Raw genomic sequence first — 56889 nt, 5'->3', positions numbered from 1 at the left:
CCGCCGGACTCCAGGCCCCTGAACTACGGGCCCGCCGAACCACGGGGCCCGCCGCACTACAGGCCCGCCGAACCAGGAGCCCGCCGACCCACAGGCCTCGACGGACTCCGGACCCGCCGCGGCCCGGAAACCCGCTCCCCGCCCCGGGGACCTCGGGCATCCCGGGATACGACCCCGTCGCCGAGAGCCGGGCTCCCGAGACGCCACGGTGATTTCCGTCACGGCACCCGAGAGCGTCCCGGACGACCTTGAGGGACGACCGTCACATCCGCCCGCCCCGAACGGGCCCGGGATGGGCTCTCACGGCCCTCACAGCCGGAAGCCCGTCGCGGTGCGGACGGGTGAGCCGCCCCGGGGCTCCACGCCCCACAGGCTCCCTGTGGGCCTCCTGGGGCCCGGGTGCGTTCAGATGCGGGTGCGGTGGAAGTTCAGGTAGGAACGGCTCGGCGTCGGTCCGCGCTGTCCCTGGTATCGCGAGCCGTACTTCTGCGAGCCGTAGGGATGCTCGGCCGGCGAGCTGAGCCGGAACATGCACAACTGCCCGATCTTCATACCGGGCCAGAGCTTGATCGGCAGCGTCGCGACATTGGAGAGCTCAAGCGTCACATGCCCGCTGAACCCCGGGTCGATGAACCCCGCGGTGGAATGGGTGAGCAGGCCGAGCCGCCCCAGCGAGCTCTTCCCCTCCAGCCGGGAGGCGATGTCGTCCGGAAGGCTGATGACCTCATAGGTGCTGGCCAGAACGAATTCCCCGGGATGCAGGATGAACGGGTCGTCGCCCTCGGGCTCGACCATCCGCGTGAGATCGGGCTGCTCGACCGCCGGGTCGATGTGCGGGTACCGATGGTTCTCAAAAACCCTGAAATAACGGTCCAGACGCACGTCGACGCTGGAGGGTTGGATCATCTCCGGATGGAAGGGGTCAAGGCTGACCCTGCCGGACGCGATCTCGGCGGCGATGTCACGATCGGAAAGCAGCACGTGAGGCAACCTACCAACGCCGCGCCCCCCGGCAGACCGAGAAACTCTGCTCCGCGGACTGCGAGAGTGGTGCGAGTTTCCGCTACAGTGGTGGACGCGGCAGACCGCTGCGGGTGTAGTTCAATGGCAGAACATCAGCTTCCCAAGCTGACAGCGCGGGTTCGATTCCCGTCACCCGCTCCACGCTCGAAGGCCCAGGCTGCGGATGGTCTCCGAACCCGGACCTTGATCTTTCCCGGAACCTCAACGACCGCCTATGCCCCCTGCGTGCCCGATGGCTTCGGCGCCTCTTCAACAGATCAGCTCGCCTCACGCAACGGCTGGAACTGGACACTGAGCCGCATCTCCAACGCCTCCGCAAGCCTCTCCAGCATCGGAATCGTCGGCATCGTCCCGCCTGCCTCAAACCGCGCCACCGCAGGCTGCTTCAACCCCGTGCGCTCGGCCAGCTCACTCTGGGTCAGACCGAGCTGCTCACGGCGCAGCCGTACCGCCTCCCCTAGCTCAAACCGGATCCTGGCGGCCTCATACGCCGCTCCGGCCCCCGGACGGCTCACGATCTCAGCCCGCTTGGCACCCCAGCTCTTGCGCTCACCCATACCGCTCACTCCTCGTCTGCCGTGTGAGCCTCGGCGATACACCGCTGCATGGCCCGCCACGCCCGCTCGATCTCAGCGGACTCGCGCATCCGCTGCTTGCGGAACACCGTCAGCATGATGATCCGCCGACCCGGTGCGATCCAGTAGGTGATCCGTACCGCCTCTCGGTCGAGGTGGAAACGCAGCTCACGTAACTTGCCGCGGAGCTGACGAGTGTAGGGCTCATCCAGCAGGACACCACGCTCGGCCAGCAGGTCGACATAGAACGCCGCCGTCTCCTGCCCCTCCTGATCAAGCGTGTCGAACCACTCATCGACCTCTGGCTCCAGTTCCGCCTCTCCCCAGTTCATAACACGGACGTTATAGCGATGGCAAGTATCACGTCCTGGAAACGCTCCTGCTCTTCCTGTCGAGAAAGATCCGCGGCGGGAGGCCCACGAGCGCGCTCCGCCCCGAGGGTAGTCGTCCGGCTTCCCACGCAACGTTGATCACGTGCCGGATCCGTGCCAGAACAGGCGGGGAACCACGGTCACTCAGGGGGACTCACGGGGACTCGACCCACTCTGACCTGCATCCCCGTTTTTCCAGCTCAGAGCACCAAAGTCAGTAGATGCTTCCCAAGCTGACAGCGCGGGTTCGATTCCCGTCACCCGCTCCACTCTCACTCCGAGCTCTCCCGAGGCGTTGATCGCTCTCCGTCATCAAGAGGGTCGAGCAGACCGCAGGCTCCTTCGATGCCTCCTGAGGAGATCAGGTCACGGATCGCAGCCACCATACCTTCGAACCCGACATCCCTGATGACGATCAAATCTGAGCACCAGAAGTACCAGCCGCCGAGGCACTCACCGGTGCGCGCGTTCTTGTCCATGATCTGCTGGACCACATCCAGGGTCATGAAGGTCGCATACCGGCGGGAGCCATCGCGGAAGGTGATCGTCGCATCTGCCTGGTCGGCGGTGTCCGGCTCGTATCCTTCCCAGGCTGGAATGGTCATCTCGAACTCGGGATCCGTGATGCGGTAGAAGGTCTCGTCGAAAGTGATCATCCTGTTGCCCCTCCCGTAGCCGGCCGCGCTGTCTCGACGACGACCGCGGCCGTGACGTAGAAGTCGTCCGGAGCAATCTGCGTCACCACATCAAGTCGCACGCCCCGCTCGCCCGAAGTGATCATGTGGGCCTCGAAGTACTGGTATCTGAGATCCTGCAACCAGATCCGTTCGAGTTCGGCCGCGATCTCTACGGTTGAACACCCGGGCGCAATCCAGCACGTGGCCATGATCAGATTGTCCGTGTCACCGGTCAGACGAACCGCCACCTCTGTGATCAGGCGCGAATGCCAGAGGTAGCCATCGAAGTCCATTGACATGCCGTCGAGGTCATGCCCATCGCTGGGGGACGACTCGCCCATCACCCGCTGTTTCACGGCGGCAAACTCGGGAGGTTCCACCAGGACAGTGTCCCGTCTCCACATCGCGACATGATCACCGTGCAATTAGCGTGCAATTAGACAGGGTGACAAGGGGGCAGCCACGGTCACTCACGACCGACCTAACACCCAGTTCGGCCGCTCCACCTGCCGTACTCGCTGCACTTCCCAAGCTGACAGCGCGGGTTCGATTCCCGTCACCCGCTCCAAGACTGAAGGCCCAGGTCATGGATTGATTCCCGACCCGGGCCTTGATTGTTTTCTGGGATGGTTGATCTTCGCGTGCCATTAGCTCTCGATCAGCTCACCGGGGGCCGGCATTCCGGCCGGATCTTCGTCCTCTTCGTCACGTCCGATGATCTGCCTGTCGATCGCGTCCGTGATCGTCCTGTCGGCACCTCGTACGGCGTGCTGGTAGATCATCGCGGCGCGCGTTGTCACGTCCCATCCGGGCCATCAGGTCCTTGAGCCCAGCGCCGGACTCGGCGGCGAACATGTTGTCCGCGTGACACAGATCATGGAGGTGAAGGCCGGGGAGACCCATCTCCTTGACCACGTCGACCCAGCGCATACAAGTGTTGAAGTCACTGCGCCGGAGCGGGCCGCCCTCCGCGCCGGGGAACATCAATTGTGCCCGGCTCGTCCTGGACGTAGGTGGCGACATGCTCACGGAGCACCTGAACGACGGCCTGCGGGATGCCGACAGTGCGCCGGCCAGCCTTGGACTTGGGCGGGCCGAGGACCAGTCCCCGGTCGAGCGCTCCACGAAGGTCACCCGGATGCGCACCGTTTCCGCGTCGAGGTCGACATCCGTACGGCGGAGCGCGCTGACCTCACCCCATCGCAGGCTCACGAAGGTGGTCAGGAGCACCAGAGCGCGGAAGCGACGGTCATGAGTGCAGTCGGCTCGGCCGTCCATCCCTTAAGATGAGCGCCCGTTCGGTGTCGCCCTTGCGCTTATGGGTTATCAAGGCGGCGGCTCCGCCGCCGCAGCGTGCGGCCCTCCCGCGCGAGCATGCGGCCTGGGGGTCGGTCTCGCGCGGGAGCCACGCGGCTAACCGATTGCCCCCTACCGTGAATGTTCCTTCGACCACGCGCGGTGCCGGGCTCTACCGATGCCAACGACCATGAGCGCGACGAATGCGAGCACGAAGAACGACAGAAGATGCCACATCGGCCACGCCATTCTGGGCGTAGCGAACACGAAGCCTATTCCGGCTCCGAGCCACCCGATCTGGAAGCACCAGATCGCTGCCGCCACGCGGAACCAGATCGAGCGCTTGAACTCGTCCACGTGGCGCAATCTTCCATGGAACTCCCACACCGGGCAAGAGCATGCCTCCGGCGGGGACTCAGCTCCGGGATGATCGACGTTCAAACACTAGGTCCGTGATGGCTGAGGTGGAAGCCTGATCTTCCCGTCTGTCACGTCCCAGGCAAGCCCAACATCTCGACTCCTCCGGTTCAAGGCCGTCTGTGACCGTTGGCGTCCGATGATCGAGGAACGTCTACCGGCTGACGTACACGCGAAGACGGCCTTGACCCTCCGTCCCCGGGCTGTTGCCCCTCCGGGGTGGGACGAGGCAGACGGGAAGATCAGGCGGGGAGGGGGCGTGCGTCCGCACGGGGTTCTCAGGCCGTGCCCGTCAGGAGGGTCGCCAAGGGGGAATCACGGGGACTCACGGGCAAGGAGAAACTGCCCCTGACCTGGAACGTAGTAGCTCAGAGGGTCGCGCGCCGCAATCTTCCAAACTGGTTACGACGATGGCGGGTCGGCCAGAGGCCCCTAACGGGAGTAGGGTCCGTTATTGCGAGGAAGTCGCAATAAGGTGTCCGGTAGACCTGTGATGTTCACGAAGGGACTGACGGTGCTTGGTACCCCGGCCAACGCCTCTGAAGACGTCGGAGCCCTCCCTGAAGTGGCCGCGGCCTGGGTACAGGGATGGACACTCTCCCGCGCGACCGAATCACCAGTGGCGGTGCCGGGCGGCTACAGAATCGATGTGGGACTGTCAGGCCACCTCATCCGTTACGTGCTGCCCCGATTTGATCCGGCAGCCCTCCGCCGTCTGACACGGGAACCGCTCGCGCCGGGAACCTGGCTCAAGGTTTGTGCGAAAGTGGAGACCGTCGCCGCCGTACTGCCGACCGAGTGGCTCGTAAAGGACCCCGAGTACATGATGACGGTTCCCCTGCGTTCCGCCGAGTTCTCCATGCCGACCGGTTACGCACTGCGGGTCACGACACAGGGTGCCGTCACCGATGCAGAAGTCCTTGGCGCCGATGAGCAGATAGCCGCCAGGGGGCGGATCGCACGGACCGGGTCGTTCGCGATCGTCGACCAGGTGGAGACTCACCCATCGCATCGCCGTCGGGGGTTAGGCAGCCGCGTCATGAGTGCCCTTGGCCACTACGCCGCGATCCAAGGAGCCCGAACCGGCGTCCTCGTCGCGACCCGGGACGGACTCGGGCTCTACCACTCCCTGGGCTGGACGCTGCATGCGCCCGTCACAGCAGCCGTCTTCCGCCCCGAAGAGGCCGCCTACTCAGCGGGCTGTTCCGGTCCGGTCTAGGCAAGTGATCGCAGGCGGGGCGGAAAAGTCCCGTTGCACTTCCAGTTGCAGTTCGAAGTCGTCCCAGACCGTTCAGGATGGACCACGTATGCCTGCCGGCCTGCGTTGAACCATCCGGAACAAGCCTCAGCCGATCTTTTAATCCGCAGATTTTGAGTTCGAGCCGTGCTGCAGCGTGGGCAGATTCCGGGCAGCGGAATATGGTGCCAGCCTTCAGGCTGGCCGTCGGACGCGGCATCGTGGACGGATCAGCCAACGACGCCACTCATGAGCAGCCCTTTGACGATCTCCGGGGTCAGCACCACGCCGGTCAACCGGGCTGCGAGGAGAAGTGCTCCGGACGCGGACGACGGTGCCTCAGCACCGGCTCCGGGTACGTCGTCGGGATCAAGGCCCGCCTGCCTCATCAGATCGTTGAGCCGATCGGGATCACTCCCGTGCCGCCATTGGGGAATCTTGGGATTGAAGTGCGTGACCAACTCCCCGTCCACCGCGTAGACGAAGTCGTCGGATGCGTAGTCGTGCCGCAGCACCGCCACGGCCACGGTCCCGGCCGAGAGGGCCTGTGCCTTGTCGGCTTCCGTGCACGTCCACCCGCTTTCCTCGATGAGCACCGTCCAGTCGCCCACTCTCCCCGCAAGCACCGTCTCAGGAAAGAGGCCATCGTCTATCAACTCGTCATAGGTGAGTGGCCGGATGCTCTCCTGGTCGGCACCCAGTCGGCGAAGCGCCTGCACCTCGCTGACTCCACGCACGAAGGTCAGACACCACAGATCGCCCAGCTCGTCATCTTCGGCCAGCCAGGCAACATCGGCGTAGGTAAACGCCATCCGCAGCACCTCATCTGTTGATCATCGTGCCATTAGCGTGCCATTAAGGGGGGGTAACGAGGGGTCGACCGCGGTCACTCGCGACCGGCCCAAAGCCCAGGCCAGCAGCCCTACCAGCCATACTCGATGCACTTCCCAAGCTGACAGCGCGGGTTCGATTCCCGTCACCCGCTCCACGCTTCAAGGCCCAGGTCAGGATGTAAATCCGGACCGGGGCCTTAGTTGTTTCCGGAGCGCTTTCGATCTTCCGTGCCCGTTACGTGTCCGATGCCGATGGATCTTCTTTCTTGAGAGCGGCTTCGGCGAGCTTTCCCATGCCGTCGGCGATCATCTGATCCCGCCCGTTCTCGGTGTGCAGATAGATCAGCGCGGCCCGCCTGGTCAAGGGCGGCGCTCCGCGCCGCCACGCGGCCCGCGCCCGCCCGCACGCTGCGCGTGCGGCCTGGGGGCCGTTCTCGCGCGCGACGCGCAGCTAAGAGCGTGACTCATTTGGCGAGTCTGCGGTAGCAGATGAGAGCCACTGCGAGAGCGACGAAGGAAGCGAAGTGATCGGCCCGGCGTTCGTAGCGGCGGTGTAATCGGCGAGTGTCGGCGCGTTCGCTCGACCACCCAGCGGTGCCGGCCGAGTCGCTGGCTGGACTCGATGCCGCGCCGGGCGATGCGTGGGACGATTCCACGTCCGCGCAGGAACACGCGCAGGTGCGGGTAGTCATACCCCTTGTCGCCGTGCAGCTTGGCCGGACGGCGACGACGTGGCCCGCGCCGGGAACGGATCGGCGGGGTGCCACGCACGAGCGGTTCCAACGCCTTGCTGTCGTGGGTGTTGACGGCGCTGATCACGACCGAGATGGGGAGGCCGGTCCGGTCGGTGATGATATGGATCTTCGACCCCTTCTTGCCTCGATCTACAGGATTCGGACCTGTCAGATCTGCCCTTTCATGGCGCGCACGCTGACCGAGTCGATCGCACACCGCGCCCAGTCCAACTCCCCGCGCGAGCCGAGTTCGTCCAGCAAGATCCGGTGCAGCTTGGCCCACACCCGCGCGCCGCTCCACTCAGTGAAGCGGCGGTGCACGGTCTGCCAGGAGGCCCCGAAGACCGGCGGGAGCTGCCGCCAGGTGCAGCCGGTGGTGCCACGAACACGATCGCCGCCAGAATCAGGCAGCCATCCGCTCGCCGCCGGCCGCCTCCCTGGGGCCGTGTCGCGACGGGGGGACCACCCGCTGGAACAACTCCCACAGTTCATCAGGAACCAGCCGGTCCAAGAACGTCGTCACAACCGGTCTAACGACTGATCACCAAACGAGACACGGTCTGAACCAGTGGACCGTCACCGCCATACCGACCCTTGTTCTTCGACCTTTCCGATCTCGGTGTTCGGTCATGGTGAGAGACACCGGCCGGACCCTCGCTGATGCCGGGGCCGGCACGGCCCGCCGCTTCGTGCGGGTCGGTCGGCACTCGGCGTAGGCTCACGGGCGCACCGTCGAGCGATGGCGAACCCGAGAGGAAGACACCGTCCGTGCATGACTACGACGACCCGACCTGGGGGCCGCTTCCCGTCCGCCCGGCGGCACTGCGCTGGCTGCTGCTTCTCCCCCTGACCCTGGTGTTCCTGCCGCTGTGGTGGGTGGTGTGGGTCGTCCTCGCGATCTGCTTCCACTGCGTAGCGCCGGTGGCCCAGCTGATCGTCGACATGGTGCCGCGTGCCGAGAACGGCGCGATACGAATGCTGGACGCCACATTGGGCCAGATACCGTTCGTCCCGCTCTGGTGCGTGACCCCGGTGGCGCTGGTGCGGGAGGGCGACACGGCGTACTACCAAGCGCGCGTGGACCGGCGCATCGAGAAGCAGAACCGACGCGTGGAGACCTCCCAGTACCGTCGCGAGTACTACCGCGACCTGGAACTCGGCGCACACTACTTCCGGGGCGTCGGCGCCGGTTACGCCCTGCGCGTCTCCTCGGAGCAGGGCTGGAACCTCCACCCGGTGCTGCGCTCGCACCCCCGGCGTCGGCTCCGGCTGCGTCACAACGGCCGGCCACGGCCGGACCTCAGGGCAGGATGACCTGCCCGCCTTCACCGATCGGCTCTTCGAGCTGGTGAAGTATCGGTTCAGTATTTCCGCCGAGACGGTGACCGTCGACCGCCGGCGTGGCCACGACATCGTCCAGGCGACCGGCCTGGAGCATGTCGAGGCGGGCCGCGTCCCGCCGCGACCTCAGCTGCGCGCGCGGATCAGCATGACCAGCCCGGCAATGAACGACCCGAGCAGGACCGGCGACAGGACCGCGAGGCCGCCCCACACGACGATGCCGAGATAGCCTAGCCCGGACGAACTGTGCGTCGGGTCGGCATCAGCGGCCGCGAACAGCCCCAGGCCGATGATGACACCGACCACCGTGATCGCGATCGGCGTCCACAGGAGCACGTGGGCCCACACACGGTACCTCCGACTGTAGACCCGCCGGGCCGGCCGCACGTTCGGCTGTGGGGGATAGCCGACGAGTTCGCTCATGCCGTATTTGTACCAGCCCGCGTGGACCTCGTACCGCAGGGTCGGCCGTGGCGTGTAGAGGTTCGGCGTGTAGAGGTTCGGCGTGTGGCGATCCGGGCAGCAAGGGGGAGAAGGTGTTCACGCGGGAGGACATCCGCGACCTTCTCGACAGCCGCCACCCCGGCGAGGAGATCGCCGACATCCTGACGAAACACATGCACACGGGGGGCGGCGAGCACCCCGTGGTGCAGGATACCCTCCGCCGGCGCACGATTCCCGGGCCAGCCCTTCGCCGAGATCCTGCTCACGCGGCCTCCGCGCCTCCCGCCGCCGCATCACGGGCGCGCCGCCTGCCCGTCAGTCCTTCCTGCTGTCCCAGGGGTCGCCGATCCAGCTGTCGAAGGAGGGGATCAGGGCCACGAGGGCGGCTCCGAGCCGCCAGTCCAGCTCCGGTGCGTACAGACGTACCGTGTCCCCGGACGACTTGAACTCAAGCGGGACCTGTCCGCCGGAGCGCCACTTGATGCGGCGTGGGCCGCGCGGGAAGTCGCCGCCGCCGCCGAACAGGGCGGCCACGAGGATGAGCGGCAGCAGGGGCGAGCAGAGCCACCACACGCACCACCAGAACAGCCGGCCCTTGTATCCCACCGCGTCGGGGCTGCCTGCGCGGCTCACCGTCCAGCGTGTGCGCAGTCCCTGGCTGAACGCCTTGTCGCGCGTGAACATACCGAGCGGTTCGCCGTGCGGGCCGAGCACCTTGAACTGTGCCCGCCCGCTGCCCGTGGAGACGGTGACCAGGGTGGCGACCCGCGCCTGGCGATGCTCGTCCGCCCACAGGACGAAGGAGCGGGCTCCGCTCTTCCGGGCCGCGAGGTAGGCGGATATGCCGTCGGGCAGCACCTCGCGTTCCACATAAGCGACCGGCCGCGAAGTTCCCGGTCCGTCGGAGAAGCTGATCCGGCAGTCGAGCTGCCCGCCAGGGGTGGTCCTCAGTCGCCGCAGTGCTTGCAAGGTCAGCGTGCTGGTCACCTGACGGGCTCCTTCGCGCGTGTTTATGTCGAACGGTCAGCACGAAGGTACGCGTGCGCGGCCCCCATTGTTCCCTTGATGAGGGTTTGATCCCCCGTTTGCTGTCGTTCGAGTTTCAGGTATATCGCCAGGTTGGGGTGCTTCTCCGGCGAGGCGGGCTCATGCCCAGATCTCCTGCTCGCAGTTGCGCGGGACCGCAACCATGATCGAGGAATGTCTACGGGCTGACGTACACGCGAAGACGGCCTTGATCCTCTGTCCCCGGGCTGTTGCCCCTCCGGGGTGGAACGAGGCAGACGGGAAGGTCCAGCGGGAGAAGTACGCGCGTTCGCACATCATCCGAAGCTTGATCGCGTGCCAGATGCGTGCCAGAACAGGCGGGGAACCACGGTCACTCACGGGGAATCACGGGGACTCGACCCGCTCTGACCTGCACCCCTGTTTTCCCAGCTCAGAGCAGCAAGGTCAGTAGATGATTCCCGAGCTGACAGCGCGGGTTCGATTCCCGTCACCCGCTCTAACAACAAAGCCCAGCTCAAGAACGTGATCTGGAGCTGGGCCTTTCCTCTTTCCCCTGGCGCCGACAACCCTCGAGCAAGGCTGCCGCGGCTGAAGACCGCTACTGCGGAAGGAGCAGCGAAAGCTTACAGACCGAGCCTCGAAGTGGCCGCCTGCGGCTTATGCGTTCGTGAGCTGTCGGTGATGCACCGTTAGAGGCTCGATTTCAGTGGTGTCGTCATCGACGACGAGCTCGACGCGGAACCGAACCCCCATTGCCGCACCGAGGCGCAGCAGTGTCGCTATATCCGGAATGCCACCACCGCCCTCGATGCGAGACAGAGCGGGCTGGGACATCCCGGAGCGCTCCGCTACGACCTTCTGAGACAAGCCTCGGCGCTTACGGATCTCACGCAACTGGTCTCCAAGCTCCAGGTCACGGCCCGCCTGCTCGTATTCGGAGTGGGGCTGCGCATCCGCTTCCATCTCGCGCAGACGCTTCGCCTTGTAGGTTTCCCAACGACTGTGACCCATCATGCGCTCCTCTCGAACACGTGCGTAGTGGTTAGGTCGTGCTCTGCCTCACACCGCTTCTTGACAGCGATCGCTCGGTCGATGTCGGCGGGCTGCGTCCCATCCTGTGTCTTGCGGAAGACCGTCAGGATCACGATCACCCTGTTGGATGGCTTCCAGAAGGTCAATCGCCAGGTCGTGCGGTCGAGAGCAACACGCAACTCGTGCACACCTTCGGCATCCTTCAGCTTCTTCACGTGATCCCCATCAGGGATGCCACCAGTGACGAGGTAGTCGTCTACGTTCCGCATGACCCGCTGATAGAGCGGAAAGGAAAGTCCGTCCAGCCAAGACTCCACCTCCGGCTCCAGGTCGATCTCCCACCGAGACATACCATCAATAGTATATGCACTCGATGGTAACCCGCGGCAGAGATGAGCACCAGGCCTGACCTCGCGTCCACTCCTCGATCCTGGTTGCCGTCCCAGATCAGCCGCTACGCCCTCAGCTGAGCCATTGGCCCAGCTGAGGCGATAGTTGGCCCCGCCGCCGTCTGCTAGGCCTGTACGGAGTTGAGGTCAGGGGGATTCGCCTGCGTGGCGGTTTGCCGTCCTGGTAGGCCATCGTCATAGCACGTGGAGACTTCACCGATCACGCTGGCGCATGACCCCGTGCCCGTTGCGTGCCCGCCAGGAGGGGGATCAGGGGGAGTCACGGTCACTCAACCCGCCCCCCCCGCAGGTCAGCATCTTCCCAGCTCAGCAACCATGTGCGCTAGAGACTTCCCAAGCTGACAGCGCGGGTTCGATTCCCGTCACCCGCTCCAAGCTGGAAAAGCCAGGTCAGGGATGATTCCTCGACCTGGCTTCCGTTCTTTCCAGGGCTCGTTTCGATCTTCCGTGCCCGGTCTCTCCTGATCTTCGTTCTTCCGTGGAGCCTCCTCGGCGAGCCTGCCCATGCTGTCGGCGATCATCTTGTCCCGCTCTTCCTCGGTGTGCAGGTGAATCAGCGCCGGGACTGCGCATGGCTCGAAGTGACCGCCAACCCGGGATCACTATTCTCATGGCATGGCGCGAAGAGGAGGCCAGACATCCCCATACGGGATCTACGCGGCCGGAGAACAGGTATTTCGGTTCTATCCCGACGGCGTCGTGCTTGACGTGCTGGTGAAACCCGCTCCGGGGCCGGCCGAAGGTCAGGCCATCGCGACATGGCTCCACCCTGAAGCACCGGCACCGCTCAATGGCATCCACCTTGCGCGCTACGACTTCTCCGAAGGCTGCATCTCCTTCACCACACGAAGTCACTTCCGAGACGAGGCTGTCGTCGTTCGCGGACGCTGGAGCCCGGACCGCCTCATACTTGACCGGCGTGACGGCGGGCGATTGCGCACCGGTCTGCGCTTCCTCCGCATCTGGCCCACCTGAGCAACGGCTCAGGGCCCGAACGGCGAGTTTCGCCCTCTCGGAAACACATCACATTCATCACGAGGCAGGCGCGCTCGACTCACTCGCCCGCCCAGACCATCCTTACGGAGAGGATCACCAACGACGCGTGCGGCGTCCGTGCTGCCGCTGGGCGCCCGGGTGGAGATCGAGATGATCGCCCGACGTTGGCCACCGCTCTCGACCGCCGCTCAGGGGCGGGGGATGGCGACGGCGGTGTACGTGATGGTGAGGGTCGGGCTGGTGGTGAAGCGGGCGTTGGGGAGGTACAACCGGGGCCCGAAGGCGGCCACGGTCGCCGGTACGTCGAACCGGGCATCACGCACCCGCCGCACGACGCGGCCGTCGGTCCCCGCCGCGTTCAGCCGCAGGACGGCCAGGGCGCTGCGCTTGTTCTGGACCCCGTTCTCCACCGCGAACAGCGTCCGGCCGTGCAGCAGCTGTCCGTCGCGCAGCGGCAGCTTGTAGAGCACCGGGTTGGTGGAGTCGGTGAACCACGCGGCGCCCTGGGTGAGGATGACGTCGTTGACGAACGCCGGGCCGGTGGCCAGCCGGTAGTAGGCCAGCACCCGGCCGGTGCGGGTGTCGACGACGCACGCGTCACCGCCCGTGCCGCCCGCCACGAACAGCCGTCCGTGCGGGTCGGTCCTCATTCCGAGAGACGGTGTGCCGGGTCCGCGGATGATGATCGCGCCGCGTCCGGTGCGCAGGTCGGCGCGGTAGATGGAGCCGTCGGCAATGGAGCCAGAGCGGCGGCGAGGTCCGTGACGGGGTGGCGGACCGGCGTGCGCGGTGCCGGTCAGTTCGACGGGGTCCCGGCCGAGCCGCTCTGTCTCGAACAGTACTGCCCCCAGATTCGGTCCGAAAGGGCACCGGACCCGGGGGAGCGTGACGTAGTCGTCGGTCAGCCGACGGCGTAGGCGCGAGTGATCGTCTGGGTCAGGCCGGTGCCCGCCGTGTCGGTCACCACCGCGCGGAGGGAGACGAATCCGGGCGTGCGCGGGTTCGGCAGCGCGGCGGTCCAGCCCGAGCCGGTGCGGACGATCGGGATACGACGCCACTTCGCCCCGTCGTCGATGGACATCTCCACCTGGACCGACTCGATCGCCGCCCCGGTGGAGCCGGGGTTGCGCTCGATCCACAGGGGAAGACGGGTCACGCTGCCCGGCTTGGCGCGATTGGACTCATCCAGGCCGGCGGGGCTGTAACGGACCGCCGTCAGCGGCAGTGGCAGCCCCTTCGCCGTGGTCGCGGACCGGAACCTCCATACGGACTCCACGCCGGTGGAGAGTGTCGAGTGCGGAACCTGCCTGCGCATCGACGCGGTCAGCGTGTAGGCGCCGGACCCGGCGGGAAGGTCGGCGTGGAGCTCGCACCCTTCCCTCCGGTAGACCTCGCAGTCGGCGATGTCGGCCTTGGCCAGCACCTTCCCGTCTCTGGCGAGGGTGGCGGTGCCGGTGGCGGCGGTGTCCGAGCCCGTTCTTCCCGGGCCCCCGTCGGTGAACAGCCCCACCGCGGAGAAGGTCAGCTTGTCGCCGGTACGGCTGCCGCCGGGCAGCAGGAACGACGGACCGGTGACCGCGGTGTTCCAGACTTCACTGGTCTGCCCGCGCTTCATGAGCTTGCCGCCGTCGAAGGTCAGGGAGGTGCCGACCTGAAGTCCGCTTTCGTAGGTCAGCCCGGGGGTCCGGTAGTGGATGAGCGTGCCGGGCAGGGGGATGTCACCGACCAGTGGTGCCAGGAACGAGCCCAGGAAGCCCCCGACCTGTAGTCCGGCCATCGGCGTCCCCAAGGCCGCCACTCCCGAGGCCCGGTAGGTCGCGGAGACCTTCGCCAGATCCTTCTGCCTGGCGTCGTAGACGGGATTCTCGGGAACGCCGTCGGTGCGACGGTCGACGAGGTCGTAGACGTAGGGACTGGGAGACACGTCCTTGCTCAGCCACGTGGTTCTCAACGTGTAGGTCAGGCCTGGCCGGTGAACCGGCACGACGAAGAGCTCGGTGTTGGCGTCCATGTTCGTCGACGACCACGAATTCCATGCGCCGTGGGCCATCCCGAGATCGAAACCACGCCGAGGCGTGGCGGTCGGATCGTCGAGTGTGACCTTGGTCGCCTTGCCCTGGCGTGCGTCCACCGTCAGCCGGCGGCTGCCTCCATCGACCTTCAGCGGGGAGTTGGCGGCGGTGACGTTCAGCTTCCCGTCGATCCTCTCTGCGATCCAGGTGTAGAGGTCCCAGTCGCCCTTGGGGAGCCGTACCGTGGCCATGCCGTTCCGGAAGAACGGCTCGGTGACGGCCCCCGTCTTCGCGTCATAGATCTCAGCCGACCAGGGGTCGACCGGTTGGCCCTGCTTGCCGATGGCGGCGATGGTGACGTCGTAGGACTCGGGCTCGACGTACGCACCCGCCAGGGTGCGGATCACGCTGTCGCCCGAGGTGGCGGTGATCGTCCCGGCGTAGTCGCCGGGGGCCTTGCCGCTCGCGTCGATGCTGAGCGTGACCGATGCCTGTCCTCCGGCGGGCACGTCGAGCCGCCGGGTGCCGAGTTCGAGCACTTCTCCCTCGACGGTCAGGTCGAGGCTGACCGGGGCGTCGCCGGAGTTGGTGTAGGTGACGGTCCCGGTCTTCTTGCGTCCGTCCGGACCGTCCCAGGGGAAGACGGCCCAGGTGCCCGCCGTCTGGGCCACGACCTGCTGCTTCAGGGCGCGGACCACGTCCACCCGTCCGGTGCCCTGCTGGAACGGCGTGGCGCCGGACGAGGGAGCGGCGCTGCCGACCAGAGCGGCCTTGAGCTGCTGCCCGGTCCAGCCGGGGTGCCGCTGGGCGAGGATGGCCGCAGCCCCGGCCACGTGCGGTGCGGCCATGGAGGTGCCGCTCATCTCGACGTGAGCGCCGTCGGCGGTGCCCTCGGCCGCCGCCGCGACGATGGCGACCCCCGGTGCGGTGAGGTCCGGTTTGACGGCGTGGTCGCCTACGCGGGGGCCGGTGCTGGAGAACCCGGCCACCCGATCCTGCCTGTCGACGGCGCCGACCGCGAGGGCGGCGTCGGCGCTGGCGGGGCTGCTCACCGGCCGCCTCCCGCCGTCGTTCCCCGCGGCGACGACGAACAGCGTGCCCGTCTCCGCCGACAGCGTGTTCACCGCCTGCTCCACGGGGTCGATCTCGGGCTGGTCGGGGGCACCCATGCTGAAGTTGACGACCTTGGCCTTGACCTCAAGGGAGGCCCACTCCATGCCCGCCAGGATGGCGGACTCGGAGGCGCCGAACCTGTCGCCCACCTTTCCGATGGCCAGCCGTGCGCCGGGAGCCACTCCCCGGTACTTCTCGCCGTTACCCGCGACGGTCGAGGCGACATGGGTGCCGTGACCGTGGTTGTCGCGGATGTCGGGCTCCTCGCTGAAGTTGCGTTCCTGCGCCACCACGCCCTTCAGGTCCGGATGGCCGGGGTCGTAGCCGGAGTCGAGGACGGCGACCGTGACGCCCTCGCCGGTCATCCCCTGCTTCCACGCCTCGGTGGCGCCGATCTGTTCGGTGCTCCGGTCGAGGCTGAAGGACCGGCGGCCGTCCAGCCAGATCTTCGTCGTGCCCGCGGCCGGCGTACGGCCGCCGCCCGTCATCTCCTTCCACGCCCGAGCCGCGTCGCTCTTGGGCAGGCGGAGCGTGGTCATGCCAAGGCCGGCGAGCCGCCGGGTACCCTGCGCGCCCCTGAGCGCAGGGGCCGGGCCCGCGTCCGACCGCGTGATCAGCGGGATGTCGCGGATCTCGGCGTCCCCGTACCGCCACTGCAGCAGTTGGGTGACGTCGAACAGCCGCCGGTCGAGCACCCCCTGAGCGACCAGGGGCTGAGCGTCGGACGGAATCACGTACAGGTGCTTCTCACGTACCTGGCTCGTGAAGCCGACCTCCTGCCGGCCGGGTCCGGGCTCCACCCGGTGCCCGTGCCCGGTGACCACGACACGGTCACCGGTGATCAGGGTCACCCCGTCCGCCGGCGGGGAGGGAGGCTGCGGTGTCTGCGCCGGCGCTGGTGCCGGTGTGATGCCCACGATCGTTCCTGCCATGGCGGCGGCGAGGAACGACTTACCTAAACTCATGATCTGCCTTTGCGTGAGGGGAAATGATCTCTTCCTGCGTTCGGCCATGGGCACGCGCCCGCCAGACCGTTCGGCCATGGGCACGCGCCCGCGAGACGTGAAACCTCCCAGGCCGCCCCGGTTGAACTCCACTCATGGACGTGGGGGCGGCCCTCAGGACACGGCCGGGTCGCCCCGCCGTCTCCGTGCGGGTGGTGGGAGCCTCAGCCGTCGTCATCCAGCCCCCTACCGGGGAGGCTGGTCCGTCCAGTCGGTGGTCACCGAGATGAATTCATCAGTCGACGCCGTGCTTCCGTCGCCGGCGAGGAGGACGTTGGTGCGGGTCACCCGAGCGGTCTCGGGATCGACGACCAGTTTGATCTCCCGCCCGCCGTCGGGGTCGGGGATCAGCAGTTCCTGCCCGCCTTCGACCGCGCCTCCGCTCTCGACTCCCGGCGTCGTGGCCAGCGCCCGGAACGCCGCGGAACGGACCTCCGACGGCGTCGGCAGCTCCGAGATCAGCGAGAGCAGGGGAAAGAGCGGATCGCCTCGCTGCTCGGACCGGCTCATGTCGTTGGCACGCCCCTTCCGCTCGGTGATCCATGCTTTCAACGCCTCTGGATCCGTCGGCAGCCCTTCGAGGTCCTCGAAGCTCACCTCGGCCCCCTTGAGGTTGAGCGAGAGCGAGGCCGGTACGGCGACGCCGGGAGGGTCGCCCGGCTCGCCCTTGGTCCAGCGCCGGCCGTCACGCATAGTCCAGCTCTCCATCGCCGGGATTTCCGGGTCCGACCACTCAGATCTGACGTACCAGTAGGTCCCGGAACCTTGCGGCGTACGTTCCGCACCGGCGGCCGCCATGAGCAGGACCTCCCTGCCCGAGACCGGTGCGACGGCGGGCGTGGTCACACCCGTGGCGATCACGGCGACGACCGCCGCGGCGGCGGTGGCCAGGCCGACTCCCGGCATGAGCCACCCGATCCGCCGCCGCGCGCGGCCTCGTATCCTGTCCTGGAGCCGACTCCTGCTGCGGGTGATCGCCTCGGTGGACGGCTCGGACTTGGTCAGCAAGGTGGCGAGCGTGTCGAGGTCATCCATGGACTGTCTCCTTGTCGATGAGGGCGAGGATCTTCGCGCGCGCTCGGCTGAGCCTGGAGCCCACCGTGCCGATGGCGATGCCGAGCGCCTGGGCCACCTCGTCGTAGCCGAGCTGGCCCAGGGCCACGAGAAGCAGGACGTCGCGCTCGCCACCGGACAGGGCGGCAAGCGCCTTGGCCAGGTGCGGCTGCATGCGCTCAGCGGCGACGGAGGCGACGACCCGGCTCTCGTGGCCTTCCACGACGGGTTCCGGCCCCAGCCGGGCCAGCGCCCTGTAGTGGCGTGCCTCCTTGCGCCGGTGCCTGGCGATCAGGTTGGTGGCGATGCCGAACAGCCAGGGCAGCAGGCTCCCGCGTTCCGGGTCGAACCGGTCGCGCCGGTCGAAGGCCAGCAGGAACGTCTCGGCGGTGATGTCCTCGGCGATCTGCGTGCCCAGGCGACCGGCCACGTACAGGTAAACGTCGCGGTAGTAGCGGTCGTGCACGATGACGAACAGGTCAGGGTCCCGCCGGCACTGGGCGGCGAGTTCGGCATCGGTCACCTGTTCGCCCACTTCGGCGATCAAGTTCTTGTCTCCGACATAAGCCCGCCTTACGGGTGATGGTTACGATCACTGGTTCTTCGCCGCAAGGCAGGATCGTCTTCCCTCAAGTGCGTTACGCCCGAGACGAGGCCGTGAAAGTACGCGCCGCATGGGACCGGGCAAGGCGATTGCACCGCCTGCCCCGGCTGCGCGGCTGGGCGGCGTTTGAAGGCCGGCTTGTCGAGCGAGACGCGACCCTGCCGGAAAGGAACGGCTCCGGTTCCGCCGTCGAGTCGGGCAGGATCCCGCCCGGGGAAGCTCCAGTAGCGGTCCGCCTGACGTGACAGCTCCAAGCCGTCACCGCGCAGTTCTCCCGTGTCGGAGGCTGGACCGTCCGCCGTCACGGTCAACGGACCGCCCCGCACGCGCGAGGCCCACGGCTTGGCGGGAAGGTCGGCGTGGAGCTCGCACGATGGAACTCTCGTCGCCGTGCGAGAGCGTGAATGAGCCTCCCCGAGGGACCCGCTCACGGCAGAGCCGGCTGCGCGTTGATGTTGATCGCGTACCAGGTCCCCAGTGGGATCCGATCAAGATTTCCCGGTATGACTGGATGGAAACCGCACAAGCTACCGATCAAAAGGGAGCTGGTTGGCGATCAGTTCCAGCAGGGCAGCGTGCGTCTCCCCGTCGGCGGCCACGACAAGCCCGCCCGCACCGGTGTGCAGCGGTTGACCCTGTAAGCCGGTCACCACGCACCCGGCGGCCTGGCACAACGCGATCCCGCTGGCGAAGTGCACGTTGTCCCGCAGATGGCCGTCAGTGACGTACGCGGCTCGCCGACCGGAGGCGACCCAGGCCACTGCCAGGGTGGTGGAGACGACACGGGGGCGAAACCGCTCGACGAACCCTGTGTCGGCGAGCAGGCGCACAGCCCGGAAGCTCGGACCGTTCGGGAACGGTGGATCGAGGTTGACATCCACCAGCCGCGAATCGGGCGAGGGTGTGAGTCGCTCGTCCGCGCCGTCGTGGCGGAGGTACGCGTGATCGCCGTCCGTCCAGAAAACCTCCTCGGAGAACGGATCTGCTGAGGCCGCCACCATGATGTCCGAGCCCATGCGCAGGGCGACATTCACCGCTACCAGCATGTTCCGCGCGGCGTAGTTCAGCGTGCCGCACAGGGGGTCGACCAGCCACATGCGCTCCGCGCCTTCCGAACCCGTGCGTCCGCTCTCCTCGCCTGTCACGGCATCATCTGGTCGGGCGGTGCGAATAACGTCAAGAATGGCGTTCTCCGCTTCGATGTCAGCAGCGGTAGCGAAGTCGCCCGCAGATTTCGGGAAGCGTGTCAGCGATGCGCCGTACATGGCTGCCACGACAGCGGCTCCGGCTTGCGCTGCCTTGAGGGCCACTTCCTCGTCTCTGATCAGCATGTGCGAAGGATAGACGGGACACGTCCGTTGAGCTCGCACTTGATCGCGTGCCAGATGCGTGCCAGAACCGACGGGGATCAGCGGGGTCTCATGGTCACTCGACCCGCCCTGACCTGCATCCCGTTTCCCCAGCTCAGGGCAGCAAGGTCAGTAGGTGATTCCCAAGCTGACAGCGCGGGTTCGATTCCCGTCACCCGCTCCACTTCAAGCGTATGCACGCTCAAACCGGTGCGTTCGGCGACCTGTCCGATGCTCAGATCCTGTTCGACTTCAGGCATGCCCTCCAGACTATTCAGGCATGCCCTCCAGACTAGGAGGTTGCCTTAGAGCCGACTCTAGAACCTAGAGTGCGTCGCATGATCTCCCCTGTCCACGACCACTAAGGGAGCACGACCATGCACTACCGCATCCTCGGCGGTACCGGAATCGAAGTAAGTGCCCACTGCCTCGGAACCATGATGTTCGGCGCTGCAGGCAACTCCGACCATGACGAGTGTGTCCGCATCATCCACGCTGCCTTCGATCAGGGGATCAACTTCGTCGACACCGCGGACATGTATTCAGCGGGTGAGTCGGAGGAGATCGTGGGAAAGGCGCTGCGCGGCCGCCGTGACGACATCGTGCTCGCCACCAAGGTGCACTTCCGGATGGGCGAGGGCCCGAACCGCAGCGGCAACTCCCGACGCTGGATCATCAAGGAGGTCGAGGAGAGCCTCAAGCGCCTGCAGACCGACTGGATCGACCTCTATCAGATTCATCGCCCCGACCACACAACCGATATCGAGGAGACGCTCTCCACACTGACCGACCTCGTGCACCAGGGTAAGATCCGCGCCTTCGGCTGCTCCACATTCCCGGCCGAGGAGATCGTCGAGGCATATCACGTCGCCGAGCGCCGCGGACTGATGCGCTTCAGGACCGAGCAGCCGCCGTATTCGCTGCTGGCCCGGGGCATCGAGACCTCCGTGCTGCCGGTCTGCCAGCGGTTGGGAATGGGTGTGCTGACCTGGAGCCCGCTGGCCTCGGGCTTTCTGACCGGCAGGTACCGCAAAGGGCAGCCCGTCGATCTCACGACCGGTCGTGCGGCGCTGACGCCGGCACGCTTCGACCCCTCGCTTCCCGTGAACGTCACCAAGCTGAACATCGTTGAACAACTCATGGAGGTCGCGGACGGCATCGGCTGCTCGCTGCCCGATCTGGCCGTGGCCTTCACTGCGGCGCATCCTGGCGTCACCTCGGTGATCATAGGGCCGCGGACGATGAACCAGTTGGAAGCGCTGCTGAAGGGCGCCTCGCTCACCCTCGATGACGCGATCCTTGACCGGATCGACGAAATCGTGCCACCCGGGACCAACACCTACCACCCGGATGGCGCCTGGCGCCCGCCGGTGCTGGCCGACACCGCCCGACGCCGCCGCCCGCTCGCGGACCGTTCTGCGGCCTAGGACGAGGAGTTCCGAAGCAGCGGTGCCGTTGCTAGGTAAGCTGCGCCGGGTTGGCCGCCTCCAGCCCGCCCGTGGAGCGAGGCCTTCGGTGATGCGCTTGGCGCCCGCAGCGGCCCGGTTGCAACAAGCGGCTGCGCGCAGCGCTTCCGCCGGTCGAACGGGTGATCCGGATGCCGGCCACCGACGCCGACCTCATCGCCGCACGCCAGGTGACCGAGGTGGCGGGCGTGCCGACGGTTTTGGGGCCGCGTCTGTGCGGTGTCAGCGGTTCGGCGTCTCGTGCCGGTCGATGTGATCGCGGAACCAGTCGAGCATGAAGCGGAGTGAGGCGATGCCGTAGTCGAGCGTCGCGCGCTGATGGGTGGCGAGGTCGCGCTGCTCCTCGGGAATGTCCAGGGTGTCGAGGTGCTCGTCGAGGGCCGAGAACGCGGCGAGGTCGGTCTCGACGCGCGCCGTGATGCGGCGGAGCACCGGCACGCGTTCGGCCGGCTCCAGCAGACCGAGGAAGTAGAGCCTGGACAGCGCCGCGGTCTCCAGATCGGCCCCGGCCAAGTCCCCTGTCATCCACGCACGGAACTCCTGACGGCCGGCGTCGGTCAGGCGGTACACCTTCCGCCCCCGACCTCCGGCTTCCACGCTGGCGACCTCGATGAACCCCCTCGCGAGCAGGGTGTCCAGCGCGCGTTTGATGCTGCCGGAGCTGGCGCTGTAGAAGAGCGCGACGCCGGCCTCGAATCTTTTGATGAGGTCGTAGAAGCTCTGCGGGGCGATCAGGAGCAGACCGAGGATCACATGAGCCATTGGTCGAGACTAGCGCATTGACTCTCATAGACATGTCTAGTAGACATATCGATGGGATCCCTGGATTGATGCCTATGGTCACGACGGCCGTCACAAATGCCGGTTGACCGCCTCGGCCGGTGGAAGGCATGGCGCCGAGGGGTCACGTTGAGGGAACGGGGACAAGGAACATTCACGTGACATCGCCGCTCGCCACGACCCCTGCTCATGACAATCACGTTCCCGACGACGTCGATGCGCGGCTGACGGGCCTGCTGGAGAGCCTCGTCGCGCAACGCGGCGTGCACCACGCCAACCTCGCCGTCACCAGCGGCGACGGGAGACAGCGCTGGTCCGCCGCCGCCGGTCCCGCCGGTGCCGACGACCACCCGCTCCGTCCCGACACCCCGTTCTTCATCGCGAGCGTCACCAAGCGTTTCATCATCACGCTGGTGCTGCAGGCGCGCGAGCGCGGTGAGCTCGATCTGGCCGCGCCGATCAACAGCTATCTGCCACCGGAGACGATCACTGGACTCCATGTCCTCGGCGGGATCGACCGGACGTCCGCGATCACGGTGCGTCACCTCGCGAGTCACACGTCCGGGTTGCCCGATCACTTCGAGAAGCGCCGTGAAGGCCCCAGCCTGTACGAGCGCCTCGCCGCCGGTCAGGATCTGGCCTGGACCTTCGAGGACACGATGCGGACTACGCGCGAGCAGCAGCGCCCGCACTTCGAGCCGCAGGACCTCACGGCCGCTCGGCAGAAGGCCCGCTACTCCGACACCGGCTTCCAGTTGCTCATCCGCATCGTGGAGACGGTGACCGATCGGTCGTTCGCCGATCTGCTGACCGAACGGATCCTCGGTCCGCTCGGCCTGACGCACACCTGGCTCCCGGGACATCGCCCGCCGGATCCGGCGACCGCAGCGCCCTCACCGCTCTACGCGAAACAGCGCCGCGTGGAGCTGACCTCGATGATCGAGTCCTGCAACGACCTGTTCAGCACCACCGGCGACCTCCTCGCCTTTCAGCGAGCGCTGCTTGACGGCGAACTCTTCGGTGACGCCCGCTCACTGGAGCTGCTCACCGAGAGGCGCAACCGGCTGCGCAACATACCCGTCCTCCGGTACGGACTGGGCACCATGTTCTTCAAGGTCAGCCGGCTCATGTCACCGGGGCGCCGCCCTGTCACGCTCGTCGGCCACTCGGGGGCCACCGGGACTTGGCTCTTCCACTGTCCGGAACTCGACCTGCACCTGGTCGGCACCGTTGACCAGACCAAGGGACAGGCCGTCCCCTTCCGGTTCATGGCACGTTGCCTGAGCGTCTGGCGAACGTGAGGGCGAAAAGCCCCCTTGAATTCGCCTGACGTGCCGGGGCTCTGACCACCGTCGCGCCACCCGACACCGCCCGCGCCTTCACCGGGTTGTGCCTCCGGATGGGGATCCGGCAGTCCATGGGCAGGTCGGGTTGTGCTCCGACAACGCCGCCGCCGAGGGGTTCTTCAGCTCGCCGGAATGAGAGGCGCTGTCACGGCACGACCTGGACCTGAACGACGTCCCATGGACGCGCCGGCAGCACGCGTGGACTCTCCGCGACAACTTCCACGGCGTTTTTCTAGGGTTTTGTCTGCTGTCATGTCTCACGCCACCAGGACCGCCACCCCGAGCGCGTGCCCGACGGCCGCCTCGTTGAACGCCCGGATCGCCGCCGTCTCCGCCGCCTTCGCCCAAGCCAGGCCGAGAATCGAGGGAGGCAGCCCCGTGACGGGGACGAAGCTGACATCCGGGCGCCCGTGGTAAACCGCCGTGGGGGTGCAGAACAACATGCCGCCCCGGTTGAGCGCCACCTGGGTCAGTCCCTCCTGGCTGGTGGTCACCGTACCGGCCAGGGGAATGGGGCGGCCGGAAGGGGTCGTGGACGGTGCCGCACGCTCGCGCCACGTGCGCGGAGCCGGGCCGTCCAGACCGATCAGGGGCACGCCGGCCAGTTCCTCCGCGCCGATGCTCGCACGGGCGGCCAGCGGGTGGCGCGAGGAGACACCGAGCTGGTACGAGACCTGGTTCAGCCCTTCACCCGTCGCCAGATCGGGCTCGTCCACCGGGAGCAGCGTGAACGCGATGTCCACCTGCCCGGCCCGCAACTTGCCGAAGGGGTCGGAGAGCGGGATCTCCACCAGCTCCACCTCGCACCCCGGATACAGGCGCTCGAAGGCACGCACGCTGCCGGTGACGACATCCGTGGGCGTGGCCAGGAAGCCGAGCCTGATCACGCCTGTCACCTCGCGGGCGGCCGCCTTGGCCCGGCTGACCGCGTTCGCGAGGCCGTCGTAGGAAGGGCGCAGGTCGGCCAGGAAACGCTCGCCCAGGGGCGTGAGGCGCACGCGCCTGCTGGTCCGGTGGAAGAGCCGGCCGCCGACCCTGGTCTCCAGCGAGCGCATGAGCTGACTCACCCTGCCGGGTGACAGGTAGAGGCGTTCGGCCGTACGCGCGAAGTGCAGCTCCTCGCTGAGCACGACGAAGCACTCCAGCTCCCTGAACTCCATCTCCGCCTCCATCTGATTGCTTAGTCCACCTAAACCAAGCCTTCGATCTTCGCCATTGTTCCCGCTGGTGGCCGGCAGAAAGCTGGCTGGTATGACCATGACTGATGTTTCCGCCGCCAGCCGGGCGCGCTGGCTCGCCGTGTCCTCGGTCGCGGTGGGCACCTTCACCATCGTGACCAGCGAGATGCTGCCCGTTGGCCTGCTGACCTCGATCGCCGCCACCCTCGGCGTCTCCGAAGGGACGGCCGGGCTGATGATGTCGGCGCCCGGACTGGTCGCCGCCGTCTCCGCGCCCGTGCTGGCGATCACCACCCGGCGGCTCGACCGGCGCGTCATGCTGCTGGGGCTGATGGCGCTGCTGGCGGTGGCCAACCTGGCAGGCGCGTTCGCGCCGAACTATCCCGTCATGCTGGCCGCCCGGGTGCTGACCGGGGTGAGCATCGGCGGATTCTGGGCCTTCGCGGCCGGCCTCGGCCCGCGACTGGTGCCCGAAGCGTCCGTCGGGCGGGCCACGTCGATCATCTTGGCCGGGGTGTCGGTGGCGTCGGTACTGGGGGTGCCCGCAGCGACGTTCATCTCGTCGTTCGCGGGGTGGCGGACCGCGTTCATCGCCATGGGGGTGCTGGCCCTGGTCCTGCTCGCGCTGCTGGCCACCACCCTGCCGCCCCTACCCGGCGAATCCCGAGCCCGCGCGTCCGAACCGTTGCCCCACGAGGCTCCGGCCCACGCCTCACAGGGGCGGCTCACGTGGCTCTCCGGCCCGCTCAAGGTCGTCCTCGTCCTGACCGTCCTGATCGTGTCCGGCCACTTCGCGGCCTACACCTACGTCCGGCCGTTCCTGGAGCAGGTCTCGCACGCCGGTCCCGCCTTCGTCGGCACCGCCCTCCTCCTGTACGGCGCCGCGGGCGTGGCCGGCAACTTCGTGGCAGGCGCGTGGGCGGCCAGGAACCCCAAGCCGGTCCTGGTCACGCTGGCCGTGCTGATGGCACTCTCCATGGCGGCGCTGCCCCTGATCGGCCTGCCCCTGATCCTGCTCGTGGTGTGGGGGCTGGGCTACGGCGGCGTGGGGGTGACCCTGCAGCTCTGGATCATGCGGTCGGGCGGCGGCGAAATGGGCACGGCGCTCTTCGTCGGTGCCTTCAACGTCTCCATCGCGCTCGGCTCGTTCGCCGGCGGCCGGATCGTGGACAGCGTGTCGATCTCCGCGGTGATGTGGGTGGGAGCGGCGCTCGCCGTGGTCAGCGCGGGCGCCGCCGGCATCTCGGGCAGGAGCAGGCAGGAGTAGGACGACCGGTTCACGGAAGGATCGCGCCTGATCGGGGTGCCGCGGCGGGAGTAGGGCGGATCGCGGCGGCCGTACACCTCCGGTGAGCGGTCGAAGTAGCCGCTCTCGCCGTCGCGTCCGGCTGACCGAGTACACCTGGAGACCGGACGCTGTGTACACCCGAGCGAGCAAAGACGCCGCCCACGGCCCTTGCCGAGCAGGAGCCGTCACCCGTATTCGTCCACATCCAGCTCAGCGCGTGTCGCGACCAAGAACTGCAACACTCGGCGGTCCAGGTGCCAGCCGAGCAGTTGATGCTGCCCCGCTATCTTCTCAAAGCCCTGGTGGGGCGGGCGCAGATCCTCTTCCTCGCCGTCTTCGTCGTCGAGGTAGCGGACCACCTGCAAAACGGCACACGACCCGTCATCACCTCGGCCCTGATCCAGTTCCCGCGCCAACCGGCCGATGGCCTCGCTGAACGGCTCGACCCGATCGACCAGGTGAGCGATCATCTCATCGAGCGTCATCCCCGGTCCGTGACAGGCGACCTTCCACGCATGCACAACGGGACGGGGCGGCTCCGCTGTCCGGCTGCCTCGGACCATGGTCTCGTCCGGCTCAAGCCCGATCCGAGTTGCGATCTCCGCGGCTGTCATGGTCTCGCTCTTCAGAGCGAAGTAGACATACTGGCGAACACGCACACACCGACTCTAAACGATCTACAGCCGCTCGCCCGTCGGCATGGAAGCGTCAGGCGGGCGGAGACGTGCGTATGCGTCACGCGATCCCTGAGACGGATCGGGATCGGCGCGCCCTCACAGCCCGGTCGCCGTTCACCGCGGTTCGGTAAGGGAGTCGCTTGAGCTACAACTGGCGCAGCGCCTGCATGGCGTCCTTCTCGATGCGCGAAAGATCGTGGAGGATGACGCCGGCCTGCTCGAGGCATCCCGCGTCGCCGCTCTCCCCAGCCTTCGCGATCAAGGTGGACACGTCCGTCCACAGGACGGCGGCCTCGGCGTACAGCCTGTGACCGGCGCGAAGGTTGCCGTCGTCGATCAGCCGGGTGCACTCGTCGAGGAAGTCGCGATAGAGGGCGCGGAACAGGGCACCGCCGGTGCCGCCCTTCTCCATGAGGAGGGCGGCCTGCGGCAGGTCCTGCCGCGGCTCGCCGGCACGTAGCAGCCATCCGGGCACCTGCTTGCCGGCTTTCTCGATGCCGCGGTGGCCCAGGTTCGCGATGGGAGCGGCGAGGAAGGCGTCGGCGCAGTCTTTGATGGCGGGGACGATCTGGTCCTGCCAGGAAAGCGGGTGAGCCGGCAGGGTGATGGTGAAGGATCGGTTCCTGGCGGTCATCGGGCCGCGTTCGGCCCGCGCCAGGGCGAGGCCCGCCCGGCTGGTGCGCACCGCTCCTCCCTGCTGGTCGGTGTCCACAAGGTGGACGTCGTGCTCGTCGTAGCCGTACATGGCGACGACATGACCGCCGAAGTGCACCTTGGAGCGGAAATAGTCCAGGTGGTAGCAGTCGAGCTGGAGGCCGACCGGCCGGCCGGCGTCGATGGGGGCGGCCACGTCCTCCCACGCCTTGCGCGGTGAGGTGGTCTCCTTGGCCGTCAACGTCAGCCCCAGCCGGGCGGCCAGGTTCCTGGTGAGGTCGAAGGGCTTGACGCGGCCTCCGAGAAAGGGGAACGCCATGCCCTTGCTGTCCCAGTAGATGAAGGACAGGCCCGAGCCCAGCCCGAACAGCATGGGCTCGGACAGATCAAGCCCCTCATGCCGCAACAGCACCCCCAGCGCCGTCGTCTCGCAGTGGTGCATGCCGCGGGCCTCGATGTCCTTCACGATGGTCATGCGTCGCTCTCCTCATGCTGACGCGGCGAACGGTCACACCGTCCCCGCCCCTGACACCTTCATGATCAACCAGTGGGAACAGCATGAGGCCTCCCGCGGCGGGAGAGTCCAGCCGAGACCGGACTCACCCTCGGCACTCCGGCAAACCCATGACCGACTCCACGAGTTCAACCTGTGCAGGAGCCGCCGAGGTGCTCACAGGACTCTCGGCGGGAGGATGAAAAGGCTCCTTGAGAGTGGCCGGCGTGGGGCTGTCCGGATCGGGCGGGAACACCCGGTGACAGCACCGCCGGAACGGCCCATATCACCAGCAAGAACAGAATCTCGGTGAACCCGATCGCCATCTGATCCTCCGTACAGGGGGAACCAGCATGCCTGATCCTGCAGATTGCGTCCATCGATGGCTTCGCCCGGCCGTGACGGGACTTTCCGTCCCGCTGTTCCCCGTCACCGGGCCACGGCCAGGCGGTAGTTCTCGTCGGTGGTGAGGAGGTTCCGATGGGTGTCGTCCGCGGTGATGACGCCGTCGTCCAGGACGAGGACACGGTCGGCGGCGTCCAGGAGGGCCGGGCTGCTGGTGATCACGATGGTGGTGCGGTTCCGGCGTAGCTCCGCGATGTTGCGCGCGATGAGCTGTTCGGTGACCGCGTCGACGGCTGTCGTCGGGTCACGCAGGACCAGGATGTCGGCGTCGGCGGCGAGGGCTCGGGCCAAGGACAGCCGTTGGCGCTGCCCGCCGGAAAGGTTCGCGCCGCGGTCCCGGACGCCGTGGTCGAGTCCTTCGCGGTGGAGGGCGACGACGTCGGTCAGCATGGACGCCTCGACGGCCTCGGGGATCATACGGCCGGCGCCCGCCGGGTCGATGTTCGTGCGGAGGGTGCCCGCGAAGATCTCCCCGTCGTACGGGTTCACCAGCATGTGCTCGCGGACCGCCTCGATCGACAGGTCCTTCATCTCCCGCCCGCCGACCCGCACCACACCCTCATACGTGTCGGGCGGGACGTTCACGGTCAGGATCGACGCGAGGTCGGCCGCCGCGCGCGGCTGGTAGGCGGCGATCGCCACGAACTCACCGGCGGACACGTGGAACTTCAGCTCGCGCAGGGACCCGTATCGGATGCTGTCGACCTCAAGGTCTCCGCCCGCGGACAGGCGCTCCGGCCCCGGGGTCATCACCGGAGGCGCGGCCAGTACCAGCGCCATCCGCTCGGCCGACGCACGCGCGATCATCACGTACTTCGGCATCTCCGAGAACAGCCTGAGCGGTTCCATGATGAACTGCGCCAGCCCCACGGCCATGACGAGCTCCCCGATGCTGATCTGGCCGTCGAACGCCAGCCAGCCCGCCGTCAGGGTCACAGCGGTGGCGAGGAGCGCGTTGAGTGCCAGCGCGGTGCCGGCGTACGCGCCGTTCACCTTGGCGACGGTGATCGCCTGGCGTTTCGCCTCCGTGCTGACCTTCCGGTAGGACAGGAACGCCGCGTGGTTGCCGCCGAAGCCGTGCAACGGGCGCAGGCCGATGATCAGGTCGGCGACCTTCGCGCCCGCCCGCGCCACCCGGGCCTGCTGCTCGCGGGTGCCGGTGCCGATCCGTTTGGACATCACGCTCAGGATCGACAGGATCGCGATGGTGCCCACGATCACCAGGAGGCCGAGCCGGACGCTGGCCATGCCCAGCGCGACCGCTGTGATCAGCACCGCGACCAGTGAGCTGATCAGCAGCGGCACCACCTCGATGATGTCGGCGGTCTGGTCGGCGTCCTCGGTGGCGATGGTCAGGACCTCGCCGGACTTGAGGTCGACGTCCCTGGCCACCGGTTGGAGCCCGTAGGCCGCGACCCGCACACGCCAGCGGTGCGCCTCGGTCGTGTTGGCCTTCTGCAGGATGCGCATCCCGAACCGCCACGACAGTGACACGGTCGTGATGATCACGGCCAGCGCGGCGATCGACAGGGCGAGCGAGCCGAGGCTCCGGTCCCGCAACGTGTGTTCGACGATCAGGCCGAGCGCGATGGGGAAGGCGGTCTCGCCGGCCTGGTACATGCCCATGAGGACGGTGCCCCAGGTCATGGCGCCCGCGTTGCGCCGCAGAGCCGTCCGGAGTATGCCGGCCCCCGTGCGAGACCTCTGTCTGTCAGGAGTTGTCATCGAGGTGTCGGGCAATCGCTTCCGGGGTTCGCGGGGTGGGCAGATCATGAACGGTGATCACGGGACCGTACTCGCGGCGGAGCAGCCCGATCAGCCGCACCGCCGGCATGGAGTGCCCCCCGGGGGACATGAAGCCGCTCACCGCGCTCACCTCGTCATCATTCAGGTCCAGTGCCTCTGCGGGGAACTCGCGCGCCACGGGCTCGGTCCCGGTCACCGGGCCACGCCCGCCCGCCGTGGTCAGCGCGCCGTCCGCATTCTCTAACTGCCTTCTTGCCACGCACGCCACAGTCGCGCGTACCGGCCGCCCAGAGCCACCAATTCCTCGTGGGTTCCTTGCTCCACGACGCGTCCCGCGTCCAGCACGGCGATGCGGTCCGCCGCCATCGCCTGGGTCAGCCGGTGTGCCACGAACAGCGTGGTACGGCCCAGACACGCGGCCGACACGGCCCGCTCCAACTCGGCGGCGCCCTGGCTGCCCGCCTCCGCGGTCGACTCGTCCAGCACCACTACCGGCGCTCGGCCCAGTACCAGCCGGGCCAGGGCGATCTGGGCGACCTTGGTGCCGTCCAGGCGCTCACCGCCCTCGCCGACCACGGTGTCCAGCCCATCGTGCAGCGCCGCGATCCACGTGCCGGCGCCGACCCTGTGCAACGCGTCCATCAGCTCGGCGTCGGTCGCCTCCGGCGCGGCCAGCCGCAGGTCGTCGGCGAGCGGACCGGAGAACACGTGCGTCTCCTGTGTCAGGATGCTCACCAGGGCCCGCGCCCCGGCCTCGTCCAGGTCCGCGAGATCGGTCGATCCGATGCGCACCGACCCGGCCTGCGGGGTCCCGATGCCCGCGATCAGCGCCGCCAGGGTCGTCTTGCCCGCGCCCGTCGCCCCGACCAGCGCGAGCGAACCGCCCGCCGGGATCACCAGGTCGACGTCCCGCAGGACCGGCCGCTCGGAGTCGGGATAGCTGAACGTCAGCCCCTCCACCGTCACCGGGTACGGCTCGGCGTCCGCTGGCGCGACGGCCGCACGACCCACCAGCCTTTCCTCCGTGGCCTCGCCCAGCACCCCGACCAGCCGGGTCAGACTCGCGCCCGATTTCTGCGCCTCGTCGAAGGTGAACAGGATGGAGCCCAGCGGGTTGAACAGCCGGTGGAACAGCAGCGGGGCCGCCGACGCCTCACCCAAGGTGACGGCATCGGCCTCCAGCAGGACGTACCCCACCACGATGATCAGGACCAGCCCGATGAACTCGGCGCGGTTCTCCCTGCCGACGAACCGGCCGAAGAACCGGAACACTTCGACGCCGAGATTGCGCACCCGCCACGACTCGCTGGTGACCTTCTCGCGGAAGGCGTCCTCAAGGCGGTACGCCCGGACCGTGTCGATCCCGTTCAGACCACTGATCAACGCCTGCGCACGGTCGGCCTGGGCTTCCCGCTGCTTCTGGTAGATCGGGGCGGACCTGGGGAGATACCAGCGCAGGGCCAGCGCGTAAGCGGGCAGCACGCCAGCGCCCGCCAGGCCGAGTCGCCAGTCCAGCCCGAACATGCCACTCGTGGCGATGACGACCAGCACTCCCGCCGAGAACACCGTGGGGATGGCCGTACGGATGCCCTTGGACAGCACGGCCACATCGTCGCCGACCCTGGACAGCACGTCCCCCCGGCCGACCTGCTCGATCCGCGCGCTCGGCATTCCCAGCACCGCCCGAACGGCGCTCTCCCGCAGCTGCGCGAGCAGATCCGCGCCCAGCCGTCCGATCAGGTATGTCGACGCCGCGGTGGCCGCCGCGCCGAGAAGCGCGGCGGCCACCATCAGCGCGCCGATCGTGATCAGCATCGATTGCGCTTCGCCTTCGATCACCCCGTCGACCACCCGGCCGAGCAGGAGCACCGGCAGCACCTGAAGCGCCGCCCCGGCCACCGTGGTGAGCACGGTGGTGGTCGTCAGCCATGGCACTTCGCGGGAGTGCGCCGCCACCCACCGGGTGGCCTCGCGTCCGGTCGCCGTGCGCAGGGTGGCCGGGGCGACACGGGTGTCGGTGGTGCTCACACCCGGATCATGGCAGGACGGGGGCAGAGCACGTTCGTCGGCATCTTCAGCCGACTGACTTGACGAGTTCGTCGATCGCGTACGGGAGGGACAGCAGGGTGCCCTGCGACAGCGCCGCGCCGATCGCCGGGCCCTCGCTGTCGAGGAGATACGACACCTTCCCGTCCTTGACCGCGGGCAGGTTGGTGAACAGCTTGAACTTCTTCAGCGCGTCCTGGTCGGCCTGGTCGTTGATGACGAAGATGCGGTCGACGTTGATCAGGTCGATGCGCTCGGGGGAGAGCACGGTGTAGAACTTGCCGTCCGCGATCTTGTCGATCTCCGTCGCGCCCTTGAAGCCGATGCCCGTCACGAGCCGTCCGCGCACGTCGGTGGTGGTGAACGGCGCGACCGAGTCCTTGTACCAGGACAGCGCGACGGCGGTCTGGTCCGCGAACTCCGGGTGCGCCTTACGGGCGGCGTCGAGCTTGTCCTGGATGCCCTGCACCAGCTTCGCGCCCTCGTCCGCCTTGCCGAGCGCCTTGGCGATGTGAACCGCGTTGTCCTGCCACGGCGCGCTGAACGGCTCCGTCTCACCCTTGGTGCGGCCCACCGTTGGGGCGATCTTGGAGAGCCGGTCGTAGGCGGCCTGGTCGATCTCGGAGTAGACCGCGATGATCAGATCCGGCCGCAGGGCGGCGATCTTCTCGTAGTTCGGGCCGGGATCCCCGTTGTTCATGATGACCTCGGGGCGGGTGTCGCCCCACTTGTCCTTCACCCAGGGCCACTGGGTGTTGATGTCGGGGGTCTTGCCCGGCGGGTTCGGGTACTGGTCGACCATGCCGACCGGCTTCACACCGAACGCCAGGATGGCCTGGTCGTCGGTGTAGCCGACGGAGACGACCCGCTGGGGGGCCTCGGTGATCTGCGTGGACCCGAACGCGTGCTCCACGGTGACCGGGAACGCGCCACCCGTGGTGGCCGCGGCGTTGCCGCTCGGCTTGTCCGCCGGCTCGGAACCGCATCCCGCGATGATCCCGGCGCTGAGGGTCGCAGCGGACAATACCGCCGCGAACCGCCGCAAGGACTTCGTGACTGTTATTCGTTGGAGGAGCATCCGGAATCCCTTGCTTTCGTGCAATCCGCTGCGACCCTGACTAGCAGCAGGAGAACCGTAGCACGCAGAGATTAGGTGAGCCTAACCTAGCTTTTCGCCGAGCTGGACGGGGATGCGGCCCATCCCTCATCTCCCCTTGAGGTTCGCCCTCACCAGCAGGTAGACGAGGAAGGGGCCGCCGATCGCGGCGGTGACCACGCCGACCGGGAGAGTGATCGGCAGCGCCGTACGCGCCACCAGGTCCGCGCCGACCAGCAGCAGCGCGCCCATCAGCCCGGAGGCCACCAGCGGCGGCGTCGGGTACCGCGACAGGCGCATCGCCACCTGCGGTGCGACCAGCGCGACGAACGGGACCGGGCCCGCCGCGCTCACCGCCGTGCCAGCCAGCAGCACCGCGCACAACAGCAGGACCGCCCGCACCGTCGAGTACCTGACCCCCAGGCCCGCCGCGACCTCGTCGCCGAAGTGCAGCGGCCTGAGGTGGAACGCGACACACGACACGACGGCCATGAGGGCGAGCGTGCACCACAGCGCCACCTCGACCTCGCCCCACGATCGGCTGTCCAGCGAGCCGACCAGCCACGCCTGGGCCCGCGCCACGTCCTTGATGTCGGCCGTGACCAGCAGCCAGGCCGTGATCGCCTCCATCACGGCGCTCACCGAGATGCCGATGAGGATGAGCCGGAGGCCGTCGATCCCGCGCCGCCATGCCAGGAAATACACCAGCAGACCGGTGCCGAGACCGCCGGCGAGTGCCGCTGCGGACAGGCCCACCGAGTTGGTGATCGCCGCGGCGGCCCCACCCGACACCGTCACCAGGAACACCGCGACCGCGCTCGCACCCCCGGTGATCCCCAGAATGTCCGGGCTGGCCAACGGGTTGCGCGCGATGGACTGCGTGATCGCCCCGGACACCCCCAGCGCGATCCCCACGACGAGCCCGGCCAGGGCGCGCGGCATCCGCAAATCCATGATCACGAACTCGTCGACCCGCTCCCCCTGGCCAAGGAGCGTGGCGACCACCTGGGGCAGGCCGATGGGGAAGTCCCCGAGGCCGATGGAGAGGCAGAACGCCAGAAAGGTCGCCGCCGCCAGCAGCAGCGTGACGGATACCATCCAGGGTCGCCATACGAACGACGCGGAGCCGAGCCGCACGCCCGGCGCCGTCGACCGCTTCACCGCTGTCTCGTTCATACCGTCTTGAATTTTCCGCGCCACACCAGCGCCGCGAAGAACGGGGCGCCGACGAGAGCGAGGACGACGCCCGCCTGCAGCTCGCCCGGTCGTGTCACCACGCGCCCCACGATGTCACAGCCCAGCAGGACGACGGCGCCGAGCAGACCCGCGCACGGCACCAGCCAGCGATAGTCCGGCCCGGTGAGATACCGGGCCACGTGGGCCACCATGAGCCCGAGAAAGGCGATGGGGCCGCACGCCGCCGTCGTCGCGCCCGCCAGCAGGGTGATGGCGACGATACCGACGGTCCTGCTCAGCGTGATGTTCACCCCCAGCGCTCGCGCCGCATCGTCCCCCAGGTTGAGCAGGTTGATGGCGGGCAGCGTGGTCAGCGCCAGCACCAACCCGGCCACGATGAACGCGACCACCGGCCAGATGATGTCGAACCCGACACCGGCCACGGAGCCCGCGTTCCAGAACCGCAGCGCGTTCAGAGACGCCTTGTCCGACAGCGCGACCGCCGTGGTCATCGCCGCCAGGAACACCGTGACCCCCTGCCCGGCCAGTGCGAGCGTCAACGGGTTGCCCGCCCCCCGGCCGATGCTCGCCAGCCCGAACACGACGACACCGGCGACCGCCGCCCCCAGGAAGGCGAACCAGACGTACTGGTACGGATTGGAGAGCCCGAACAGGAGGATCACCATTACCACGGCGAACGAGGCGCCGGAGTTCACCCCCAGCAACCCCGTGTCGGCGATCGGGTTACGCGTGTATCCCTGGATCAACGCCCCGCTGACCCCCAGGGCGACGCCCGCCACGATCGCGAGCACGGTCCGGGGCACCCGTACGGTCTGCACGATGAGCGTGATCTCGGTGAGCCGCTGGTCGGAGCCCGGCGGCGTGAACAACCCGTGCCACACCTCCGCGGGGCTCAGCGCGCGCGCACCGACAGCCAGCGACACCGCCCCCGCGACCAGGAGAACAACCGCAAGCGCGCCCAAGCCCACAACCCGCCGCCGGTGGGCCCCTGTGGCCGCGGACGAGGGGCGTATCCCCACAGTCGTACTCATCGACGTACGTTATCCCTCTGATCCACCGGGGGCGCACGGCCAGAGGGGGCATCACAAGCCTCATGAGGAAACCCCGTGCCCCGCCTCAGCGCCGGCCGCCCAGCTTCGGACATGCCATCCGAGAAGAACCACACCCGCCATCGCCTCGGGCTGTCCCGAGGAGACGGCTCCGCGTCCAGACACCGCGCGATCCGCTGAACGCTCCGCTCTCCCGAGACCACCTCCACCGGAAACGGCCCGGCCGGCAGCGGCCGATCGGGACACGCGAGCGGCTGCGACGCGCGCGTCCTCCGAACCGCGCCATCTCGATCACTAATTTAGGTAAGTCTATCCTTAATTGTCGCCCAGGACGGGGACGGGACAGGACCGCGCATGAAGCACACCTTCGCCACGTTCGGGCTTCCCGGCTCGGCGGGCTGTGCGCGATGTACGGGCCACGTTCAGTGGCGTGGTGTACGGGTATCCGACGCCGGAGCTGGAGCCGAAGGTTGAGGCCGGGGGTGGGGTCGGGGTCGTTCGCCGTCAACCCACCCGCCCTCGCTGCGCTTTTGACCTTCCACCCCGGTACGGCGCCGCACAGATGGACACCCCCCGGGGCGGAACGGGGGTGAACGGGCACCGCTACCGTCGCCCGCCACCGGCGGAACCCGTACACCACATCCGTGGACGCAACCGGAGTACGCCTTCCGGATCCGAGGGATTCGGCTCGAACACGGCGGGACAAGTCCGGCCTATTAAGGCCGGAACGTCTTACACTCCTGCAACGAGCTGATCATGCTCCCTCCTTCGTCCCCCTGTTCAAGGAACCATGAGAACCATCTTCGCGGCGACTGTCGCCACCGCTTCCCTTCTGCTGGTCACACCCCTCCCCACCGCCGCTGCGGGTACCACCGCGCGGCCGGCACGTGCTGACCGGCCGCGGTCGTCCCCACGGGGTCCACGATCAGGTCAGCGTCACTCCGGTCTGCGTGATCAGACAGGCAGAGTAGCGGTCAGCGGTGCGCCGATCTGGATGTCGAAGTACGCCGCGAAATCGTCTCCGCCGACTGCGCCCCGCCTCGCGTCGATGATCACGACCGTCCCGGCCACGATGCCGGCGAAGCCGGTGCCGGACCGCCGGGCCTGTTCGATGCGCTCGGTGACCGGGCCGCGAACCGCCTCGGTCAGAAAGGTGAGTCCGTGCGGGAACTCCTCGCTGAGCGGATGCCGTTGCCGCCCCGACTCGATCCGGCTGCCGATGCCGAACCGGGCCGAGACGATCTGATCATCACGGAGCGTGACACGGAAGTAGCCGTTCGACTGAGAACGGTTGCAGTCCCGCTGGGGCGGATAGGCGCAGTCGTAACCGCCCGCTCGAAGATCATCCACAACGGAGCCCATCGTGGTCGCGTAGTGCTCGGCGCCGAACGGCCAGCGCCGCACGGAGTCGTCCCGGGCGGTGACGACCAGTCCGTCGATCACGGAGTAGCCGTAGTCCGCGTGCTTGTCCCGCCACGCGATCCGGGGGATCTCGTCGCTCCGTTGTACTGTCCGGCTCCGGAGGTCACGATCGAAATCGTCGATCTCCTCCAGCACGCGATCACCGGCATCGGCCCAGATCGCGGCAAGCGCCGGTGCCGCGGCATCGGCGACCTGGTCGCCGCTCCTCTGGTCCACCGGCTGCTCGGCGGGCGGGAACCACGCCCAGGCGAGCCGGTCGTCGTGGTCGAGCAGGAACTGCGCGACCTGCGGATGGACCGTGTCCACCTGGTCACGGTGACCGATCCGGCACCACAGGACACGGCCGTCCGCATTGGTGCGGACCTGCGCGCAGAACCAGCCGGCCTCCGTCAACGGCCGGGTGACGGACCCGGCCGTACCGCCGGTTGGCGCGGGCTCGGCCCGTGAGTTCTCACCCGCTGCGGCGTGGTCGTACACGCCGTCGGGCGGCAGCGCCGGCGGCTCGGCCGATCGGGTGCAGCCGGTCAACGCGAGCAGGCCGAGGATCATCATCATCGAGGCGATCATGATCGTGCGAACGGCCGGCCAACGTCGGCGTGCGGTCATGGCGAACGGAGGGGACACGGGGCCCATCGAAGCCGCTGGACCGTCAGCTCGGCAACTTCGGTCCTCAGGCGCGGGTCCGCGGTGGCGTCGGGGCGGCCGGCAGGCGAGCACGGAGGCAAGATCAGCAGCCGGCTCCCCAGCTGACAGCGCGGACCCGATTCCCGTCACCCGCTCCGCTCTTCCCGGTCGAGCTGATCCAGGTGTCCGGCCAGAAGGCGCAGCAAAGCTTCCGGGTCTTCGAGGTGCGGGTCATGCCCGGTCGGCAGGGACGCTTCCCGCACCAACGACGACTCTCGCACGGTTGCCTTCAGCTCGTGTCGCAACCAGGCGCAATACGCCCCCCAGGCGGGGACGAGATGGTCGGGAAACACGCCGGAGAAGGCCATTCCATCACCGCTGACAACAAGAAGCGGACAGCGCGCTGCGCGATAGGCGGCGAAGAGATCGAGGGCGTCCACTTCTCGCATGAGCTGAACCAGCGGCGCTGGGAGCCCCTGACCCATCTCCCCCAGGAACAACGTCATCTCCCGGCACGCGCGTGCCGCCGACGCCTCGTCCAGGCCGAAGAAGTGGCCCGGCCGCGTCGGGTTACCGTGGCCGTCGAGGTTCACCGCGAGCGGACACTCCGGATGCCGTCCGGCCCACAGCGTGGCGACCATGCCTCCCAGGGAGTGTCCGACGATCACAGGCCGGTGGAGTCCGACCTCGTCGACGACGGCGGCGACGTCCGCCAGTGCTTCCCCCCACGACCACGGCGCCGCACCGGACTCACCATGGCCACGTAGGTCCATGGACACGGGCCGGAACCCGCTTCCCAGGAGGAGCTCCACGAAGACATCCCAATCCCCGCGCGCCCGTCCGCCGCCGTGCAGGAGAAGCACGTCCTTCCCCTGACCGCCATGGTCTTCTGCCAAGATCGGTACGTCACCGATCACAAGCTTCCTGATCACACTCATACAGGTCACCGCCTTTGCCGGCGCCCTTCCTAGCAGCCGGGCGCGGCGGTCGCCACAGCTTTTCCGGCCGTGTGGAGCGAGGTCCGAGCATCCTCGGCTCCGCTTGGCCGAACGGCCGGGCGGCGTCTCCAGGGATCGCCACCCGGCCGTCATCCCAGGTGAGTGCGGGCCGCAACCACCGGGCGACTACCCTTCGGCGTCCTGCGGGTACCAGCGCAGTTCGACGGTGTTGCCGTCAGGGTCCCGCACATAGATCGAGGTCGCGTTGCCACGCGCGCCGAACCGGCGTACAGGTCCTTCGAGGAGGGTGAAGACCCCCGACTCGATCACCTCTTGCCAGTCCAGCGGTTCCACGACCAGGCAGATGTGGTCGACGTTCGACTCGTTCCGAGGGCGGCGGACCAGATCGATGATGGTCTCCGGGGTGACCCTCACGGAGGGGAACGGGACATCGCCGGCCCGCCACTCGGCGACGCGTACCGGCTCCAGGCCGAGGGGCCCGCAGTAGAAGTCCAGGGCGCGCTCGACGTCTTCGACATTGAGCACCAGGTGATCGAAGCTTTTCACACGCATCGTCGTCACCGCGTTCCCAGGTCGCAGGCCTGACGCAGCCGGTCGGCGAACAGGGCCGGGCCGAGATCGGCCGGACAGTCGGTGATGTTCGTTGTGCTCATGAGGTTCCTGTCCCGTTTTTCGAAGCTGTCATGCCGGCTGGTAGTGCAGGTGGACCACGCCGATGCCGAGGGCGTCCGGGGCCGGGGGATGCGATCACTGGTGACCGGACGCCCCCGGCGCCGAGGGTGATCGGGTGACGCTCTATACGATGCGCCAGGCGACGACGGCCATCAAGCGACGATGGAGCTAGGGTCGTTGACTCAGGCTAAACGATGGAGCGTCACATGCTGGAACGGCACGAGATCGAGACCTTCCTGGTGCTTGCCGAGGAACTGCACTTCGGCCGTACCGCCGAGCGCCTGCGGGTTACGACCGGGCGGATCAGCCAGGTGGTCAAGAGGCTGGAACACCGCATCGGCGCTCCGCTGTTCGACCGCACCAGCCGCGTCGTCCGTCTCACGCCGATCGGACGGCGACTGGCCGACGACCTGACACCGGTGGTGGCCCAGATGGACGAGGCGATACGGAGGGCCGTCGACGCCGGCCGCGGGGTCACCGGTCAGCTGCGAGTGGCGTTCCTCGGCGAGTGGACCGCGCCGGTCCTGCTCAAGGCCGTCAGCCTGTTCGCCGAACGCCACCCCGACTGTGAGGTCGACGTTCACGAAGTGCAGCTGTTCAGCTCGCGATCGAGCCTGCTTGACGGCTCCATCGACATCCTCATCGCCTCGTACCCTTTCGACGGCATGGCCTGCGGGCCTGCCTTGCTGTCGGAGGGGCGCGTGCTGGCCGTGGCCGCCGAGCACCCGCTGGCCCGCGAGGAGTCGGTCTCCCTCGAAGTCCTCGCCGAACACCCCATGGTGCAGTACCCGTCGGTTACTTCAGCGGAATTCAAGCGCGACCGCACACCCGACCACACCCCGTCGGGCAGGCCCGTTCCGAAAGGACCCACAGGCAACACGTTCTCCGAGATGCTCTCCCTCGTCGCGATGGACAAGGGCGTCCTCCCGGTGGGCGAGCACAGCCAGCGGTACTACCCGCGCCCGGATGTCGCATATGTGCCGATCCACGACGCGCCCCCGATCGAACGAGGACTGGTCTGGCTGGAGACCAACACGACCGCCCGGGTGCGCGAGTTCGTGCGGGCCGCGACAGACGCCAACCGCCGGACCGTGGCGCCGCCTGCGTCGTGATCGGTCGCCCCCTGATCTTTCCCCGGCCCGCGGTTCTCACCTATCCCCCGGTCCCGCGGTTCTTGTTGTGTTCCTCGACCAGCTTGAAGAACTCGGATTCGGAGTCGGTGAACTTCATGACGCTCTTCTTCTGGTCGATGACCACGAAGAACAGCCAGGGGCCGGCGGCCGGCTTCAGGGCAGCCTCGATGGCGTCGGCGCCCGGGTTGCCGATGGGACCGGGCGGCAGGCCGAGGCGCGCGTAGGTGTTGTACCGCGACCGGCTCCTGAGATCCTCGTTCGGGGCCCTGACGCCGAACTTGTTGAGGCCGTACAGGACCGTACTGTCCATCTCCAGCTTCATCTCGGGCGTGTGGTTCAGCCGGTTGTAGATAACCCGCGCGACCTTGGGCATGTCGCGCTTGTCGTACGCCTCGGCCTGGACGATGCTGGCGACGGTCAGGATCTCCAGTGGCGTACGGCCGGCACGCCTGGCGCCGTCCACCAGGCCGCCGTCTTCGGCGGCGCGGTTGAAACGTGTCACCATCGCGGCGAGGAGCTCGCCGGGGCTCGACTCGGACGAGACCTCGTAGGTCCCGGGGAAGGCGAATCCTTCCAGCGCGCCCTTGGCGTAGGCCGGAAGTCCGAGCGCCCTGCCGTCCTTGGCGGCCCGCTTGAACTCCTCCACCGGCCTGCCGGTGGCGGCCGACAACGTCTCCATGACCTGTGCGAGCCGCAGCCCTTCTCCCACGGTCAGGGTGGTCCGGCCCCGGCCGGTCTCCACGAGCGCCTCATCGGAGCCCTGCCCCATGACGTCCCTGGGGACCGCCACCCGCGAGGACAGCCCTTCGACCACGAACGTGGATCCGACCGCCATCACGGCGACGGCCACCGCCGCCGCCAGGGCGAGGCCACGGCGACGGGATCGGCCCACGCGGACCTGGAGGAACCGGCCCGGTGGGGGTGGCTGCTCCTCGTGGGCCATGTCGGAAAGGGTCTCGCGCAGCAGATCCTCGATGCTCATCGGAACTCCCTCACAGTGCTCAGCTCGGGTGCGGCCTTCTTCAGGCGCTCCAGGGATCGGTAGATCTGGCTGCGGACCGACCCCACCCTGACACCGAGCAGCCGCGCGATCTCGGTCTCGGACAGGTCCTCGAAGTAACGCAGCACGAGCACGGTCCGCTGCCGGGGCGTCAGCCGGGCAAGAGCCCCGCGCATCACCAGGCGGAGGTCCGCGACCTCCGCGTGCCCGTCGTCGATCCGGTCGGGCAGCCACCCGGTGGACACCTCCGCGATGCGGGAACGGCGCCGCCACCAGCTCACCTGTTCGTGGTACATGGCGCGGCGGACGTACCCCTCGACGGCCGCGGGGTCGCGGAGACCGCGCCACTTCGCGGCCGTCTTCGCCAATGCCGACTGCACCAGGTCCTCAGCGGCGTGCCGGTCACCGGTCAGCAGGTACGCGGTGCGGAACAGCGCCCCTGATCGATCGACGACGAACTCCCGGAAGTCCGCCTCAAATCCTGGATCCACCCGTCCTCCTCGCGATGTCGTCAAGCAAGGACGCGGGCAGGACGCCGATCTATGCCGGCACGGCCGAACCGATCCGGATCAGGACCCGTACGCCCCGCACCATCGGACAGGTCACGCGGCTGAGAGCGGTCGCTTCGGAGCAACGACCCAAAAAGAGAGCACTGCTCTTGACTTCACTGCTCAAAAACGAGAGCATTGCTCTCACAAACAAGGAGTGATTATGAGCAAGCTGTTCTACCGCGGCCCCTCCCTCGCGACCCTGCACACCGACTACGCGGCCCGGCACCGGATCGACACCGAGGCCCCGGTGACTTCCGAGTCCAGCGTCATCGTCGACGCCACCCCCGCCCAGGTCTGGGAGGTGATGGCCGACCTCCGCAACTGGCCCGCCTGGGCGCCGGGCTACGAGGTCCTGGAACTCGGCGAGATGGCGCCCGGCGCCGAGTTCCGCTGGCGGCTCGGCGGAGTCAGGATCACATCGAGGTTCGCGGTCGTCGCCCCCGGACGGGAGCTCACCTGGAGCGGCGTGGTCTTCGGCTACAAGGCCGTCGACCAGCAGGTGCTGGAAGCCCTCCCCGGCGGCCGCACCCGGGTGACCATGCGGGAATCCCTCGCGGGCCCGCTCGTCTCCCTCTTCTTCGGCGTCGACAAGCTCCGCGCCGGCCACGACCGCTACCTGGCCGCCCTCACGACCGAGCTGACCAGGCGCTCCGCGGCACACCACTGAACGGCCGCACGACACTCACCACCCGAGACGAGCGTGCGACACGAGACGGGTCCGCGACGGGAGGCAGTCGTAGGCGGGGGAACAGGCCCGTGCGCCGGCCGAGGATCATCCCTGCGCGGCGGCGCGCCGGTGCCGGAGCAGCACGACCTGGGAGTCGAACGTCCGCGACTCGACGAGTTCGAGGCCGGCCCGGTGGCTCTGCTTCTGGAAGACAGGCTTGCCGCCGCCCAGGATCACCGGGTGGACGAAGATCTGGTACTCGTCGATCACGCCGTGCTCGGTGAGGTGGGCGGCCAGCGCGGACCCGCCGAACAGCAGCAGCGTGGCGCCGGACTCCTTGAGCGCGGTCAGCTCCTCGACGACGTTCTCGCCGATCACCCGGGTGTTCCAGTCGGCCTTCTCCAGCGTGCGGGAGACCACGACCTTCGGCGCCTCCCGCCAGATCGGGGCGAAGGCCAGGTCGTGCTCGTGCGTGGAGTACTGCTCGGCCCGCGGCCAGTAGCCCGACATCATGTCCCACACCACGCGCCCGTAGAGGAACACCTTGTCGCCGCCGCTCAGCTCCTGCGAGTAGGCGGACAGCTCCGGGCCCATCCGCGGCCAGTCGAACTCGCCGGCCGGGCCCTCGATGAAACCGTCGAGGGACTGGTGCACGAAGTGGATGAGCTTGCCCATGATGGCGTCCCGTCTCTGTGGATCTCCCGCGCCCTCGTGGCGCGCTTTCACCCGGGAGTCGGAGCCGTCGCCGGGTCCTCGACATCCGGCGGCGACTTTCCTCGAATTATTTTTAAGCCCTCCGGAACCGGAACCGGAGCCGAACCGAACCGGCCCGGCCCCGGCAGCGCGCCGCCGTACGGCCGGGCGTCCCGCTGCCGGAGCGGTGAGTCCCCACGACGACGGGTGCGGCCCTATCCGGCCTGCCGGCGTTCATCCCCGTCAGGTCCCCGGCCCCGATATCCCTCGAAAGCCACGACGAGCTCCAGCCCGCCCCCCGGGTTGGGGCTCACCCGTACGTCGGCCCCGTGCGCCTTCGCGATCGACGCGACGATCGACAACCCGAGCCCGGCGCCCTGCTCACGGGTCGTGTGCAGTCGCCGGAAGGGCTCGAAGAGGTCGCCGAAACGTTCCTCCGGCACTTCCGGGCCGGTGTTGCGGACGGTCAGAACGCCGTGGGAGAGCGTTATCCCAACGGTTCCGCCGGAATGGTTGTAGCGGATCGCGTTGTCGACGAGGTTGGTGACGAGCCGGTTCAGCAGGACCGGATCCCCGTGGACGACGAACGGTTCGGTCCGCGCCGTCACGGTGACGTCGTCCGAGCCTTCTTCGGCCAGGACGGACCGCACCACCTGGTCCAGAGCCACCGGCTTCCTGTTGTCCAGGCCGTGTTCCGCCTGGGCCAGGACCAGCAGGGCGTCGATGAGGTTCTCCGTGCGGTGGTTGTGGAACAGGAGCTTGTCGCGGATCTCGCCGACGTCCTCGGGGAGGCCGATCTCGATCGCCGCCCGCTGGACGGCCAGCGGGGTCCGCAACTCGTGGGACGCGTTCGCGATGAAACGCCGCTGCCCCTCGACGGAGCGTTCGAGCCGGTCGAGCATCGCGTCGAACGTGTCGGCCAGTTCCCTCAGCTCGTCCTTCGGCCCGGTGAGTGCGATCCGTTCGTGCAGGTTCGACACCGACAGCCGCCGGGCGGTGGCGGTGATCCGGTGGACGGGCCGCAGGATCCGCCCGGCGACCAGCCATCCGACGACCACCGACACCAGCGCCAGGATCCCGATCGTCAGCATGGTCACCCCCCACTGGTAGTCGATCACGTCGTCCACCAGCGCGGGCAGCGGCGCCATCCTGTCGACCGGCACCCCTCGCACCGGCGCCATCGGTGCCACCGGCGTCCCGGAGAACCGCTCGATCCGCGTGCGCAGCGCCTGGCGCAGCAGCAGGTTGACCGCGACCAGCAGCACGACCGAGGTCAGCAGGAACAGCCCGGAGTAGATCAGCGTGAGCCGTACCCGGACCGTCGTCACAGCAGGTATCCCGCGCCGGGAACCGTCTGGATGCACGGCGGGGCGCCCAGCTTCGCCCGCAAGCGGCTGACCACGACGCGCACCACCGTCGTGAACGGGTCGGTGTTCTCGTCCCACGCCTCTTCGAGCAGCCGTTCGGAGCTCACGACCGCGCCGTCCGCCCTCATCAGCACCTCAAGGACGGCGAACTCCTTGAGCGACAGGTGCAGGTGCCGCCCGTCCCGCGAGGCCTGCAGCCGGTGCGTGTCGACCACGATCCCGTGCCGCTTCAGCACCGGCGGCACCTGCGACGGGCTGCGGCGCCCCAGCGCCTGCACCCGTGCGACCAGCTCGGCGTAGTCGAACGGCTTGGGCAGGTAGTCGTCGGCCCCCATCCCGAGACCCGCGACCCGCTCCGGCACCGACGACGCCGCCGTCATCATCAGGATCCGCGTACGGCTGCCGCGCGCCACCAGCTCACGGCACACGAGGTCGCCGTGCAGCTCGGGCAGGTCCCGATCCAGCACGAGAACGTCGTAGTCGTGCACCGCCAGCCGCTCCGCCGCGGCGGCTCCGTCGTACACCACGTCGACGGCCATGGCGTGGCGGCGCAGTCCCATCGCCACGAGGTCGGCCAGGTCGCGTTCGTCTTCGGCCACCAGAACCCGCATGCCGACTTCGTACCCGAACCGACGTAACAGCGGCGTTAACGGTTCCGTTCACGGCCGTACAACACGCTTGCGGCCACGCTGACTGCCATGATCAAAGCCCTCTGCACCGCCGTCCTGGTGACGGCCTGCTCCCTGTCCGCGTCCGCGCCGGCCCCGAGGCTCCGGCCGGCGACGGCGTCCCCGCCGGCCGCCGCTCCGGACGGGGGGTGCGCCGCCATCACGGCGCCACCGCCGGAATCGGCGCCCCCGACCTCGGTGAACACGCTCCGGCAGGCGTACTTCTGCGTGCTGGACAACTACTACAGCGGCCCGGCCATGGATTCGACGGCGCTGCTGAAGAGCGCCTTCGCCGCCTACACCCGGGACCTGATGCGGCGCGGCGCCGACCGGGCCGACCTCCAGCTGCCCGCCCTGACCGGGAACCGCGACACCGACTGGGCCGCCTTCGCGAAGGTCCTCGGCACCGGCGACCCCGCCGCGCTACGCGCCGCGATCACCGGCATGGTCGCCGGACTGCACGACAACCACGCCCGCTGGCACAGGCCGACCCCGCCGCCGGAGGGCGGGCCGACCGGAACGGGCATCGTGGGCGCGTCGGCCATGCAGGGCCCGCAGCTCGACCCCGCGGCCCGGCCGCCGCTGTTCATCACCCGCGTCCTGCCCGGCAGCCCCGCCGCCAAGGCCGACATCAGGCCCGGCGACATCATCGTCAAGGTCAACGGCATGCCGGCGTTCATCGGGGACACCGCGAACCAGGGCATGCTCGACGCCTTCGCCTCCGGCAAGATACGGCTCACGCTCAAGCGCCCCACCACGGGACGGACCCGCACCGTCGACCTCAGGGAGGGGCCCATCACGCGGCAGCCTCCGGCGGTGACGTCGAAGACGCTGCCGGGCGGCGTCGCGTACGTCCGGCTGCCCGGATTCCACGAGGGCGCCGCCGACCAGGTCATCGCCAAGCTGCAGGGCAAGCCGGAGGCGGTGGTCCTCGACCTGCGCGGCAACGGCGGCGGGTCGCCTCGTGAGGTGACGCGGCTGCTCGGCGCGTTCGCGCACGGCAAGGTCACCAGCTACTTCTGCCCGCTCAAGGGCGACTGCGTGCCCAACCGGACCGACGACAGCGTCCCGCTGCTCGGCCTGCGCCTGGTCGTCCTCACCGACCGCGGGTGCGCCTCGGCCTGCGAGGACTTCAGCGCGGCCGTCAAGGGCAACGGCCTGGGCACCCTCATCGGGACCCGCACGGCCGGAGTCATCTCCGGCCCCTCCGAGGGATACCTCCTCGACGACGGCAGCGTCCTGCTGCTGCCCAAGGTCCGGCACCTCGGCCCCGACCGCGAGATCATCGACACGATCGGCGTGCCGGTCGACCACCACGCCCCGATGACCGCCCTCGACCTGGCCACCGGGCGCGACCCGGGCGTGGCCAAGGCGCTCGCGGTCCTCTGACCCGGCGGGCGGGCGGTCGCGCCGACCGGCCGAACCCGGCGGGACAATCGTGATCAATCCCTCCTCCCCTTCAGCCGCCGGCGTGATTATGATCATGGTTCTGGCGAGGGCGGTCCGCCGCCCCGCCGGAACGGCCGCCCTCCCCCCGAAGGGATACTCATGTCCACCAAGCTCACCAGACTGGCCGCGACGTCGTTCGCGGCGGTCGTCCTGGCAACGGCGGGATCCGCACTGGCGACGCCCGCCGGAGCCGCGGTCACCGGAGCCGGCCCGTCGAGCGCCCCGGTCACCGTCGCGTCCTCATGGATCAAGTACGGCGACTACTCGACAGAGGCGAAGTGCAAGGCGAAGGGCGCGGAGCTGCGGCGGAAGGGCACGTACCTGTCCTACTACTGCGAGTACACCGGCTTTTTCACGCTGATGGTCCTGACCAGGTGACCGGCTGAACGCGCGGCCCGGAAGGGATGCCTCCGGGCCGTACCGGCGCGCGCGAGCCGGGAGGGCCTCCGCGTCCACGGCAGGAGGCCGTGCCGCGACGGAGGCGACCGGGACGGCGACACCGGGGCGCCGGAGGGGCACCTCGGTGAGCACGGCGAGGGCGAGCCCATGCCCCTAAAGTCGGTCGTATGCGTTTTGGAGTGCTGGGACCGGTGACGGTCTGGACCGACACGGGACAGGTCGTGACGATCCCCGGACTGAAGGTGCGCGCGCTGCTCGCCGACCTGCTCGCCCACGAGGGACGGGTGGTGTCCGCCGACCGGCTGATCGACGACCTGTGGGGTGACGGACCGCCCGCCAACCCGGCGGCGGCCCTGCAGGTGCGGGTCTCGCAGCTGCGCCGCGCGCTGGAGGAGGCCGAGCCGGGCGGGAAGAACCTGGTGGTCTCGCTCGCTCCCGGATACGCGCTGCGGACCGGCCCGGACGCGGTGGACGCCGCCCGCTTCGCGCGGCTGGTGCGCGAGTCGGAGCCGGCCGAGGCGCTGGCGCTGTGGCGGGGGACCGCGTACGCGGATTTCGCCGACTCCGCGTTCCTGCAGCCGGTGATCGCGCGCCTGGAGGAGGCGTGGCTGGCCGCCGTCGAGGAGCACGCGGAGGTACGGCTGGCGGCCGGGGAGCCCGTCGATGTGGCCGAACTCGTGGCCGCGCACCCGCTGAGGGAACGGTTGCGCGCCGTGCACATGCGGGCGCTGTACCGGGCCGGGCGGCAGAGTGAGGCGCTGGCCGGTTACGGCGAGCTGCGTGAGCGGCTCGCCGCCGAGCTGGGGCTCGACCCGTCGCCCGAGCTGGCCGAGCTGCACACGCGGATCCTGCGGCAGGATCCCGCGTTGAGCGGCAGGGCCGGACGGCCGGCGACGAACGTGCCCACCGCGGTCGGCGAGCTGATCGGGCGCGGCGAGGCGGTGGCCGAGGTGCGCGCCCTGCTGGAGACGGGCCGGTTGGTCACCCTCACCGGTTCGGGAGGCGTGGGCAAGACGAGCCTGGCGCTGGAGGTGGCGCGGCAGGTGGCGGGCACGCACCCCGACGGCGTGTGGCTGGTCGAGCTCGCCCCCTACGACCGGCACACGCCGTCGCTGGCCGAGGCCGTGCTCGTCGCGCTCGACATACGCGAGGACTCCGCGGGCGTCCTGCCGCGGCTGGTCGGCGCGCTGCGCGACCGGCGGATGCTGCTGGTGCTCGACAACTGCGAGCACGTGGTGGACCAGGCCGCCGAGCTGACCGAGGCGCTGCTGCGCTCGGCGCCGGGGCTGCGGATCCTGGCGACCAGCCGCGAGCCGCTGAACGTGGCCGGTGAGGCACTGTGGAGCGTGCCCGCGCTGGAGCTGCCCGAGGGGTCGGAGCTGCTCACCGTGGCGAAGGCCGACGCCGTGCGGATGTTCATGGCGCGGGCGACCGCCTCGGCTCGCGGGTTCACGCTCGACGCCCGGAACGCCGAGGCGGTCGCGCAGCTCTGCCGCCGGCTGGACGGCATCCCGCTGGCGCTGGAACTGGCCGCGACCAGGGTCAGGGCACTGGGGATCCAGGAGCTCGTGGCCAGGCTGGACGACAGGTTCCGGCTGCTGGCGGGCTTCCAGCGCGGGGCTCCGGCGCGCCAGCAGACGCTGACGGCGATGATCGACTGGAGCTGGACGCTGCTCACCGACTCCGAGCGGGTCGTGCTGCGCCGCCTGGCCGTGCACGCCGACGGCTGCACGCTGGAGGCGGCCGAGACGGTGTGCGCCGAGGCCGGCGTCGACGTGCTCGACGTGCTGGCACAGCTGGTCGACCGGTCGCTGGTGGCGGTCGTGGACGGGCCGACGGGGGTGCGGTACCGGCTCCTGGAGTCGGTGGCGGCCTACTGCCTGCACCGGCTGGACGACGCGGGAGAGCACGCGCGCGTACGGCAGGCGCACGTCGGCTACTACACGGCGCTGGCCGTACAAGCGGAGTCGTACCTGCGGGGGCCCGAGCAGGTGCGCTGGATGCGGCGGCTGGACGCCGAGGCCGCGAACCTGCGGGCCGCCCTCGACGCCGCCCCGGCGGCCGACGCCCTGCGGCTGGTGAACGCGCTGGCGTGGTACTGGTTCCTCCGCGGACGGCTCGGCGAGGGGCTGCGCTCGCTGGAGTCCGCGCTGGCCGTCGAGCCCGACGGGTCCACCGCCGGCCGGGCGCGGGCGCGGGCCTGGCACGCGGGGTTCGCCCTGCTGCTCGGCCAGGACGTCGACTGGAAGCCGGCCCTGGACCTCGCCGAGCCGGGCGAGCGGGCCAGGGCGGAGCTGTTCGTCGGGCTGTGCACCGACGACCTGTCGTCCGCACAGGCGCTGGTCGACAGCGCGCTCGCGACCTTCTCCGAGACCGGCGACCGCTGGGGCGTGGCGGTGGTCCTGAGCAGGCACGCCCGCGACGCCTTCGCTCGGCGCGATCTTGAGGCTCTGGAGCGCGACGGCGGCGAGAGCGCCAAGGTGTTCCGGGAGCTGGGTGACCACTGGGGCCAGCTGCAGGCCACCGAGTGGCTCGCCGGGCTGGCCGAGATCCGCGGCGACTACGGACGGGCCACCGCGTTGTTCACCGAAGGCCTGCGGATGGCCGAGGAGCTCGGGCTGTGGCCGGAGGCCGCACGGCGGCTGTCGTGGCTGGGCTGGATCGCGATGAACACCGGCGACTACGCGCGGGCCATGGAACAGTGCGGGCAGGCGCTGCGCCTGGCCACCGGGCAGGGCTACCGAGAGGGGCAGATCTTCGCCGAGATGGGGTACGGCTACGCCGCCCACCGGGCCGGCCTGCTGGATCTGGCCGAGACGCACATCGGCCACCTGCTCGACGGCGTCCCGCGCGACGGCGAGCCCCCGCTGTTCCTGCCCAGCGCCCTGGCCGAGCTGGGCTTCGTGCACAGGTCGCGTGGCGACGCCGAGGGGGCGCGCGAGCTGTTCCTGGAGGCGTTCGCCGCCGCGCGGAAGGTCGGCGACCCCCGCACGACGGCGTTCACCGTCGAGGGCCTGGCCGCCGTCTCGGCGCCCGAGGAGTCCGCCCGGCTGCTCGGTCTGGCCGCCGAGGCCAGGCGGGCACACCGCACCCCGGCCTCCCGCTGGGAGGAGGACGAGGTGCGGCGGATCACCGTCGAGGCCGTGGACGCGCTCGGTGAGGAGGCGTTCGCCGCCGCCTGCGCTCACGGCCGCGCGCTGACCTTCGACGACGTGGCCTGAACCGCCAGGTGCTCGGCCAGGCGGTCGAAGAACTCCAGCCAGCCCGCCCTGGCCTGCTCGGCGTGCTCGGCGTCGGTGTTGACCCCGAACTGGTGGAAACGCATCGTCGTGCCGCCCTCGCACTCCTCCAGCGTGAGGGTCGCCACGGAGGCGGGCCCGTCGCCGGGGCTGTCCGGGTCGCCGGTGGTGAAGACCAGCCGGCCCGGCCCGGCGATCTCGCGGTAGACACCCCGCAGCGTGACCTCGAAGCCCTCCTCGCCGACCAGCGTGGCCTGCCAGGCGCCGCCAGGCCGGACGTCGAGCACGACCCGGTCGGCCGGGGTGGTGAACATGCGCGGGCCGAACCAGCGGGCGAAGCGCTCCGGCCGGGTCCAGGCGGCGTACACCTGCTCGCGCTGCGCGGCGAAGTCACGGACGATCTCGTACTCGGCGGTCTTCATCTGGTTTCCCCTCGGGGTTTCGCGGCTCGCTTCCGACGAGATCCACAGTGCCGGGCACCCCTTACGATCCCCTTCCGATGCCCTTAAGCCTCCGCCGCGGCCGGTGACGACCACGCTGCCCCCTGCCGGGAGGGGCGGGAGACCGTCCGTCCCCGGCGCGCCCCGGAACGCGCCTACGCCGTCACAGTCCGGTCGTTGATTACTGTATGTAATCAAACTGATTCATTCAGTTTTCGACACCAAAGAGGATCAGCATGAGCGAGCAGAACGAACAGCAGATCGCGGAAGCCTTCCGGGCCGCGCCGCCCATCATCCTGGCTCCCGGCCCCAAGGAGTCCCCCACTCAGCTCCCGCCGCCGCCCAACGACGTGTGGGACCTGCCCGGCGGCACCGCCTGGGTGTACCACGGAGAGGGCAACCACGGCCTGACCCGGCCCGTCATCCTGGCGGACGGCTTCAACACGGGGCCCAGCACCCCTGACTTCTCCTGGAACGCCCTGGATTTCAACGCCTACCCGCTCCTCAGCGAGCTGCGCCGGCGCGGCAGGGACGTCGTCCTGCTCGGGTTCACCGAACGCAGCGCGTCGATCATGGACAACTCGGAGACCGCCGTCGCGGCGATCCACGAGGCGATCGCGCGGCGACAGGGCGAGCATCCGCTCGCGGTCGGCGGCTTCAGCATGGGCGGCCTGGTCACCCGGCATGCCCTCGCCAAGCTGGAGACCATGAGGATGAACCACCAGACAGCGCTGTACTGGTCCTACGACAGCCCGCACCGGGGTGCCTGGATCCCCATCGCCCTCCAGGCGTTCGCGCACTACATCCGCGCGCTCGACAGCCGGTTCTCGGACCAGATGAACAGCCCGGCCTCCCGCCAGCTGCTGGTGCAGCACATCGCGGAGTGGCGCGACTCGCCCGGCGTCGACAAGGAGCGGACCGAGTTCCTCACCGAGCTGGACCGCGTCGGCGGCTGGCCGCGCATACCCCGGCTGATCGGCGTCGCCAACGGCATCGGTTCGGGCGCCGGCAACGGTGTGAAGCCCGGCCTGACCGCCCTGAAGGGCAAGGGCCTGGCCATCACCGGCACCGACCTGCGCACCCAGCCGGCGGGCGGCGACTCGCTGGTCGCCAGGCTGCGGGTCGTGACCCTGCAGCGGCCGGAGATCCACGCTCCGGGCCTCCCCGACATCGACGGCGCCCCCGGCGGCACGCTGGAGGGCTTCGGAATCCTCGCCGACGCGCTCAACGAGCTCGCCCGCTTCGGCTTCGGCGTCGACGTCCCGATCCGCTCGCACTGCTTCGTCCCGGCGGTCAGTGCCGTCGCCATCCGGAACATCGACTCCCGCGACGATCTGTACGTCGACATCGACAGCCTCTCGCCCGAGGACAGCGAACTGGACGACTTCAAGCTCGCGTCCCGGAACGAGGAGCACACCAAGATCACCGAGGAACTCTGCACCTGGATCCTCGACCGGCTCCCGTAGCCCGGTGACTCACCGACGTCGAAGGGCGGCTCCCTGGAAGCAGGGGGCCGCCCTCCCGACCTCACCCGGCGGACCCGAGCCCCCCGCTCCCCGACCGCCCCCGGCCGCCCGGGGCGGGTGCCGTCGGCCCGGCTCGATCAGATGCGCTCCAGGACGACCACGGGGATCTGCCTGCGGCTCCTGGCCTCGTAGATCCGGTAGACCGGCGCGAGCTCGGTCATCATGCGCCAGAGCCGCTCCCGTTCCGGCCCTTCGGCGGTACGCGCGCGGGCGGTGAACCGCTCGCCGAGGATCTGCACGCCGACCTCCGGGTTGGCCACCACGTTGAGGTACCACGCGGGGTGCGTGTGCGTCACGGCTGAGCCGGACGCGATCAGGATGTGGCGGCCGTCGTCCTCGCCGAAGAACAGCCCCGTGCGCAGCCACCGGCCCGACTTCCTGCCCTTGACGGTGAGGACGAGATTGCTCACCCCTCCTTCCAGGTAGCCGTCACGGCCGTCCGTGGCCAGGTAGCGGCGGACGTGTTCGGCGACCGAGGGGTCGGGGCTGTCGGCGGCGTCGTCCCACATCAGTGGTCTCCGGCGGTGATGCCCTGGATGAACTCGTCATCGACCGTGAGCTCACGCTCGGGCGTGCCGCCGGCGTATCCGGCGTCCATGATGAGCACGTCGGCCGTGCCGTCCGCGGTGGCCTGGGCGGTACGGCCCGCAGATGCGCCTGCGCCTGGTGCGCTGTCAGGCGTAGTTGCGCCTGATGCCTTGGGTACGGAGCGCGGAGCCGCGTGCCGCCCAGCGGTGGAGGGGCGAGAAATCATCTGAGTGCCTTCTTGAGGGGGATCTCCTCGGGCTGCGCCGCGGCCGCGTTGGTGGGGGCCACGTGGCGGAGCATGGTGAGGGCGAGGATCGTGAGTGCGGTGACCAGAATCGCTCCGATGAGGGCGACGACATTAAGGCCGGATGTGAAGGCATCGCGGGCGGGTGTGACGATCTGGTCGACCATCGATCCGGGCAGGTCACGGGTGGCGTCCAGGGCCCGGGCGAGGGTGTCGCGGCTGGTGTCGGCCACCTCGGCCGGGATGTCGGCGGGGAGTTCGCCGGCGACGCCGTTGCGGTAGACGGCGGTGCCGAGGCTGCCCAGGGCCGCGATGCCGACCGCGAGGCCCAGGTCGCTGCTGGTCTGCTGCAGGGCGGAGGCGGCACCGGCCTTCTCCGGGGGCGCGGAGCCGACGATGAGCGAGACGCTCAGGCCCATCACGGGGCCGATGCCGGTGTAGATGAAGCTGAAGCCGATGACGACGTAGGCCAGCCCGTTGTCGCCGGCGTCGGCCTGGGTGAGGATGAAGTAGCCGATGGCGGAAAGAATCAGTCCGACAGCGGTGACGATGCCGGGGCGGATCCGGCGGGCCGCGATCGGGGCGAGCATCGACGAGGCGATCAGGAGCCCCGCGGCGGGCAGCAGCCACAGGCCCGCCCTCAGCGGCGAGAGTCCCGCGACCATCTGCAGGTACTGGGTGACGAAGAGGTAGATGCCGCCCATGGCGACGGCGGCGAAGAGCATCACGCCGAGGGCGACGCTGAAGGCCCGGCTGCGGAACAGGCTCAGATCCAGCATCGGGTTCTCAAGCCGTAGCTGGCGGCGGGTGAAGACGATGCCGAAGACCAGGCCGACCACCAGTGCGATCAGGGGCGCGCTCTGCATACCGTGCTTGGCGATCTCCTTGACGCCGTAGACGGCGGGCAGGATGGCGGCGAGGGACAGGGCGACGCTGGGTAGATCGATCCGGCCCGCGTTCTCGTCCTTGTACTCGGGCAGCAGCAGCGGTCCGGTGATCAGCAGCAGAGCCATCACGGGGACGGCGAGGAGGAAGACCGAGCCCCACCAGAACGCCTCCAGCATGGCCCCGCCGACCACCGGGCCGAGCGCGATGCCCACGGAGAAGCTGGCGGCCCAGATCCCGATGGCGGTGCCCCGCTGCTTGGGATCCTGGAACATGTTGCTGATCAGAGCGAGCGTGGAGGGCATGAGGGTCGCGCCCGCGATGCCGAGCAGAGCCCGGGCGACGATCAGCATCTCGGCGCTGCCGGCGTAGGCGGCGAGCAGCGAGGCGGCACCGAAGGCCAGCCCACCGCCGAGCAGCAGCTTGCGCCGGCCGATACGGTCGCCCAGGGTGCCCGCGGTGACCAGGAACCCGGCGATCATGAAGGCGTAGATATCGATGATCCACAGCATCTGGGTACTGCTGGGTGCGAGCGCCGCTCCCAGGTGCGGCACCGCCAGATGCAGGAGGGTCACGTCCAGCGACAGCAGGATGCTGGGCAGGGCAAGCATCGCGAGCCCGGCCCACTCCCGCCGACCGGCCCGCGTGCCGCTCACGGCACTACTCGAAGTCATGGGTATGACCTTTCGGTTCTCTGTTCATGGGCCGCCGCCCCGCACATGGGCGGGGCGGCGGCTGGGGAAGCGGGGCCTGCCTCAGTGCGCGCCGCTGAGGCCCTGGGCGAACCCGCCGTCGACCGGGAATTCGACGTTGGTGGTGAAGGTCGCGTCGGCGGCCAGGAAGAGCGCGGCCGCGGCGACCTCCTCGACGGTGCCGTTGCGCTTCAGCGGAGTGGTCTCGCTGCCCTGCCGCTCGAACTCCCGGCGTTCTTCCTCGGTCAGCCCGGCGACGCCCATGGTCGGGGTCTTGATGTAGCCGGGGGCGACGGAGTTGACGCGGATCTTGCGAGGCAGGAACTCGGCCGCGAGAACGTGGGAGATCGCCCGCACCGCTTCCTTGGAGCCGGAGTAGGCGCTCAGGCCGGGGAAGATCAGGTCGTTGGCGACGGTGGTGAAGACGATCGCCCCGCCGTCGTTGATCAGCGCTGACAGGCTCTGCACCGTGAAGAAGGCGCCCTTGGCATTGACGGCGAAGTGCCGGTCCCAGGAGTCCTCGGTGACCTCCTCAAGCGTCTGCACCTCGGCGATGCCGTGGTTGACGAAGAGGTAGTCGATCCGGCCGAGCTTGTCCCGCACGGTGCCTGCGAGGGCGCGGATGTCGGCCATGCTCGCCGCGTCGGAGCGTACGACATGCGCGGAGTCCGACTTCAGCTCGGTGCGCGCCTCCTCGATCTTCGTCTCGTTGCGGCCCGTGAGGACAACCTCGGCCCCACCGTCCAGGAGCGCCTGGACAATGGCCAGGCCCATCCCGTGGGTACCGCCCGTGACGACGGCCTTCTTGCCTGCGAACTTGCCCATCATTGACTCCCTGGTCAGACAGCGTGCGAGGTGCGCGTGGTGCGCCGGTTTCGACCGGTACGCAGAGAATGCGGGCTTGGTCTCGCGGTTTTCTGTCGGTCCGCTTGCGGTGCGCTGACACACCGGGCGATGACCGCTTGGCCGTACGGTGAGTCCATGCGTTTCGGGGTATTGGGTCCGCTTGCCGTCTGGTCGGCGGACGGCGAACTTTTGGCGGTTCCGGAGTCGAAGGTGCGCTCACTGCTCGCGGCTCTGCTGACGGCCCCGGGGCAGGTGGTCTCCGCCGACCGGCTCGTGGACGAACTGTGGGGCGACGCACCGCCGGCGAACCCCACGGGTGCCCTGCAGACCCTGGTGTCGCGGCTGCGGCGGGTGCTCGCCCGGTCCGTGGGGCAGGGCCTCGTGGCGCACCGGGCCCTCGGCTACGTCCTCGAAGTGGCGGACGAGGTCGTGGACGCAGGCCGGTTCACCGCGCTCACCACACGGGCCCGTACCGCCGCCGGCCCCCGCGAGCGCGCCGAACTGCTCACCGAGGCGCTGGCGTTGTGGCGCGGCCCCGCCTTCGCCGATTTCATCGACGAGGACTTCGCGCGCGCGGCCGGCACGCGCTTGGAGGAGCAGCGCCTGCTGGCCCTCGAGGAACAGGCCGAGGCCCGCCTCCAGTTGGGCGAGCACGGTCTTCTCGCCGGGGAACTCGGCGACTTGACGGACCGCCACCCGCTCCGGGAGCGGCTGCGCGCGGCCCATATGCGGGCCCTGTACGGCGCGGGCCGGGCGAGCGAGGCCCTGGACAGCTATCGGGATCTACGCCGCCACCTGGAGGAGGAACTGGGCCTTGAGCCGGGTCCTGAACTGGCCGCCCTGCAACGGGAGATCCTGCAGCAGGACCCGTCCCTGCGGGCCGTCCCGGCACCCGCGTCCGCCCCGCGCCGCCACACCAACCTGCCCACCCCTGCCACCGGCCTGATCGGACGGTCGGACTCTTTGGAGGAGGTCCGCGCCCTGATCGCGACGGGCCGCCTGGTGACGTTGACGGGGCCCGGCGGAGTCGGCAAGACGCGCCTGGCGGTGGAGGTGGCGACCGGCCTGACCGATTCCTACGCGGACGGTGTCTGGCTGGTGGAGCTGGCCGCCCAAGCCGTGTCCACCGAATCCGGTGCGGCCACCACGGGCGATGAACTGGCCGAGGTGGTGGCCGCGACGCTGGGAGTCCGCGACGACGCCAGTCCTGGCCCGCTGCCGGGCGGGCGGGCGCGCACGCTGCTCGACCGCCTGTCCGACGCGCTCCGCGCCCAGCGCCTGCTGCTGGTCCTGGACAACTGCGAGCACGTCATCGAGGCCGCCGCGGGCCTGGCCCAGGCGCTGCTGCGGGACGCCCCGGGCGTACGGATTCTCGCCACCAGCCAGGAACCGCTGGGCATCTCGGGCGAGCAGGTGTGGCCGGTGCCCCCGCTTGATCTGCCCGCGGACTCGGCCGACCAGGCGGTGCTGCGCACGTCGAGCGCGGTGCAGTTGTTCCTCGAACGTGCTGTGGCGGCCTCGCCCGGCTTCGCCCTCTCCGACGACAACGCCCGTGCGGTCGCCGCCATCTGCCGCCGGCTCGACGGGATTCCGCTGGCCCTGGAGCTGGCGTCGACCCGGGTACGGGTCCTTGGCGTGGGTGAGCTGGCCAGGCGCCTGGACGACCGGTTCCGGCTGCTCACCGGCGGCCATCGGGGTGCCCCGGCGCGGCAGCAGACCTTGCGCGCGATGATCGACTGGAGCTGGGAACTGCTCACCGCGGCCGAGCAGGCGGTGCTGCGCCGGCTCGCCGTCCACTCCGACGGCTGCACCCTGGAGGCCGCCGAGGCCGTCTGCGCCGGTGCCGGCGTGAAACCCGCCGAGGTCCTGGACCTGCTGACCCGTCTGGTCGACCGTTCCCTCGTGCTGGTCGCCCATGAGGCCGACGGCACCCGG

Annotated in this window: 54 protein-coding genes, 1 tRNA gene and 1 pseudogene (1 of these 56 running past the window's edge); 14 read left to right on the top strand and 42 right to left on the bottom strand. The window is 69.0% G+C overall.

Annotated elements, in window-relative coordinates; genetic code table 11:
- Positions 1–405 precede the first annotated feature (405 nt).
- Positions 406–981 (bottom strand): dCTP deaminase, encoded by a 576-nt coding sequence (gene dcd, locus SROS_RS04235; RefSeq protein WP_012887641.1) that lies wholly within the window; start codon positions 979–981, stop codon positions 406–408.
- Between the two features lie 109 nt (positions 982–1090).
- On the opposite strand from dcd, the gene SROS_RS04230 reads away from it, so the two are divergent.
- Positions 1091–1164, top strand: a tRNA-Gly gene (locus SROS_RS04230).
- 116 nt (positions 1165–1280) lie between these two features.
- Here the strand turns inward: SROS_RS04230 and SROS_RS04225 are convergent.
- From SROS_RS04225 to SROS_RS04205, 6 genes are all read right to left on the bottom strand, one after another.
- Positions 1281–1580 (bottom strand): helix-turn-helix domain-containing protein, encoded by a 300-nt coding sequence (locus SROS_RS04225; protein ID WP_012887640.1) that lies wholly within the window; start codon positions 1578–1580, stop codon positions 1281–1283.
- Positions 1581–1585: 5 nt separating this feature from the next.
- Complete coding sequence (locus tag SROS_RS04220; RefSeq protein ID WP_012887639.1) at positions 1586–1930, bottom strand: type II toxin-antitoxin system RelE/ParE family toxin; 345 nt, start codon at positions 1928–1930, stop codon at positions 1586–1588.
- 311 nt (positions 1931–2241) lie between these two features.
- Complete coding sequence (locus tag SROS_RS04215) at positions 2242–2625, bottom strand: hypothetical protein (protein ID WP_012887638.1); 384 nt, start codon at positions 2623–2625, stop codon at positions 2242–2244.
- Positions 2622–3026 carry a hypothetical protein gene (locus SROS_RS04210; RefSeq protein WP_148268950.1) on the bottom strand — a complete coding sequence of 135 codons (405 nt, stop codon included), beginning with the start codon at positions 3024–3026 and terminating at the stop codon, positions 2622–2624. The genes SROS_RS04215 and SROS_RS04210 overlap by 4 nt, the downstream gene beginning before the upstream one ends.
- 267 nt (positions 3027–3293) lie before the next feature.
- Positions 3294–3446 carry a hypothetical protein gene (locus SROS_RS50710; RefSeq protein WP_169369194.1) on the bottom strand — a complete coding sequence of 51 codons (153 nt, stop codon included), beginning with the start codon at positions 3444–3446 and terminating at the stop codon, positions 3294–3296.
- Positions 3447–4074: 628 nt separating this feature from the next.
- Positions 4075–4299, bottom strand: a complete 225-nt coding sequence (locus SROS_RS04205) for a hypothetical protein (protein WP_043651308.1) — start codon at positions 4297–4299, stop codon at positions 4075–4077.
- Between the two features lie 553 nt (positions 4300–4852).
- Between SROS_RS04205 and SROS_RS04200 the strand changes: the two genes are divergently transcribed.
- The gene (locus SROS_RS04200; RefSeq protein ID WP_012887635.1) at positions 4853–5578 is read left to right on the top strand and encodes a GNAT family N-acetyltransferase; all 726 of its coding nucleotides are present in this window, start codon (positions 4853–4855) and stop codon (positions 5576–5578) included.
- Between the two features lie 248 nt (positions 5579–5826).
- Here SROS_RS04200 and SROS_RS45675 read toward each other — a convergent pair whose 3' ends face one another.
- From SROS_RS45675 to SROS_RS48545, 3 genes and pseudogenes are all read right to left on the bottom strand, one after another.
- The gene (locus tag SROS_RS45675) at positions 5827–6408 is read right to left on the bottom strand and encodes a DUF6461 domain-containing protein (protein ID WP_012887634.1); all 582 of its coding nucleotides are present in this window, start codon (positions 6406–6408) and stop codon (positions 5827–5829) included.
- A gap of 256 nt (positions 6409–6664) precedes the next feature.
- Positions 6665–6793 (bottom strand): hypothetical protein, encoded by a 129-nt coding sequence (locus SROS_RS53715; RefSeq protein WP_012887633.1) that lies wholly within the window; start codon positions 6791–6793, stop codon positions 6665–6667.
- A gap of 100 nt (positions 6794–6893) precedes the next feature.
- Positions 6894–7674, bottom strand: a pseudogene (locus SROS_RS48545) (IS5 family transposase).
- A 257-nt stretch (positions 7675–7931) separates the two neighbouring features.
- On the opposite strand from SROS_RS48545, the gene SROS_RS04190 reads away from it, so the two are divergent.
- Positions 7932–8477 (top strand): hypothetical protein, encoded by a 546-nt coding sequence (locus tag SROS_RS04190; protein WP_012887632.1) that lies wholly within the window; start codon positions 7932–7934, stop codon positions 8475–8477.
- Positions 8478–8630: 153 nt separating this feature from the next.
- On the opposite strand, the gene SROS_RS04185 is transcribed toward SROS_RS04190, so the two are convergent.
- The 4 genes from SROS_RS04185 to SROS_RS04170 all read right to left on the bottom strand — a co-directional run bounded on the left by SROS_RS04185 (position 8631) and on the right by SROS_RS04170 (position 11338).
- A complete protein-coding gene (locus SROS_RS04185) occupies positions 8631–8927 on the bottom strand; it encodes a hypothetical protein (RefSeq protein ID WP_148268948.1) in 297 nt (98 codons plus the stop codon).
- 336 nt (positions 8928–9263) lie between these two features.
- Positions 9264–9935: a hypothetical protein gene (locus SROS_RS04180; protein ID WP_012887630.1), complete on the bottom strand. Its 672-nt coding sequence runs from the start codon at positions 9933–9935 to the stop codon at positions 9264–9266.
- 678 nt (positions 9936–10613) lie between these two features.
- On the bottom strand, positions 10614–10967 hold the full coding sequence (locus SROS_RS04175; RefSeq protein WP_012887629.1) for a helix-turn-helix domain-containing protein: 354 nt from the start codon (positions 10965–10967) through the stop codon (positions 10614–10616).
- The gene (locus SROS_RS04170; protein WP_012887628.1) at positions 10967–11338 is read right to left on the bottom strand and encodes a type II toxin-antitoxin system RelE/ParE family toxin; all 372 of its coding nucleotides are present in this window, start codon (positions 11336–11338) and stop codon (positions 10967–10969) included. The genes SROS_RS04175 and SROS_RS04170 overlap by 1 nt, the downstream gene beginning before the upstream one ends.
- A 675-nt stretch (positions 11339–12013) precedes the next feature.
- Between SROS_RS04170 and SROS_RS49240 the strand changes: the two genes are divergently transcribed.
- On the top strand, positions 12014–12373 hold the full coding sequence (locus tag SROS_RS49240) for a hypothetical protein (RefSeq protein WP_148268947.1): 360 nt from the start codon (positions 12014–12016) through the stop codon (positions 12371–12373).
- Positions 12374–12582: 209 nt separating this feature from the next.
- Here the strand turns inward: SROS_RS49240 and SROS_RS04165 are convergent, their stop codons facing one another.
- The 6 genes from SROS_RS04165 to SROS_RS49235 all read right to left on the bottom strand — a co-directional run bounded on the left by SROS_RS04165 (position 12583) and on the right by SROS_RS49235 (position 19789).
- Positions 12583–13044: a hypothetical protein gene (locus SROS_RS04165; protein ID WP_052316869.1), complete on the bottom strand. Its 462-nt coding sequence runs from the start codon at positions 13042–13044 to the stop codon at positions 12583–12585.
- A gap of 251 nt (positions 13045–13295) precedes the next feature.
- On the bottom strand, positions 13296–16484 hold the full coding sequence (locus SROS_RS04160; protein ID WP_169369242.1) for a S8 family serine peptidase: 3189 nt from the start codon (positions 16482–16484) through the stop codon (positions 13296–13298).
- Positions 16485–16709: 225 nt separating this feature from the next.
- On the bottom strand, positions 16710–17558 hold the full coding sequence (locus SROS_RS04155) for a CU044_5270 family protein (RefSeq protein ID WP_012887626.1): 849 nt from the start codon (positions 17556–17558) through the stop codon (positions 16710–16712).
- Positions 17551–18123 carry an RNA polymerase sigma factor gene (locus SROS_RS04150; RefSeq protein WP_012887625.1) on the bottom strand — a complete coding sequence of 191 codons (573 nt, stop codon included), beginning with the start codon at positions 18121–18123 and terminating at the stop codon, positions 17551–17553. The genes SROS_RS04155 and SROS_RS04150 overlap by 8 nt, the downstream gene beginning before the upstream one ends.
- 584 nt (positions 18124–18707) lie before the next feature.
- Positions 18708–19511, bottom strand: a complete 804-nt coding sequence (locus tag SROS_RS04145; RefSeq protein WP_012887624.1) for an inositol monophosphatase family protein — start codon at positions 19509–19511, stop codon at positions 18708–18710.
- A 77-nt stretch (positions 19512–19588) separates the two neighbouring features.
- A complete protein-coding gene (locus SROS_RS49235; RefSeq protein ID WP_148268946.1) occupies positions 19589–19789 on the bottom strand; it encodes a hypothetical protein in 201 nt (66 codons plus the stop codon).
- Between the two features lie 117 nt (positions 19790–19906).
- On the opposite strand from SROS_RS49235, the gene SROS_RS04140 reads away from it, so the two are divergent.
- Positions 19907–20956: an aldo/keto reductase gene (locus SROS_RS04140; RefSeq protein ID WP_012887623.1), complete on the top strand. Its 1050-nt coding sequence runs from the start codon at positions 19907–19909 to the stop codon at positions 20954–20956.
- Between the two features lie 261 nt (positions 20957–21217).
- On the opposite strand, the gene SROS_RS04135 is transcribed toward SROS_RS04140, so the two are convergent.
- A complete protein-coding gene (locus tag SROS_RS04135) occupies positions 21218–21757 on the bottom strand; it encodes a PadR family transcriptional regulator (protein ID WP_012887622.1) in 540 nt (179 codons plus the stop codon).
- Between the two features lie 176 nt (positions 21758–21933).
- Between SROS_RS04135 and SROS_RS04130 the strand changes: the two genes are divergently transcribed.
- Positions 21934–23076 carry a serine hydrolase domain-containing protein gene (locus SROS_RS04130; protein WP_012887621.1) on the top strand — a complete coding sequence of 381 codons (1143 nt, stop codon included), beginning with the start codon at positions 21934–21936 and terminating at the stop codon, positions 23074–23076.
- Between the two features lie 302 nt (positions 23077–23378).
- Here the strand turns inward: SROS_RS04130 and SROS_RS04125 are convergent, their stop codons facing one another.
- Positions 23379–24281 carry a LysR family transcriptional regulator gene (locus SROS_RS04125; protein WP_012887620.1) on the bottom strand — a complete coding sequence of 301 codons (903 nt, stop codon included), beginning with the start codon at positions 24279–24281 and terminating at the stop codon, positions 23379–23381.
- Positions 24282–24378: 97 nt separating this feature from the next.
- On the opposite strand from SROS_RS04125, the gene SROS_RS04120 reads away from it, so the two are divergent.
- A complete protein-coding gene (locus SROS_RS04120; protein WP_425358629.1) occupies positions 24379–25566 on the top strand; it encodes an MFS transporter in 1188 nt (395 codons plus the stop codon).
- A 206-nt stretch (positions 25567–25772) separates the two neighbouring features.
- Here the strand turns inward: SROS_RS04120 and SROS_RS04115 are convergent, their stop codons facing one another.
- From SROS_RS04115 to SROS_RS04065, 11 genes are all read right to left on the bottom strand, one after another.
- Positions 25773–26246 carry a DUF4279 domain-containing protein gene (locus SROS_RS04115; protein ID WP_012887618.1) on the bottom strand — a complete coding sequence of 158 codons (474 nt, stop codon included), beginning with the start codon at positions 26244–26246 and terminating at the stop codon, positions 25773–25775.
- 163 nt (positions 26247–26409) lie between these two features.
- Complete coding sequence (locus SROS_RS04110) at positions 26410–27393, bottom strand: BtrH N-terminal domain-containing protein (RefSeq protein WP_012887617.1); 984 nt, start codon at positions 27391–27393, stop codon at positions 26410–26412.
- A gap of 447 nt (positions 27394–27840) precedes the next feature.
- Positions 27841–29463 carry an ABC transporter transmembrane domain-containing protein gene (locus SROS_RS04105; RefSeq protein ID WP_245564556.1) on the bottom strand — a complete coding sequence of 541 codons (1623 nt, stop codon included), beginning with the start codon at positions 29461–29463 and terminating at the stop codon, positions 27841–27843.
- 64 nt (positions 29464–29527) lie between these two features.
- On the bottom strand, positions 29528–29740 hold the full coding sequence (locus tag SROS_RS51960; RefSeq protein ID WP_218919812.1) for an acyl carrier protein: 213 nt from the start codon (positions 29738–29740) through the stop codon (positions 29528–29530).
- A 62-nt stretch (positions 29741–29802) separates the two neighbouring features.
- Positions 29803–31590, bottom strand: coding sequence for an ABC transporter ATP-binding protein (locus SROS_RS04095; protein WP_012887614.1), 1788 nt, complete (start codon positions 31588–31590; stop codon positions 29803–29805).
- Between the two features lie 46 nt (positions 31591–31636).
- Positions 31637–32632, bottom strand: coding sequence for an iron-siderophore ABC transporter substrate-binding protein (locus SROS_RS04090; RefSeq protein WP_218919811.1), 996 nt, complete (start codon positions 32630–32632; stop codon positions 31637–31639).
- Positions 32633–32812: 180 nt separating this feature from the next.
- On the bottom strand, positions 32813–33880 hold the full coding sequence (locus SROS_RS04085) for a FecCD family ABC transporter permease (RefSeq protein ID WP_012887612.1): 1068 nt from the start codon (positions 33878–33880) through the stop codon (positions 32813–32815).
- On the bottom strand, positions 33877–34869 hold the full coding sequence (locus tag SROS_RS04080; protein WP_245564710.1) for a FecCD family ABC transporter permease: 993 nt from the start codon (positions 34867–34869) through the stop codon (positions 33877–33879). Before SROS_RS04080 ends, SROS_RS04085 begins: the two co-directional genes overlap by 4 nt.
- Before the next feature lie 1035 nt (positions 34870–35904).
- Positions 35905–36927, bottom strand: a complete 1023-nt coding sequence (locus SROS_RS04075) for a hypothetical protein (RefSeq protein WP_148268944.1) — start codon at positions 36925–36927, stop codon at positions 35905–35907.
- A 215-nt stretch (positions 36928–37142) separates the two neighbouring features.
- The gene (locus SROS_RS45670; RefSeq protein WP_012887609.1) at positions 37143–37934 is read right to left on the bottom strand and encodes an alpha/beta fold hydrolase; all 792 of its coding nucleotides are present in this window, start codon (positions 37932–37934) and stop codon (positions 37143–37145) included.
- 186 nt (positions 37935–38120) lie between these two features.
- Positions 38121–38507 (bottom strand): VOC family protein, encoded by a 387-nt coding sequence (locus SROS_RS04065; RefSeq protein WP_012887608.1) that lies wholly within the window; start codon positions 38505–38507, stop codon positions 38121–38123.
- Between the two features lie 326 nt (positions 38508–38833).
- Here SROS_RS04065 and SROS_RS04060 point away from each other — a divergent pair, with 326 nt between their 5' ends.
- Positions 38834–39739: a LysR family transcriptional regulator gene (locus tag SROS_RS04060; protein ID WP_012887606.1), complete on the top strand. Its 906-nt coding sequence runs from the start codon at positions 38834–38836 to the stop codon at positions 39737–39739.
- A gap of 40 nt (positions 39740–39779) precedes the next feature.
- On the opposite strand, the gene mltG is transcribed toward SROS_RS04060, so the two are convergent.
- Positions 39780–40742 (bottom strand): endolytic transglycosylase MltG, encoded by a 963-nt coding sequence (gene mltG / locus SROS_RS04055; protein WP_012887605.1) that lies wholly within the window; start codon positions 40740–40742, stop codon positions 39780–39782.
- Positions 40739–41251, bottom strand: a complete 513-nt coding sequence (locus SROS_RS04050) for a SigE family RNA polymerase sigma factor (RefSeq protein ID WP_012887604.1) — start codon at positions 41249–41251, stop codon at positions 40739–40741. The genes mltG and SROS_RS04050 overlap by 4 nt, the downstream gene beginning before the upstream one ends.
- 220 nt (positions 41252–41471) lie before the next feature.
- On the opposite strand from SROS_RS04050, the gene SROS_RS04045 reads away from it, so the two are divergent.
- Entirely contained in the window at positions 41472–41978 is a 507-nt protein-coding gene (locus tag SROS_RS04045) for an SRPBCC family protein (RefSeq protein ID WP_012887602.1), read from the top strand.
- Between the two features lie 105 nt (positions 41979–42083).
- Here SROS_RS04045 and SROS_RS04040 read toward each other — a convergent pair whose 3' ends face one another.
- From SROS_RS04040 to SROS_RS04030, 3 genes are all read right to left on the bottom strand, one after another.
- The gene (locus SROS_RS04040) at positions 42084–42653 is read right to left on the bottom strand and encodes a dihydrofolate reductase family protein (RefSeq protein ID WP_012887601.1); all 570 of its coding nucleotides are present in this window, start codon (positions 42651–42653) and stop codon (positions 42084–42086) included.
- Positions 42654–42886: 233 nt separating this feature from the next.
- A complete protein-coding gene (locus SROS_RS04035) occupies positions 42887–43999 on the bottom strand; it encodes a sensor histidine kinase (RefSeq protein ID WP_012887600.1) in 1113 nt (370 codons plus the stop codon).
- A complete protein-coding gene (locus SROS_RS04030) occupies positions 43996–44649 on the bottom strand; it encodes a response regulator transcription factor (protein WP_012887599.1) in 654 nt (217 codons plus the stop codon). The genes SROS_RS04035 and SROS_RS04030 overlap by 4 nt, the downstream gene beginning before the upstream one ends.
- Before the next feature lie 87 nt (positions 44650–44736).
- On the opposite strand from SROS_RS04030, the gene SROS_RS04025 reads away from it, so the two are divergent.
- From SROS_RS04025 to SROS_RS04015, 3 genes are all read left to right on the top strand, one after another.
- Entirely contained in the window at positions 44737–46095 is a 1359-nt protein-coding gene (locus SROS_RS04025) for a S41 family peptidase (RefSeq protein WP_012887598.1), read from the top strand.
- 159 nt (positions 46096–46254) lie between these two features.
- Complete coding sequence (locus tag SROS_RS04020) at positions 46255–46533, top strand: hypothetical protein (RefSeq protein WP_012887597.1); 279 nt, start codon at positions 46255–46257, stop codon at positions 46531–46533.
- 188 nt (positions 46534–46721) lie between these two features.
- Positions 46722–49775 carry an AfsR/SARP family transcriptional regulator gene (locus tag SROS_RS04015; protein WP_012887596.1) on the top strand — a complete coding sequence of 1018 codons (3054 nt, stop codon included), beginning with the start codon at positions 46722–46724 and terminating at the stop codon, positions 49773–49775.
- On the opposite strand, the gene SROS_RS04010 is transcribed toward SROS_RS04015, so the two are convergent.
- The gene (locus tag SROS_RS04010; protein WP_012887595.1) at positions 49739–50215 is read right to left on the bottom strand and encodes an SRPBCC family protein; all 477 of its coding nucleotides are present in this window, start codon (positions 50213–50215) and stop codon (positions 49739–49741) included. The genes SROS_RS04015 and SROS_RS04010 overlap by 37 nt on opposite strands.
- A gap of 254 nt (positions 50216–50469) precedes the next feature.
- Here SROS_RS04010 and SROS_RS04005 point away from each other — a divergent pair, with 254 nt between their 5' ends.
- On the top strand, positions 50470–51699 hold the full coding sequence (locus tag SROS_RS04005; protein WP_012887594.1) for a lipase family alpha/beta hydrolase: 1230 nt from the start codon (positions 50470–50472) through the stop codon (positions 51697–51699).
- A 137-nt stretch (positions 51700–51836) separates the two neighbouring features.
- Here SROS_RS04005 and SROS_RS04000 read toward each other — a convergent pair whose 3' ends face one another.
- From SROS_RS04000 to SROS_RS03990, 3 genes are all read right to left on the bottom strand, one after another.
- A complete protein-coding gene (locus tag SROS_RS04000) occupies positions 51837–52268 on the bottom strand; it encodes a nitroreductase/quinone reductase family protein (protein ID WP_012887593.1) in 432 nt (143 codons plus the stop codon).
- Positions 52269–52509: 241 nt separating this feature from the next.
- Positions 52510–54090, bottom strand: coding sequence for an MFS transporter (locus SROS_RS03995; RefSeq protein ID WP_012887591.1), 1581 nt, complete (start codon positions 54088–54090; stop codon positions 52510–52512).
- 81 nt (positions 54091–54171) lie between these two features.
- Positions 54172–54933, bottom strand: a complete 762-nt coding sequence (locus SROS_RS03990) for an SDR family oxidoreductase (RefSeq protein ID WP_012887590.1) — start codon at positions 54931–54933, stop codon at positions 54172–54174.
- Positions 54934–55164: 231 nt separating this feature from the next.
- Between SROS_RS03990 and SROS_RS53710 the strand changes: the two genes are divergently transcribed.
- Positions 55165–56889: the 5' portion of an AfsR/SARP family transcriptional regulator gene (locus tag SROS_RS53710; RefSeq protein WP_281047996.1), read on the top strand. It continues 1479 nt past the right edge of the window; only the first 1725 of its 3204 coding nucleotides appear in the window; the start codon lies at positions 55165–55167; the stop codon falls past the right edge of the window.

Source organism: Streptosporangium roseum DSM 43021 (genome assembly GCF_000024865.1).
GTDB lineage: Bacteria > Actinomycetota > Actinomycetes > Streptosporangiales > Streptosporangiaceae > Streptosporangium > Streptosporangium roseum.
Note: the sequence above shows the minus strand (reverse complement) of the source record. Positions and strands in the feature narration are given on the sequence as shown.

Coding starts and splice junctions, on each gene's coding strand:
- SROS_RS04170 (WP_012887628.1), bottom strand. CDS start 11,338: ATGTCTCGGTGGGAGATCGACCTGGAGCCGGAGGTGGAGTCTTGGCTG.
- SROS_RS49240 (WP_148268947.1), top strand. CDS start 12,014: ATGGCGCGAAGAGGAGGCCAGACATCCCCATACGGGATCTACGCGGCC.
- SROS_RS45675 (WP_012887634.1), bottom strand. CDS start 6,408: ATGGCGTTTACCTACGCCGATGTTGCCTGGCTGGCCGAAGATGACGAG.
- SROS_RS04155 (WP_012887626.1), bottom strand. CDS start 17,558: ATGGATGACCTCGACACGCTCGCCACCTTGCTGACCAAGTCCGAGCCG.
- mltG (WP_012887605.1), bottom strand. CDS start 40,742: ATGAGCATCGAGGATCTGCTGCGCGAGACCCTTTCCGACATGGCCCAC.
- SROS_RS04105 (WP_245564556.1), bottom strand. CDS start 29,463: ATGACCTGGGGCACCGTCCTCATGGGCATGTACCAGGCCGGCGAGACC.
- SROS_RS04140 (WP_012887623.1), top strand. CDS start 19,907: ATGCACTACCGCATCCTCGGCGGTACCGGAATCGAAGTAAGTGCCCAC.
- SROS_RS04020 (WP_012887597.1), top strand. CDS start 46,255: ATGTCCACCAAGCTCACCAGACTGGCCGCGACGTCGTTCGCGGCGGTC.
- SROS_RS04005 (WP_012887594.1), top strand. CDS start 50,470: ATGAGCGAGCAGAACGAACAGCAGATCGCGGAAGCCTTCCGGGCCGCG.
- SROS_RS45670 (WP_012887609.1), bottom strand. CDS start 37,934: ATGAGTGTGATCAGGAAGCTTGTGATCGGTGACGTACCGATCTTGGCA.
- SROS_RS04060 (WP_012887606.1), top strand. CDS start 38,834: ATGCTGGAACGGCACGAGATCGAGACCTTCCTGGTGCTTGCCGAGGAA.
- SROS_RS49235 (WP_148268946.1), bottom strand. CDS start 19,789: ATGCCTGAAGTCGAACAGGATCTGAGCATCGGACAGGTCGCCGAACGC.
- SROS_RS03995 (WP_012887591.1), bottom strand. CDS start 54,090: ATGACTTCGAGTAGTGCCGTGAGCGGCACGCGGGCCGGTCGGCGGGAG.
- SROS_RS04010 (WP_012887595.1), bottom strand. CDS start 50,215: ATGAAGACCGCCGAGTACGAGATCGTCCGTGACTTCGCCGCGCAGCGC.
- SROS_RS04040 (WP_012887601.1), bottom strand. CDS start 42,653: ATGGGCAAGCTCATCCACTTCGTGCACCAGTCCCTCGACGGTTTCATC.
- SROS_RS04200 (WP_012887635.1), top strand. CDS start 4,853: ATGTTCACGAAGGGACTGACGGTGCTTGGTACCCCGGCCAACGCCTCT.
- SROS_RS04165 (WP_052316869.1), bottom strand. CDS start 13,044: ATGAGGACCGACCCGCACGGACGGCTGTTCGTGGCGGGCGGCACGGGC.
- SROS_RS04015 (WP_012887596.1), top strand. CDS start 46,722: ATGCGTTTTGGAGTGCTGGGACCGGTGACGGTCTGGACCGACACGGGA.
- SROS_RS04160 (WP_169369242.1), bottom strand. CDS start 16,484: ATGAGTTTAGGTAAGTCGTTCCTCGCCGCCGCCATGGCAGGAACGATC.
- SROS_RS04220 (WP_012887639.1), bottom strand. CDS start 1,930: ATGAACTGGGGAGAGGCGGAACTGGAGCCAGAGGTCGATGAGTGGTTC.
- SROS_RS04065 (WP_012887608.1), bottom strand. CDS start 38,507: ATGCGTGTGAAAAGCTTCGATCACCTGGTGCTCAATGTCGAAGACGTC.
- SROS_RS04030 (WP_012887599.1), bottom strand. CDS start 44,649: ATGCGGGTTCTGGTGGCCGAAGACGAACGCGACCTGGCCGACCTCGTG.
- SROS_RS04085 (WP_012887612.1), bottom strand. CDS start 33,880: ATGAACGAGACAGCGGTGAAGCGGTCGACGGCGCCGGGCGTGCGGCTC.
- SROS_RS04145 (WP_012887624.1), bottom strand. CDS start 19,511: ATGCTGATCAGAGACGAGGAAGTGGCCCTCAAGGCAGCGCAAGCCGGA.
- SROS_RS04225 (WP_012887640.1), bottom strand. CDS start 1,580: ATGGGTGAGCGCAAGAGCTGGGGTGCCAAGCGGGCTGAGATCGTGAGC.
- SROS_RS04045 (WP_012887602.1), top strand. CDS start 41,472: ATGAGCAAGCTGTTCTACCGCGGCCCCTCCCTCGCGACCCTGCACACC.
- SROS_RS04185 (WP_148268948.1), bottom strand. CDS start 8,927: ATGAGCGAACTCGTCGGCTATCCCCCACAGCCGAACGTGCGGCCGGCC.
- SROS_RS04175 (WP_012887629.1), bottom strand. CDS start 10,967: ATGGGTCACAGTCGTTGGGAAACCTACAAGGCGAAGCGTCTGCGCGAG.
- SROS_RS04025 (WP_012887598.1), top strand. CDS start 44,737: ATGATCAAAGCCCTCTGCACCGCCGTCCTGGTGACGGCCTGCTCCCTG.
- SROS_RS03990 (WP_012887590.1), bottom strand. CDS start 54,933: ATGGGCAAGTTCGCAGGCAAGAAGGCCGTCGTCACGGGCGGTACCCAC.
- SROS_RS04215 (WP_012887638.1), bottom strand. CDS start 2,625: ATGATCACTTTCGACGAGACCTTCTACCGCATCACGGATCCCGAGTTC.
- SROS_RS04110 (WP_012887617.1), bottom strand. CDS start 27,393: ATGACCATCGTGAAGGACATCGAGGCCCGCGGCATGCACCACTGCGAG.
- SROS_RS04120 (WP_425358629.1), top strand. CDS start 24,379: ATGACTGATGTTTCCGCCGCCAGCCGGGCGCGCTGGCTCGCCGTGTCC.
- SROS_RS04000 (WP_012887593.1), bottom strand. CDS start 52,268: ATGTGGGACGACGCCGCCGACAGCCCCGACCCCTCGGTCGCCGAACAC.
- SROS_RS04125 (WP_012887620.1), bottom strand. CDS start 24,281: ATGGAGTTCAGGGAGCTGGAGTGCTTCGTCGTGCTCAGCGAGGAGCTG.
- SROS_RS04135 (WP_012887622.1), bottom strand. CDS start 21,757: ATGGCTCATGTGATCCTCGGTCTGCTCCTGATCGCCCCGCAGAGCTTC.
- SROS_RS04075 (WP_148268944.1), bottom strand. CDS start 36,927: ATGATGATGATCCTCGGCCTGCTCGCGTTGACCGGCTGCACCCGATCG.